This window comes from Streptomyces canus 299MFChir4.1 (genome assembly GCF_000383615.1).
GTDB lineage: Bacteria > Actinomycetota > Actinomycetes > Streptomycetales > Streptomycetaceae > Streptomyces > Streptomyces canus_C.
In genome coordinates, this window is sequence record NZ_KB911594.1 from 1 (window position 1) to 57,671 (window position 57,671).

The window sequence follows — 57,671 nt, forward strand, 5'->3', positions numbered from 1 at the left end:
CGTTCGTCCTGAGCCAGGATCAAACTCTCCGTGAATGTTTACCCGTAATCGGGTGCACACACACGAGAGCGGAACAACCACCGGAATAAGGCGGTCGTTCACAGCGTCCTCGCTGTGTTTATTTCAAAGGAACCTCGTCCCAGCAGATGCTGGAGACGGGGTATCAACATATCTGGCGTTGATTTTTGGCACGCTGTTGAGTTCTCAAGGAACGGACGCTTCCTTTGTACTCACCCTCTCGGGCTTTCCTCCGGGCAGTTTCCCTTCGGTCTTGCGTTTCCGACTCTATCAGACCGTTTCCGGTTCCGATTTCCTCGGTGCTTTCCAGGTTTCCGCTCTCGCGTTTCCCTTTCCGGCGCTCCCAACATTATCAGAACTTTCGGACCGGATTGACCGGCCATCTGTTTCCGATTCATCGGGAAGAGGCTTCTTCGAAATCAAGATTTCCAGAAGCAGACAGACACTCACCGCTACCGAGCGGGCTGAACCCAGCTCCAGGCAACTGTTCGAATCTACCTCCCCGCACGGTCCGTGTCAACGGCTCCTGTGGGGCGAAGGAGACAGTAGCAGCTCAGTACGGTCCGTCGCACATCAGGCAGCGGTCGGGACGGTGGCGCTGCGCTCGGCCGCTTCGACGTCGCCCGTCTCACCCGCCCGCGCCGCTCGTCCGCCCAGGACGAAGACGTAGGCGAGGAAGGCCGACTCGGCGCCGACCCCTATGGCTATACGGGCCCAGGTGGGCAGGCCCGAGGGCGTGACGAAGCCTTCTATGGCGCCGGAGACGAACAGCACCAGGGCGAGACCTATGGCCATGCCTACTGCGGCTCGGCCCTCCTCCGCCAGTGCGGTGCGCCGGGAACGGGGGCCCGGATCGATCAGGGTCCAGCCGAGACGCAGACCTGTGCCGGCGGCGACGAAGACCGCGGTGAGTTCGAGGAGGCCGTGCGGGAGTACGAGGCCGAGAAAGGTGTCGAGGCGGCCGACGGAGGACATCAGGCCGGCGCCGATTCCAAGGTTGAGCATGTTCTGGAAGAGGATCCAGAGGACCGGGAGGCCGAGGAAGATTCCCAGGACCAGGCACATGGCGGCGGCCTGAGCGTTGTTCGTCCAGACCTGGGCGGCGAACGAGGCCGCGGGGTGGCTGGAGTAGTACGTCTCGTACTGGCCGCCGGGGCGGGTGAGCTCGCGCAGTTCGCTGGGGGCCGCGATGGAGGACTGCACCTCGGGGTGGGTGCCGATCCACCAGCCCAGGAGGGCTGCGATGACGGTGGACAGCAGTGCGGTGGGCACCCACCAGCGGCGCGATCGGTAGACGGCGGCGGGAAAGCCGTGTGCCAGGAAGCGCGTGACATCGCGCCAAGAGGCACGGCGGGTTCCTGTGACGGCACTACGCGCGCGTGCCACGAGCTGGCTGAGCCGTCCGGTGAGCTGTGGGTCGGGGGCGCTGGTCTGGATCAGGGAGAGGTGAGTGGCGGTGCGCTGATAGAGGGCGACGAGTTCGTCCGTCTCGGCGCCGTTGAGGCGGCGCTGGCGCCGGAGCAGGGCGTCGAGGCGGTCCCACTCGGCTCGGTGGGCGGTGACGAAGACGTCGAGGTCCATCGGTTTGCCTGCTCCTCGGCTGATCGTCTGCGGTCCGTCGTGGATGTCAGCTTGTTTTACTGCGGCGCGATGCGTCCTCAGCTTGGCAGACTGGCTGTTCACGAGGCAGGTCAGGGGAAGGACGGCGGACGTGAGTGAGCTGGTGACGGGCGAGGCGGTGGCGCTCGAGTTGCGCCCCGCGAGGCTGCCCAGCAGGGCGCTGGCCGTGCTGCTCGACCTGATAGTGGTCATGGTCGTGTACATCGCCGTGACCATCGCGGTGGTGGCCGCTTCCGCGTCGCTCGACGACGCGGCCCAGGTGGCGGTGTCGATCGCCGTGTTCCTGCTCGTTCTGGTGGGCGGACCGATCGCGGTGGAGACGCTCAGCCATGGGCGGTCCCTGGGGAAGCTCGCCGTGGGACTCCGGGTGGTGCGGGACGACGGTGGGCCCATCCGGTTCCGGCATGCGCTGGTGCGGGGTGCGATCGGTGTGGTCGAGATTCTGCTGACGTTCGGGGTCGTGGCTTGTATCGCCTCGCTTGTCTCGGCGCGCGGGCGTCGGCTCGGGGACGTGTTCGCGGGGACGCTGGTGGTGCGGGAGCGGATTCCCGTGGCACCCAGCGGATTCGTGCCGCCGCCTCCGCCATGGTTGGCCGGCCGGTTCGCCGAACTGGACCTGTCGGCGGTTCCCGACGGCCTGTGGCTTGCCATCCGTCAGTACCTGACGCGGATGCACCAACTCGATCCGCAGGTCGGCCAGGCTATGGCGGAGCGGCTGGCGACCGAGCTCGCGACGCGTACGGGCGCTCCGGCGCCACGTGAGGTACCGCCGGGTGCGTATCTGGCGGCCGTGGTGCAGGAGCGGCAGGCCCGCGAGTCCCGGCGGGCCTTCGGCACCGCTGCGGCGGGGGCCGGGTCGTCTCCTGCGGTCGGGGCCGGCCTTCAGGGAGGGACACAGGGTGGTCACGCGTACCCGGTAGCGCGACCCACTGCTCCGTCCTCTCCTCTCCCGCTGTCCGAGGAGTCCTCCGCCGGCCCCCGGCCCACCGTGCCGCCGGAGGGCAGGCCCGCCTCCGGGTTCGTTCCGCCCGCGTGATCCCGCAGGTTCAGTCGAGCGGCTCGGGGAACGTCGACGGCGGTGATTCGAGGTCCTCCAGCTCGATCCCGGGGGCCGCGAGGACCACGTCCCCGGCGATGTGCACGATGTGCTGCTCTCCCGTGTCCAGCGCTGTGACCTGGTATTCCTCCACGGTCAGCGGGCCGTTGTCAGTGGCGTGTGCTTCTCTTTTCAGCAAGGTCCAGGACTGGTCCACGGTGCGCGGGGCGAGGACGGGGTCCGTGAAGGCCACGAGGCGTACGCGAGTTGCTGATGCGGAGGGGGTGAGGCGCAGGAGACGGGTGGTGGCGACGAGGAACGCGGGGGATGTGCCGGTGAAGGCGTGGGCGGGGACGTTGCCTTCCGTGGCGTGGGTCCCGGTGGGGTCCGTGCGGACCCAGGTGACGCCGTCGAGCGCGGCACCTCGTACCTGCCAGCTCCCGGCGTGCAGTTCGAGGCGGATGGGGCGGCCGAGTTCGTCGAGGGTGAGGTCGACCGAACCACTGTGATCGCCCGCGGGGGTGGTCAGTCGAGAGACATAGCGCCAGCCGGACGGGCCGGGGGCGCACTGGAAGTGTTCTTCCGCGAGGGGGGTGTGATCGTGCGGATCGTGGAGCGAATAACGGCCGCGGGGCATGGGAGTCCTGGGTTCTGACGGGCTGTCCGGCCTGACGGTCACACGGCGAGAGAGCTGGACCGAAAGGGGTCACAGGGCCGAAGGGGCAGGCCCCCGACACGGGGGTGCGGGGGCCTGCCTCTGAGGGACTACTGCTGTGCCGTACGGCTCAGTAGCGGTAGTGGTCCGACTTGTACGGGCCGTCGACCTCGACGCCGATGTACGACGCCTGCTCGGGGCGCAGCTGGGTCAGCTTGACGCCCAGCGCGTCCAGGTGGAGGCGGGCGACCTTCTCGTCGAGGTGCTTGGGCAGCACGTAGACGTCGGTCGGGTACTCGTCGGGCTTGGTGAACAGCTCGATCTGGGCCAGGGTCTGGTCCGCGAAGGAGTTGGACATCACGAACGACGGGTGGCCGGTGGCGTTGCCCAGGTTCAGCAGGCGGCCCTCGGACAGGACGATGAGCACCTTGCCGTCGGGGAACGTCCAGGTGTGGACCTGCGGCTTGACCTCGTCCTTGACGATGCCGGGGATCTGGGCGAGACCGGCCATGTCGATCTCGTTGTCGAAGTGACCGATATTGCCGACGATCGCCTGGTGCTTCATCTTGGCCATGTCCGAGGCCATGATGATGTCCTTGTTGCCCGTCGTGGTGACGAAGATGTCGGCCTTGTCGACGACCTCGTCCAGCGTCGTGACCTGGTAGCCGTCCATCGCCGCCTGCAGGGCGCAGATCGGGTCGATCTCGGTGACGATGACACGGGCGCCCTGGCCGCGCAGGGACTCCGCGCAGCCCTTGCCCACGTCGCCGTAGCCGCAGACGACCGCGGTCTTGCCGCCGATGAGGACGTCGGTGGCGCGGTTGATGCCGTCGATCAGGGAGTGGCGGCAGCCGTACTTGTTGTCGAACTTCGACTTGGTGACGGCGTCGTTCACGTTGATCGCCGGGAACAGGAGGGTGCCGTCGCGGTGCATCTCGTACAGCCGGTGGACACCGGTCGTGGTCTCCTCGGTCACGCCGCGGATCTCCGAGGCGAGCTGGGTCCACTTCTGCGAGCCGTCGGTGATGGTGCGGTTGAGGAGTTCGAGAATTACGCGGTGCTCGTCGTTCTCGGCGGTGTCGACCGAGGGGACCTTGCCGGCCTTCTCGTACTCGACGCCCTTGTGGACGAGGAGAGTGGCGTCACCGCCGTCGTCCAGGATCATGTTCGGGCCACCGGTGGGGGTGTTCGGCCAGGTCAGAGCCTGCTCCGTGCACCACCAGTACTCCTCCAGGGTCTCGCCCTTCCAGGCGAAGACCGGGACGCCCTGGGGGTTGTCCACGGTGCCGTTCGGGCCGACGGCGATGGCGGCGGCCGCGTGGTCCTGCGTGGAGAAGATGTTGCAGGACGCCCAGCGGACCTCGGCGCCCAGGGCGACGAGGGTCTCGATGAGGACGGCGGTCTGCACGGTCATGTGCAGGGAGCCGGTGACGCGGGCGCCGGCGAGCGGCTGCGCCTCGGCGTACTCCTTGCGGATCGCCATCAGGCCGGGCATCTCGTGCTCGGCGAGAGTGATCTCCTTGCGGCCGAAGGCGGCCAGGGAGAGGTCGGCGACCTTGAAGTCCTGTCGGTTTTCGACAGTCGTCATTCGAGCTGCTCCTCGGGGTTGGGGCGAGGTGGGTACGGCTGGTCTGCGCGGCGGCGGACACAGGGGTGCCCGAAGAGGACACAGGCATGCCCGGTGCGCGCAGCGCAGTCCGTCGGAGGCCCTCTCTCCCTCGGTCGGTCCGTGGTGGGACCGCCCGACCGCCATCAGCAGCGACGTCTGGCTCCGTCCCAAGCTACACCGGTCGGCGGGGGCACCCCAGTCCGGCTCCGCATACTTCAGGCCGATCAGGGGCGGCCGTCCGGAATGTCGGCAGGTTGCCGTCAACCGTCCTGACAGGGGGCCCCGGCGACGGTGACACCCTGCCTACGAACTGCGGAACAGGCGACAACGGACCAGGTCATCCGGGGACTTTTGCTCCTTGGGCGGCCTGGGCAGGTGAGGGGGATGCAAAGCGATCGGAACATCTGATCGATCTTGCGGGGCGTCCGGGACGGCGTTCCGCGTGACAAAGGCGTTAGGAGATCGACGTGACCAGTCCGGCCGGACCTCCCCCCACGGGCGGCGGCAGCGAGCAGCAGCAGGTGAGGCTGCTGGCGGTGACCGCGTGCCCGACCGGCATCGCGCACACGTACATGGCCGCGGAGAAGCTCGCGCAGGCCGCCGCGAGCCGTGGCATCGACATGAAGGTGGAGACCCAGGGATCGATCGGGGCTGAAAACGTCCTCGATGACAACGATGTCAGCACTGCGGACGGCATCATCGTCGCCGCGGACAAGGACGTGGACCTGAGCCGTTTCGTGGGCAAGCGGGTGCTGACCGTGGGGGTGGCGGAGGCGATCCACCATCCTGAGCGGTTGATCGAACGGGTGCGGTCGGCGCCGGTGCACGCTGCGGGCGCCACCCCAGCCGCATGGCTGTCGGGCGGCGGCAAAGAGCGGAGCGTCGGGTACAAGGCGCTGATGAACGGGGTCAGTTACATGATCCCGTTCGTGGTGGTCGGCGGGCTGTTGATCGCGATCTCCCTCTCGCTCGGCGGGCACACCGATCCGTCCGGTGGCCTGGTCATCCCGAAGGACTCCTTCTGGATGGACATCAACAACATCGGCGTCATCGGCTTCACGCTGATGGTGCCGATCCTGTCCGGCTACATCGCCTACGCCATCGGGGATCGCCCCGCCCTCGTCCCCGGCATGATCGGTGGCTGGATCGCGAACACGGGTTCGCTGTACGACTCGAAGGCGGGCGCCGGCTTCATCGGGGCGATCGTGACTGGGTTCCTCGCCGGGTATCTGGTGCTGTGGATCAAGAAGGTCAAGGTCCCGAAGTTCGTGCAGCCGATCATGCCGATCATCGTGATCCCGATCGTGGCGACCACGGTGCTCGGGCTGTTCTTCATCTACGTCATCGGGAAGCCGATCTCCTGGGTGTTCGAGCACCTGACCGATTGGCTCAGCGGGATGACCGGCACCAGCGCGATCCTGCTGGGCGCGATTCTGGGGCTCATGATCGCGTTCGACATGGGTGGACCGGTCAACAAGACGGCCTTCCTGTTCGGCGCGGGGCTGATCGCGACCGGCAACCAGACGGTCATGGGCATGTGCGCGGCCGCGATCCCGGTCATGCCGTTGGGGCAGGGCCTGGCCACGCTGATCCGGAACCGGCTCTACACCGAGCAGGAGCGCGAGACCGGACTGGCCGCGCTGTTCATGGGCTGTTTCGGCATCTCCGAGGGCGCTATCCCGTTCGCGGCGGCGCGGCCCGCGCAGGTCATCCCGGCCAACATGCTCGGTGGCGCGGTAGCTGGTGCGGTCGCCGGTGTCGCCGGTGTCGAGGACGCCGTGCCGCACGGTGGGCCGATCGTGGCGGTGCTCGGTGCGGTGAGCGGGGTGCCGATGTTCTTCGTGGCCGTGCTGATCGGCACGGCGGTCACCGCGCTGACGACGGTCACGCTGGTCGACATCAGTGAGCGGAGGCGCAAGGGCGCGGCGCCGACGCCTGGACTGGGGGTGATCGAGCCGGGTGCAGCCGGTCCGCTGGAGCCCGCGCTGGTGGGGGTGGGCGCCGGTGCGGCGGCCGGTGGAGCCGCCGGTGCCGTGGTGGCGCAGCGGATCGTCGCCTCGTCGAGCGCGCCCGCCACGGAGGCGACCCCGGCCGGGGCGTCGAAAGCCGCTGACCTCGACGCCGGTGCCGATACCGGTACTGGTACTGGTACTGGTGCGGACGCTGAAGCCGGCACCGAAGCCGATATGGCCGCCGGGGCCAAGACCGGTGCCAGTGCGGAAGCCGAAGGCTTGCCCACGGCCGCGCCCGACCGCGCGGTCCTCTCCGGCTACCTCACCGAACAGACCGTGAAGGTCGCTCTCGACGCTCGGGACAAGGAGGCGGCCGTGCGGGAGATGGCGCAGCTGCTCGCCCGGAGCGGCAAGGTGGCGGACGTGGACGAGCTGGTCGCCACCGCCCTGCGGCGGGAGGCTCAGGGGACCACCGGGCTCGGGGAGGAGATAGCGATCCCGCATGCCAAGACGGATGCCGTGACCGCGCCCGTCGTCGGGTTCGCACGGTCCGCCGAGGGTGTCGAGTGGGGCTCGCTGGACGGTACGAAGGCCCGGCTGGTGTTCATGATCTCCGTACCGGAGGCGGCCGCGGGCGACGAACACCTGCGCATCCTGGCCCTGTTGTCGCGGAATCTGATGGACCCCGGGTTCCGGGAGCGGCTGATCGCGGCACCGGACGAGCGGGCCGTGCTGGACGTGCTGAGCGAGATCAGGTGAGTGAAGGGCCCGCGTCCCGGTATGGGGACGCGGGCCCGTACAGCCGCTGCTGTGGACCGGTGATCAGTGCTCGGCGGGGTGCTGTGCCGGTCCGCCGGGGGTCGCTTCGCGGTCGGGGCCCTTGAGGGCCTCGGCCTCGCTGTAGATGTCCGGTTCGAGGTAGATGACGCGGGCGATGGGGACGGCCTCGCGGATGCGGGACTCGGCGGCGTTGATCGCGGCGGCGACCTCGCCGGCCGTGTCGTCGTGCTGGACGGCGATCTTGGCGGCGACGAGCAGTTCCTCGGGGCCGAGGTGGAGCGTGCGCATGTGGATGATGCCGGTGACGGTGTCGCCGTCGACGATCGCGGCCTCGATCTTCTGGACCGCCTCGATACCGGCGGCCTCGCCGAGCAGCAGGGACTTGGTCTCCACCGCCAGGACGAGGGCGATCAGGATGAGCAGGATGCCGATGCAGAGGGTGCCGATGCCGTCCCAGACGCCGTCACCGGTGAGCAGGGCCAGGCCGACGCCGCCCAGGGCGAGGACCAGGCCGACGAGGGCGCCGAAGTCCTCCAGAAGGACGACCGGGAGTTCGGGTGCCTTGGCCCGGCGCACGAACTCCGTCCAGGAGAGGCTGCCGCGCAGCGGGTTGGACTCCTTGATGGCCGTCCGGAAGGAGAAGCCCTCGGCGATGATGGCGAAGACGAGGACGCCCACCGGCCAGTACCAGTGCTCGATCTCGTGCGGGTGCTTGATCTTCTCGTAGCCCTCGTAGACGGCGAACATGCCGCCGATCGAGAAGAGCACGATGGAGACCAGGAAGGCGTAGATGTAGCGCTCGCGGCCGTAGCCGAAGGGGTGTTGCGGGGTGGCCTCGCGCTGGGACTTCTTGCCGCCGAGCAGCAGCAGGAACTGGTTTCCGGAGTCGGCGAGTGAGTGCACGCCCTCGGCGAGCATCGACGACGAGCCGCTGAACGCGAACGCCACGAACTTGGATGCCGCGATCGCGAGGTTGGCGCCGAGTGCCGCCACGATCGCCCTGGTTCCGCCTGACGCGCTCATCTGGTCGCGTTGTCCCTTCGCCTCAAGTACCTCTACGCCGTCCAGGCCTTTGCCCGTCCTTTGCCGGGGGGCCATTCTTGCAGCCTCACCCGGATCGGACGTCTCAGTCGTCCACAGGACCGGTCATACGATCACACGCCTCGGTCGCACGCCTGAGTCGTCCGCCTCGGTCACACGATCACGGTCGCCCGGAAGACCGTGCCCGCGCCGGACACCTCGGCTTTCTCTCCCGCCGGGACGAACACCGACTGGCCGGGGCTCAGTTCGTGTTCCCCGGCTCGCACGGAACCTGCCGTGCAGAGCAGGATCTGCGGAGTCGGGCGGGTCAGGTCATGGGCGGCGGCACCCTCGGGGAGGACGTACCGGGACAGTCGGAACTCGTCGATGGGGGTCTCGTAGACCTCCTCCCCGTCGGGGGCTGCCTCGGGGCGGAGCACGCCGGGGTCGGCGGCCTCGAAGCGGACGATGCGCAGGAGTTCGGGCACGTCGACGTGCTTGGGGGTCAGGCCGCAGCGCAGGACGTTGTCGGAGTTGGCCATGATCTCGACACCCAGGCCGCTGAGGTACGCGTGCGGGATGCCCGCGCCGAGGAACAGGGCCTCGCCGGGCTGGAGTCGGACGTGGTTGAGGAGCATCGCGGCGATGACGCCCGGGTCGCCCGGGTAGTGGTGGGCGATGTCGGCGTACGGGGCGTGCTCGCCGCCGAGGCGGGCGCAGGCGGCCGCGGCCTCGGTGACCGTGTGGGCCATCTCCGCGCGGTCGGCGGTCAGGACTGCCGTGAGGACCTCTCGCAGGGCCGCCTCCTCGGGGTGGGCGTGCAGGAGGTCGACGTACGGCTTGAGGGAGCCGACGCCGAGCGCGTCGAGCAGCTCGGCCGCGCGCGTGGGTTCGCGGAAGCCGCACAGGCCGTCGAACTCGGTGAGCGCGCAGATCAGTTCGGGCTTGTGGTTGGCGTCCTTGTAGTTGCGGTGGCCCGCGTCCACGGGGATGCCGCGCCGCTCCTCGTCGTCATACCCCTCCTTCGCCTGGGCGAGGTCGGGGTGTACCTGGAGGGAGAGGGGGGCGCCCGCGGCGAGGATCTTGAGCAGGAAGGGCAGGCGGGGGCCGAACTTGGCGACCGCCTCGGCGCCGAGTTCCTTCGCCGGGTCCGCGCCGATGACCTCGACGAGTGTGCCCCGACCGGTGCGGGAGGGGGCTCCCGGGTGGGCGCCCATCCACATCTCCGCCTGCGGTTCACCGGTCGGTTCGACGCCGAGGAGTTCGGGGATGGCGGTGGTGGAACCCCAGGCGTAGGGGCGAACGGTGTTGTCGAGGCGGTCCATCAGGCTCTTTCTGTACGTACGGCGATCAGGGCGTCCTGAGGGATGTCAGGCCCCCGAGGCGAGCGCCAGGTAAACGGCGGCGAAATCCGTGACGGCGATCAGTTCCGCGAGGGTCTCGATCTCACCGCCGGACTCCGGCTCCAGCTCGCTGATCGGCGTGTCATGGCTCAGGGCCAGGTCACGGGCGGCCGGGGCGGCGCTGAGACCGCCGATCGGACGGTCGCGAAGGAGCACCACGCGTGCGTGCAGCGCGGGGGCTTCCTCGACGCGGTCGCGGAAGAAGTCGTCGGGGTCGGCGCTGGCGGCCAGTGGTCCGGCGAGCAGCGTGCTGTGCGCGGCGAGGGCCTCGGGCAGCTCGGAGACCACGGACGGGCGGCCGGAGAGTTCGGCGAGGGCCGCGGCGAAACGGCGGCCTGCGGGCCCCGCGGAGGTGCCCTCGGTCCAGATCACCGGGAGCGCGTCTGCGAGTTCGGCGGCGAGGGTCTTGGCCGGGTTGCTGTAGGTCGCGATGGCGGGGCCGCAGCGTTCGGCGATGTGGTCGAGGCGGGCGGCGATCTTCTCGAGGGTGTCGGGCGGGGCGGTGAGCAGCCCGGCGCGGTCGAGGATCGCCAGGAGCGGGGTGAGCAGGGCCCACAGGACGCCGGGTGCGGACGCGGTGAGGGGCGTGTTCTGCTCGTACGGCGCCGTCGCGAGGGACACGAACAGACCGTGCGCGCCCTCGACCGCCTCGGAGAGCGGGGTGCGGGCGGGGGCCACGGCGACGACCGTGCAGCCGCGGCGGTAGGCCTGGTCGGCGAGCAGGGACAGGCCCGGTTCGGTGCCGTCGGGGGTGGCGATCAGGAGCAGGTCGACCGAGCCGGCCCAGCCGGGGAGTTCCCAGCGCAGGGCGCCCGCGGCGGGGGCGACGCCGGTGGGGGCGAGGCGGGTGACGGGGCTGCCGGCGCCGGCGAGCGTGCCGAGGAGGTCGGCCACGTGGGTGGCGGCGGCGCCGGGGCCCGCGATGAGCACCGCGCGCGGGCGGCCGTCCGGCTTGAGGTCGTTCACCCCGGCCTCGGCGGCGTGCCGGGCTGCTGTGCGGACACGGGCGCCGGCCTCCGCAGCACCGCGGAGCAGGCCTCGGCGGTCGGCGGCCGAGAGGGCCTCAGGGGTGTCTAGCAGCGATTCGTCGAGCATGGGGCGGCAGCCTCCGATCGCCGGGTCTCCGGGACGCCGGATTGTCGCTTCGCCGGGTCGTCGAGAGCCGGATGGTCGCTTCGCCGGGTCGTCGGTCGCGCGGGTCCGGGACACCGGTGGTCGCTGTGGGTCGCTGTGTCGTTGTCGCTTACGGCAACTGGGCGCCGTCTCGCCTGCGGCGGTGCGGGGGCTTACGCGGGGCGGCGGGCCTCGTCGACGAGGAGGACGGGGATGCCGTCGCGGACGGGGTATGCCAGGCCGCAGTCCTGGCCGGTGCAGATCAGCTCGGTGTCCTGCTCCTTGAGGGGGGCGTGGCAGGCCGGGCAGGCGAGGATCTCCAGGAGGCCGGCTTCGAGCGGCATGGGGGTTCCCTTCGGGGCGTACGGCAGCTTGCGCGGATGTGCCTGGTCAGGGTACCGCCGGGAAGAGGGGGGTGTGGGGGTGGACCCCCGCTCCTCAAACACCGACGGGACTGAACTTCACAACTCCCGCTCCCGGGGCACTAAGCGATCTCCCTCAGGCTCTGATGATCGCCAAGACCTCGTCCCGTATCTTCGCCATCGTCGCCTCGTCCCTCGCCTCCGCGTTCAGGCGCAGGAGGGGTTCGGTGTTGGAGGGGCGGACGTTGAACCACCAGTCGGCAGCGGTGATGGTGAGGCCGTCGAGTTCGTCGAGGCGTACGCCCTCCTGAGCCTCGTAGGCCGCCCTGACGGCCGCGAGGCGGTCCGCCTGGTCCGCGACCGTGGAGTTGATCTCGCCGGAGCCGACGTAGCGGTCGTACTGGGCGACCAGGGACGACAGCGGGCCTTCCTGACCGCCCAGCGCGGCCAGGACGTGCAGGGCCGCCAGCATGCCCGTGTCGGCGTTCCAGAAGTCCTTGAAGTAGTAGTGCGCGGAGTGCTCGCCGCCGAAGATGGCGCCGGTCCTTGCCATTTCGGCCTTGATGAAGGAGTGGCCCACGCGGGTGCGTACCGGAGTGCCGCCGTTCTCCTCGACGACCTCCGGGACCGTCCAGGACGTGATCAGGTTGTGGATGACCGTGCCCTTGCCGCCGTGCCTGGCGAGCTCCCGGGCGGCCACGAGGGCGGTCACGGCGGACGGGGAGACCGGGTCGCCGTGCTCGTCGACGACGAAGCAGCGGTCGGCGTCGCCGTCGAAGGCGATGCCGAGGTCGGCCCCCTCCTCGCGGACGCGCTTCTGGAGGTCGACGATGTTGGCCGGGTCGAGCGGGTTGGCCTCGTGGTTCGGGAAGGTGCCGTCCAGCTCGAAGTACATCGGGACGGTGTCCAGGGGCAGTCCGGAGAACACGGTCGGGACGGTGTGGCCGCCCATGCCGTTGCCCGCGTCGACGACGACCTTCAGGGGGCGGATGGAGGTCACGTCGACGAGGGAGAGCAGGTGGGCCGCGTAGTCCTCCAGCGTGTCCCGCCCAGTGATCGTCCCCTTGGGGTCCGCCGGCTCCGGGGCGCCCGTCTCGCTCCACCGCTCGACCAGTGCGCGGATCTCGGCGAGGCCGGTGTCCTGGCCGACGGGGGCCGCGCCCGCGCGGCACATCTTGATGCCGTTGTACTGGGCCGGGTTGTGGCTGGCCGTGAACATCGCGCCCGGCAGGTTCAGCGCGCCGGAGGCGTAGTACAGCTGGTCCGTCGAGCACAAGCCGATCTCGGTGACGTCCACGCCGCGGGCGGCCGCTCCGCGGGCGAAGGCCCGCGACAGGGCGGGGGACGTGGGCCGCATGTCGTGACCCGTCACGATGGCGCTCGCCCCGGTCACCTGGACGAAGGCGGCACCGAAGAGCTCGGCCAGCGTCTCGTCCCACTGGTCGGGAACGACTCCGCGCACGTCGTACGCCTTCACGAGCTGTGACAGATCAGCCACGGCCAACCCTTCTGAAAGTCCGTTCGGTCACCACAAACTACCCGGACGCACTGACAGCGCGTGGTGCGGGAGCGGAGTGGACGCCCACCCGTTATCTGAGGTCAGAGGGCATCGATGGGGGTCAGGGCAGCATCCAGCCCAGCACGGGCGAGCTCTGCCCGACCACGATCAGGCACATCACCAGCAGTAGTCCGAGGCTCCAGGGCAGCACCTTGCGCAGCAGGTCCCCCTCGCGGCCCGCAAGACCGACGGCCGCGCAGGCGATGGTGAGGTTCTGCGGCGAGATCATCTTGCCGAGCACCCCGCCCGAACTGTTCGCGGCGGCCAGGAGTTCGGGCGACAGCCCGGACTCGCGTGCCGCGGTCACCTGCAACGCCCCGAACAGCGCGTTGGCCGAGGTGTCCGAGCCGGAGACGGCCACCCCGAACCAGCCGAGGACCGGCGACAGGAAGGCCAGTCCGGCGCCCGCGGCGGCCACGAAGTGACCGATGGTGGCGGCCTGTCCGGAGAGGTTCATGACGTACGCGAGCGCCAGTACGGAGGTCACGGTCAGGATCGCGAGCCTCAACTCATGGACGGTCGCCGCCCATTCGCGGACCGCCACCCGCGCATGCACGCCGAGCACGAGCGCCGTGAGGATGCCCGCGAACAGCACGAGGGTTCCGCCGGTGGAGACGACCGGCCAGGTGAAGACGTTGCCGCCGACCCGGTCCCCGTCGGGGTTCATGACGTCGAGGAAGGGCCAGTCGTACATCCGGGTCGCCTTCGCGAGCCAGTCCTTGACGGCCGGGATCTGCGCGACGGAGAAGAGCACGACGATCAGCGCGTACGGCGAGTAGGCCCGCAGGACTTCACCGCGCGGGTCGGTCTCGTCGAGGTCCTCGCTGCGCGCGCCGGTCAGCACGGACGCGCGTACGGACTCGTCGGCCGGTACGCGTGCGCGTGGGACGGCGACCAGGGCGCCCGCGCCCGCCAGGGCGGCCCCGATGTCGGCCAGTTGGGCGGAGACGTAGTTGGAGGCCGCGAACTGGGCGACGGCGAAGGCGACTCCGCAGGCCAGGGCGGGCACCCAGGTCTCGCGCAGGCCCCGTGCGCCGTCCACCAGGAAGACCAGCACCAGGGGCACCACCAGGGCCAGCAACGGCGTCTGACGGCCCACCACGGACGCCACGTCGTCCAGCGGCAGCCCGGTGACCTGAGCCAGTGTCACGACCGGTGTGCCCATGGCGCCGAAGGCGACCGGCGCGGTGTTGGCGACCAGCGCGACGACCGCCGCGCGCACCGGGTCGAAGCCGAGGGCGACGAGCATGACCGAGCAGATCGCGACCGGGGCGCCGAACCCGGCGAGGGCCTCCAGGAGCGCGCCGAAGCAGAAGGCGACGACGAGGGCCTGGACGCGCGGGTCGTCGGAGAGCCGCCCGAAGGAGCGGCGCAGGATGTCGAAGTGCCGGGTGCGGACGGTCATCCGGTACACCCACAGGGCGTTGACGACGATCCACAGGATGGGGAAGAGGCCGAAGGCGGCCCCCTGGGCGGCGCTGGAGAGGGTCTGGCCCAGCGGCATGCCGTAGGCGAGCCAGGCGACCAGAGCGGCCGCCAGAAGGCCTGTGAGGCCCGCCAGGTGGGCCTTCACGCGGACGCCGCCGAGCAGGACGAGGACGATCACGAGGGGCAGGGCCGCGACGAGGGCGGACAGCCCGAGCGAGTCGGCGACGGGGTCGAGTTCCTGGACGTACACGGGCGCCTCCCCGATTCCGTCATGCGGAAAGCGATTTCTCACTTCGGCTTACGGAATGGTCGTGTCCGCGCCAAGGGCCCGTCAATGGGCGTGCGTCACTCGGCGGAACATGTACACAAGAGGCAGACGGAGCAGCTCAGTTGTCCGGGGAGCGCAGTACCCGAAGATGACCTCGGCGTGCGACCTCCATCGGGTCGGCCCGCCGGGCTCCGCCGGCCTCGGCGGCGCGCTCCTGCGGACGGGCCGCCTCACGCACGGCGTTGGCAAGCGCTTCAAGATCGTCCCCGCTGGGCCTGGCGGGCGCCGAGCCGTCGAGAAGCCGGACGACCTCCCAGCCGCGCGGGGCGGTGAGGCGCTCGGAGTGCTCGGCGCACAGGTCGTAGCAGTGGGGTTCGGCGTAGGTGGCGAGCGGGCCGAGGACCGCGGTCGAGTCGGCGTAGACGTACGTCAGCGTCGCGACGGCAGGACGGCCGCAAGCGGTGCGCGAACAGCGACGTACAGGGCTCACGACGTTGGACGGTACCGCACTCTTGAGCGGGCCGCGACGACTCTCCCCCAGGTCACTCCACCGTGTCGTGCTGTGAAACGCCCCACACGCCACTCCGATCACACCGTTATGACCTGCACTGACATCCGGTTTCGAGGGGTCGAACAGACCTGAGGCCGATCACCACTCGGGACAAACCATGTCAATCAACTTGGGATCGCCGGTCTCGGAGAGATACGGAATCGAGCCCAACCTTGGCTGGAATGGTCAACGGCCGACATGCCGTACGAGGCGGCCGTACGTCGTTTCGGGCCACGTCCGGGGTACCGCGTGGGGGCCGGGCGCGCGAGTGCGGCGAGGATTACCCTTCACCAGTGATGGACAACCCCGTACCGCCCCGTGCCACCGGCCCCGGGCCCCGCCGCCGTGATCGCCACGGACGAGGCATGCGCGGCCCGATCGCCCCGCCGCAGGTGCCGCTCGCCGCAAGCCGGGCCGAGGCGTTCGCGGACCTGGTGCAGGACTCGGTGGAGCGCCTGGAGCGGCGCTGGCCGCAGCTCGCCGACATCGATTTCCTGGTCCTGGAGGTGCCTCGGCTGGACGGGCAGTCCTGGAACGACGAGGCGGTGCCGCTCGGCGGGACGATTCCCGCGCGTGAGGGGCGCCCCGCGCGCGTGGTCGTCTACCGGCGTCCGGTGGAGATCCGCACCAAGGGGCGCGACGAGCGGGCGGCGCTGGTGCACGAGGTCGTCGTGGAGCAGGTGGCCGAAGTGCTGGGGCTCACTCCCGAGACGGTCGATCCGCGGTACGGCGAGGACTGAGCCGCCCGCGGATCGCCCCGTGCTACTTCTGGAGCACCGACAGGTCCTCGTCCGCGTCCGGCACGGCCACCATGCCCCGGTCGTCCGGGAGGGTCTGGATCGTGAAGCCCGGGACGCCCTCCTCCGTCGCCGCCAGGGTGCGGGCGCCGTAGACCGGACCTCCTGAGACGTGCTCCACCGTGAGGGCGTAGGTGCCCTTGAGGCCGGTCGGGGTCGGGGCCTCCACGTTCTGCGTGGTGCCCGCCTTGAGGGTGAACGTCTTCGAGACGGCCTCGCCGCCCTCGCTGCCCGCCGAGGCCGTGACCTTGACGGTGGCCCCGCGCGTGGCGGTCAGGGAGAGCGTGGTGCCCTTGGCGCTGTTGTCGGCGACCGTCGCGCGCGTGCCGACGGGACGGGTGGCCGGGATGAAGGCCGTCTCCTGGTCGTCGCCCTTGCCGCGGACGACCCGCAGCGCGGCGACCACCGGCACGGACGTGTCGGTGGGGGTCAGGACCAGCGAACCGGCCTCCCCGCGCGTGACGTCGCCGAGGTCGGCGGAGGCCGTCATGCCCGCCTTCACGTGCAGCGTCTCGTTGCCGGCGGGGGTGATCAGACCGGACGGGGACGCGAGCTGCACCTTCAGGTCGGCGTCGGACTCGCCGGGCGCGAAGGCGACCAGGCGGACGGCGGTGGCGTCCTTCGGGATGCCGGGCAGCACCAGGCTGCCGGACGGGTCGGTGGACGCGGCCAGCCAGTCGCCGCCCAGCTTGCCGTCCAGCGCCTGCACGGCCGCGCCCACGCGCCCGCTGCGGACGTTCACATGGACGGTGAGGTTCTCCTGCTTCTCCTCGGTGAGCGTGGACAGGAGGATCGGGTCGCTGGAGTGCGGCGCGACGGTGATGCCCTCCCCCAGCGTGGAGTCCAGGGCGCCGTCCTTGCCGTACAGCTTGATGTCGACGACGGCGGCGGAGTCGTCGGGGTTGGTCAGGTGGACGTAGTCGGTGCGGTCGGCGGCCGTGCTCGCGCCCGGGAACCAGAACTCCGTGTCGGGCGCGGAGCAGTTGACGCCCTGAAGCCCGCGTCCGGAGCCCGCCGCGACCTCGGTGGTCTCCTGGACGGTCCAGCCGGGCGCGAACTTGCCCTCGGCGGTGCCGACGAGGGCCGGCGCGTCACCGCCGGAGGTGTCACCGGTGGCGGGCTTGCCGGGCTCCTGGGGTTCGAGGACCGGCTTGCCGGCCTTCTTGCCCTTGCCCTTGTCCTTGCCCGTGCTCTTGCTCTTGCTCTTGCTCTTGCCGTCCGACTCCGCGACGGCCGCCTGGAGTTCGGCCTTGCCGCCGCCGCCCGCGTCCTTGGTGACGGGCGTGAAGGACGTGTACGAGGTCTCCGCTATGTCGGAGGTGCTCGGCGAGGGGCACAGCAGGCTGGTGCGCTCCACCGGCAGCTCGGCGGCCGTCCTGGCGGTGCCCGCGGGCTCCGGTGAGCTGAGCGTGGCGAACCCGGTGACGGCGGCGAGCGCGGCGGTGCCGGCGATGAGGGACACGGTGGTGCGGTTCACTGCTGACTCCCGTCGGGGCGCTCACTGCCGGTGGGGTCCGGATGCTGCTGCGCCGGGTCGTACGCGGGGTCGTAGCCCTGGTCGTACTGCTGCTCGTACTGGCCGCCGTACGTCTGGTCGTACGACGTCTGCTGGTTCTGCCCGCCGTAGGCGTACGGGTCGTACTGGCCGCCCTGGTACGGGTCCGCCTGGTACGGCTGCTGGTCGTAGCCGCCCGCCGGGTACTGCTGGGCGTTCTGGTACTGGTCACCGCTGTACGTGCCGTACTCGGCGTTCGCGTAGCTCGGGGCGTCCCAGTCGCCGTAGGGCTGCTGCTGCGGGACCGCGGCGGGGGCCTCCTGCGGAGGGGCGGGGAAGTCCTCGGGCGCGGGTGTCTCCTCGGCCTCGGCCTGGGCGCGCAGCCGGCGGGCGCGGCGGCCCTCACCGGCCACGGGCTGGGCGGAGACCGCCGGCTCCTCGGGGAGGTCGTCGTCGACGTCGCGGCGGCGGCCGGGCAGGGCCATCACCACGAGGACGACGGCGAGGAAGCCCTGGATCCACAGCCAGAGGGTGTGGGTGAAGGGATCGTCGAAGGTGACGTCCAGCGTGCCGCCGGAGGCGGGCAGTTCGAAGCCCTGGGCCCAGCCGTCGACCGTGGTGGGAGTCAGCGGCTTGCCGTCCAGGGTGGCCGTCCAGCCCTCGTCGGCGCTGTCGGCGAGGCGCAGGACCCGGCCGTCGGCGCCGGACGGGATCGTGGTGTGGAGGTCGACGGGTCCCGCGGCCACCGGCTGCGCGGGGCCCGAACCGGACTTCGCGACGATCGTCGCGCGCGCGACCTCCTGGTCGACCCGCCACAGTCCGCTGCCGTCCTGCTGGCTGAGCCGGGTCAGGCCGGGGGTGGCGTCCAGCACGCGCGTGACCTCGCGGGGCGCGCCCTTGTGGACGAGAACGTACCGCACGGCGAAACCGCCGAGCTGGTTCGCCTGGTCGGCGCCGGAGCCGGCGACGAGGTTGGCGACGACCTTGTCCAGCTTGGTGTTCTCCCCGTCGGCGGCGGCGAGTTCGGCGTCGCCGAGGCGGGCCCCCGAGCCGCGCACCAGCATGTAGCCGACGTGGGCGGTGGAGTCGCTGTCGAGGACGAGGGTGCGGGCCTGGTCGCGGGTGCCGCTCTCCTCGGCGACGAACGCGGGCACCTGCACGGGGTCGCGGCGCTCCAGCGGGCCGTCGGCGCCGCCGAGCATCCAGCCCGCGGCGACGAGCAGCGGGCCCGCGGCGGAGGCGAAGGCGATCAGCGCGGCGACCGGCTGACGCCAGCCGAAGCTCTGCTCGGCCACGCGCGCGCGTGCCCCGTCGGCGCCGAGCACGGCCGCGGCCAGCAGGGCCAGGCCGTAGACGAGGGTGGCGGGGCCCGCCCAGGTCGAGTCGTTGGACAGGACCGCGAAGACCAGGCCGACCAGGGCCACCGCCCAGGCCGTCCAGATGCCGAACTGCCGCTCGGTGCGCAGCAGGGCGGCCAGCGCGGCGAGCACCACTCCGATGAGCATCAGCCCGTCGACGGTGCCCGGTCCGCCGGGGCTCGCGCCGAGCAGGTCGAGGGCGGAGGCGCTCGACGAGCCGTACTCCAGACCCGCCTGCTCGAAGAAGCCGAACGGGAGCAGCGTCAGCGACCAAGGCGCGAGGACCAGCAGGGGGGTGCCGAACTGGGCCAGGAAACGCAGGCCGTAAGCGGTGATGTCGGTGCGGCGCACGACCAGCAGGGCGATGCCGAGGATCAGCGCGATCGGCCAGATGATCGGCGTGAACGCGGTGGTGATCGTGAGCAGGAGAGCGAACGCCCAGGTGGCGCGCCAACTGCCACGCGCGCCCGTGCTGTTCGTCAGCCCGGCGGCCGCGACGCCCGCGCGCGCGAGGAGCGGCAGCAGGATGGCGAGGACGGCGGTGCCGACCCGGCCGCCTGCGAGGGCGCCGGTGGCGGCGGGCAGGAAGGCGTAGACGACGGCCGCCCACGCGCGCAGGAGGCGGGACTCGACGAGCGGTCGGGAGGCGAAGTAGGCCGTGAAGCCGGCCAGCGGCACCGAGCAGACCAGCAGGACCGTCAGAGCGAGACCGGTCGAGCCGAACAGCACGGAGGACAGCGCGGCGATGATCGCCAGGTAGGGCGGCGCGGACGGGGTGCCGCCGGCGCCGACCGCGTGCCACGCGTCCGCGTAGCGCGCCCACAGCTCGCTCGCGTCGGCCGGGGCGGGCAGGAGGGCGCCGCCCGCGAGCGCGCCGCCGCCCAGCAGGTTGCGGCAGGCGACCAGGGCGACCAGCAGCAGCGCGAGGAAGAGCACCGGCCCCGGCTTGCGGGCGATGCGCTTGAGGCGGGCGAACTGCTCGATCTCCAGGAACTCCGCGTCGTCGCCGCCGGGCCCGGACTCGATGCCGCCGCCATGGCGTCCGGCCGTGGAGGCCTCGGCGTCGGAGCCGCCGAAGAGGTTGCCCGCGACCTGCTCCACGGTGGCCCGCACGGTCGCGCCGGGCGGCGGGAACAGCTGTCGGAGCTCGGCCTTGTCGACGACGGGTGCGCCGCGTCTGCTGCGCCCGGCGATGATCCGCTCGGGCCGCAGCAGGGTGCCGAGGAGACCGCGGATCTCGTCGAGGGCCTGTCCGGGGACCTTGCCGACGAGGTAGGCGACGGTCCTCAGCAGGGTGCCGACGACCAGGCGCACCAGCACCCAGGGCAGCGCGGCCGTCCGCACGTTGACGAGCAGGGTGTAGGCGGCGCCGGCCTTGTCGACCTTGTGCGGGGAGGCGGTGGTGCGGCCCGCGCAGTCGACGGCACGGCGCTCGCGGGAGGCCGCCTCGGCGTGGCGTACGACGGCCTCGGGGGCGATGAGGACGCGGTGGCCGGCGGCCTGGGCGCGCCAGCACAGGTCGACGTCGTCCCGCATGAGGGGCAGGCGCCGGTCGAAGCCGCCGAGCTGCTCGAAGAGGTCGCGGCGGACCAGCATGCCGGCGGTGGACACCGACAGCACGGACCGGACGTGGTCGTGCTGGCCCTGGTCCTGTTCGCGGCGGTCCAGGCCCGTCCAGCGGCGGCCGGAGTTGGCGATGGAGACGCCGACCTCAAGGAGCTGCCGCTTGTCGTACCAGCCGCGGAGCTTGGGGCCCACGACGGCGACGTCGTCGCGGCCGAGCTCCAGTTCGTTCTCCACGACGCGCAGCAGCTGGGCCAGGGCGTCGGGTTCGGGGGCGCAGTCGTCGTGCAGCAGCCACAGCCACTGGACCGGCTCGCCGTGCGGCAGCTCCGGCAGGTCGTAGGCGTCGTCGCGCCAGGTGCGCGTGACCGGGTCCCAGCCGCTCGGCCGCTTCAGGTACGGCAACTCGTCCGGGGTGAGGACCGGGGCGGTGCGGTTCGCCTCCTCGACGGCCTGGCCGAAGCCGGTGCGCCGGGCGAGGTGCAGGACCCGGTCGGCGCCGAGGGCGTCGGTGACCAGCTGGGCGGAGTCGTCCGCGCTGCCGGTGTCGGCGGCCACGGCGAACTGCACGGGGCGCTCCTGGCCGAGCAGCCCGGCCAGCGCGTCGGGCAGCCAGCGGGCGCCGTCGTGGGAGACGAGCACCGCGGTCACCACATGACGCGGGAACTCAGGAGTGGCAGCGTGGTCTTGGGCTGCCGTGTGGCTGTGCACGGACATCGAGGTACGGGCCCCGGTTCGGTGGACTGCGGTGGACGCCTGTGCCCTGAGGGGGCGGCGAGGCGTCTCGGACGAGCGCCCACACTATCGGCTGGACAAGACGGCGGCCCGCCGCCTGTGGATAACCCAGGTGCGACGGGCCGTTCGGTTGCGTACGAGAAGTGCGGTGAGGGTGCCTCGGGTCAGACGGCGGCCTTCTTCAGCCTGCGGCGTTCGCGTTCCGACAGACCACCCCAGATACCGAAGCGCTCGTCGTTGGCGAGGGCGTACTCGAGGCACTCGGAGCGGACCTCGCAGGACAGGCAGACCTTCTTGGCCTCGCGGGTGGAGCCGCCCTTCTCGGGAAAGAAGGACTCGGGGTCGGTCTGGGCGCACAGCGCGCGCTCCTGCCAGCCGAGTTCCTCGTCCGCGTCGTCGACCAGCAGTTGCTGCACCAGCTCGGTCATGTGCGCCCCTCGTCTGTCTTCGCGTCCCCGTGTGACGGCCGTTACCGATTTCGGCTGAACGACACGAGTGAAATTACAAGTGTGCTGCTCCGGGCGAGTCAAGCCGAGATCTGCTATTGGGCCCCTTATTCACTCTGCGGAACCAAGGCCTCGCTGAAAGTGTTCAAATCGGCATAAACCTTGACAAGCAGATGAGACCCGAGAGGGCCGCCGAGCCGCGCCAGACCTTTCGGGCCTGTACGGGGAAGGACGCCCGTCAGTTCGAACTCGTTCCGTACGCATGCGGGGAAGTCGCGGTGAACTCACGGCCCGTGCGCCCGGTTGTGCGCCATGTGTCCCGGTCGGCGCCTGAACAAACCTTTCACCATGGAAATGGACCGGATGAGGTGAAACATGTCCCACTTTCAGGGTGTCGAGTTGACAGTGATGGTGTGAGCCGCTGTCCTTGTGGGCATGCTCGCGAACTTGGCACTCACCTTGACCCGCACGGCGGGGTCCCACGGTGCTGCCCGCGCTCGCTGTAGCTGTTGTTGCTGTTCCAGCTGTTGAGCCCAACGCGCTCCGGCTGCTCCTGAGTCCACCGTGACTCGGCTGCTTGTGCCCCGCCCGCACCCGGGCATTCCTGTCTTCCCGTGATCCGGGCGGACGGTACGCGACACCCAGCCGCCCCCACTCTTCGCCGAGGACCCATCGCACCCCATGAACAGCGACAACGACCTCCAGATCGCCGGCGACCTCCTCGAGGTCCCGCACCTCCTCCAGGCACCCCGCGAGCACCCGGCCACCGTCGCCGAGTTCGTCGGACTGGCCCGCTCCGTCGCCGCCGACCGCTCGCAGTGGGCGCACCTCGTCCAGTACGACGCGACCAGCCGCTGGTACCACCGGCTGCGCACCGGACCCGGCTACGAGGTGTGGCTGCTGTCCTGGGTTCCCGGCCAGGGCAGCGGGCTGCACGACCACGGCCGCTCCTCCGGGGTCCTCACCGTCCTGGAGGGCACGCTGACCGAGCGGACCGAGCGGGGCACGCGCGCGCTGGGCGCGGGGGCGCAGCGGGTGTTCGCGCCGGGGTACGTCCACGAGGTCGTCAACGACGCGCTGGAGCCGGCGGTGAGCCTGCACGTCTACTACCCCGGCCTGACCGAGATGCCGATGCTCCCCCAGTCTCAACTCCGTTCGACCGGGGGGACCCCCCTCGCCTGCACCGCCCGCGAGACCCACGGCGAGGTGGACGTCGTCACCGCGTGACCGGTTGTCGTACCCGCCTGCAAGACTGGCTTCCATGCGAATCGTGGTTCTGGCAGGCGGCATCGGCGGTGCCCGTTTCCTGCGTGGTCTGAAGCAGGCCGCGCCGGACGCGGACGTCACGGTCATCGGCAACACCGGGGACGACATCCACCTCTTCGGGCTGAAGGTCTGTCCGGACCTCGACACGGTGATGTACACGCTCGGCGGTGGCATCAACGAGGAGCAGGGCTGGGGGCGGGCCGACGAGACCTTCCACCTCAAGGAGGAGCTCGCCGCGTACGGCGTCGGGCCGGAGTGGTTCGGGCTCGGGGACCGGGACTTCGCCACGCACATCGTGCGGACGCAGATGATCGGCGCCGGATATCCGCTGAGCGCGGTGACCGAGGCGCTGTGCGACCGGTGGAAGCCCGGGGTGCGGCTGATCCCGATGACCGACGACCGGGTCGAGACGCATGTCGCGGTCGAGATCGACGGTGAGCGCAAGGCCGTCCACTTCCAGGAGTACTGGGTGCGGATGCGGGCGTCCGTGCCGGCCCACGCGGTCGTGCCGGTGGGCGCGGAGCAGGCCAAGCCGGCGCCGGGGGTCCTGGAGGCGATCGCGGAGGCGGACGTGGTGCTGTTCCCGCCGTCCAACCCCGTCGTGTCCGTCGGCACCATCCTCGCCGTGCCCGGCATCCGCGAGGCGATCGCCGACGCCGGGGTGCCGGTCGTGGGCCTGTCCCCCATCGTCGGGGACGCGCCCGTGCGCGGCATGGCCGACAAGGTCCTCGCGGCGGTCGGCGTCGAGTCCACGGCCGCGGCGGTCGCCGAGCACTACGGCTCGGGGCTGCTGGACGGCTGGCTCGTCGACACCGTGGACGCGGGCGCGGTCGAGCGGATCGAGTCGGCCGGCATCCGCTGCCGGGCCGTACCGCTGATGATGACCGACCTCGACGCGACCACGCGGATGGCCGTACAGGCGCTGGAGCTGGCGGAGGAGGTGCGCGGAGCGTGAGCGAGAAGCCTGCCGAAGCCGACGGCTACAGAGTGTGGGCCGTCCCCGGCCTTCCCGAGGTGCAGCGAGGGGACGACCTGGCCAAGCTGATCGCCGCCGCGGAGCCCGGGCTGGTCGACGGGGACGTACTGCTCGTCACCTCGAAGATCGTGTCCAAGGCGGAGGGGCGGGTCGTCGAGGCGGACGACCGGGAGGCCGCGATCGACGCCGAGACCGTCCGGGTCGTGGCGCGGCGCGGGCCGCTCCGGATCGTGGAGAACCGGCAGGGGCTCGTGATGGCCGCCGCCGGGGTCGACGCCTCCAACACCCCTTCGGGGACCGTGCTGTTGCTGCCCGAGGACCCGGACGCGTCCGCGCGGGCGATCCGGGACGGGCTGCGGGACGCCCTCGGGGTCGACATCGGGGTCGTCGTCACCGACACCTTCGGGCGGCCCTGGCGCGCCGGGCTCACCGATGTCGCGATCGGGGCCGCCGGGGTGCGGGTGCTGGACGATCTGCGGGGCGGGACGGACGCGTACGGCAATCCGCTCAGCGCGACCGTCGTGGCGACGGCCGACGAACTGGCCGCCGCCGGCGACCTCGTCAAGGGCAAGGCCGCCGGGCTGCCCGTCGCCGTCGTACGCGGGCTGGCGCATGTCGTGGCCGGGGAGCACGCGGAGGGGGCGCGGGCCATGGTGCGCCACGCGCGCGACGACATGTTCCGGCTGGGGACCTCGGAGGCCGTCCGGGAGGCGGTCACCCAGCGCCGTACCGTACGGGCCTTCACCGACGAGCCCGTCGACCCCGGGGCTGTGCGGCGGGCGGTGGCGCTCGCGGTCACCGCGCCGGCGCCCCACCACACCACGCCGTGGCGGTTCGTGCTGCTGGAGTCCGAGGGTGCGCGGACCGGGCTGCTGGACGCCATGCGGGACGCCTGGATCGCCGATCTGCGGCGGGACGGGAAGTCCGAGGAGTCCATCGCCAAGCGGGTGCGGCGGGGCGACGTCCTGCGCAAGGCGCCGTATCTCGTCGTGCCCTGTCTGGTGATGGACGGGTCGCACACGTACGGCGATGCGCGGCGGGACGCGGCCGAGCGGGAGATGTTCGTCGTCGCCGCGGGGGCCGGGGTGCAGAACTTCCTCGTCGCGCTGGCCGGCGAGCGGCTGGGGTCGGCGTGGGTGTCGTCCACGATGTTCTGCCGCGAGGTGGTGCGGGAGGTGCTGGGGCTGCCGGAGGACTGGGATCCGATGGGGGCCGTGGCGGTGGGGCATCCGGCGGAGGAGCCCCGGCCCCGGCCGGAGCGGGACGCGGGGAGCTTCATCGAGGTGCGGTGACATGCGCCCGATGTGGCGAGGTGCGGTGGCGGGCCTCGGCTTGCGCCTACTCTCGTAGGGCTTCCTCCGGTTCCCCTCGTATCCCAGGACTTCCTTCGTGGCAGGACGTTTCACTCCCCGACCCACCCGTATCACTCCCCGACCCACCCGTACGACTGTGCGCGGCGGGGAGGTCGTCGTGCCCGCCGCGCGGCGGGAAACGGTGCCGGTGGAGGCCCCGCGGGTGCGGAGGTGGACCCCGGGGTGGCCCGTCGATCTCGGGCTGGTGCTCGGGGCGCTTCGACGGGGGCCGGGGGATCCCACCTTCCGGGCCCTTCCGGACGGGTCCGTGTGGCGGGCCTGTCTCACACCGACCGGGCCGGGGACGCTGCGGGTGTGCGTGTACGGCGGTGAGGTGCGCGGCGAGGCGTGGGGGCCGGGGGGTGAGTGGCTGCTCTCTCAGTTGCCGCAGCTGCTCGGGGCCGCGGACGATCCCTCTGCCTTCGTGCCCCGGCACCGGATCGTGGCGCATTCCTGGCATCGGCGGCCGGGGTTGCGGCTGACGCGGACCGGGCTGGTGCTGGAGTCGTTGATTCCTTCCGTGCTGGAGCAGAAGGTCACGACCGATGAGGCGTATCGGGCGTGGCGGTTGCTGGTGCGGAAGTTCGGGGAGCCGGCGCCCGGGCCCGCGGCGGGTGGGCGGCTGTGGGTGATGCCGTCGCCGCGGACGTGGGCGTTGATTCCGTCGTGGGAGTGGCACCGGGCCGGGGTGGACAACAAGCGGGCCTCGACGATTCTGCGCTGTGTGCGGGTGGCCGCGCGGCTGGAGGAGGCGGTGGGGATGTCTCCTGCTGCGGCGCAGGCGCGGTTGGAGGTGGTGCCGGGGGTGGGGCCGTGGACCTCCGCGGAGGTGGTGCAGCGCAGTCATGGGGCGGCGGACGCGGTGACCGTGGGGGATCTGCATCTGCCCGGGATCGTGGGGTTCGCGCTCGCGGGGGACCGGGACGCGGATGACGCGATGATGTTGTCGTTGCTGGAGCCGTATGCGGGGCAGCGGCACCGGGCGGCTCGGTTGATCTTGTTGAGTGGGCGTACGCCTCCCCGGCGGGCGCCGAAGATGACCCGGGGGGACATCGGGCGGTTGTGACCGGTGGTGGGGCGCCGTGGGGATTTCTTCGCCCCCGCCGCCCCTACCCGTCCCGTCCTCCAGGGGCTGCCGCCCCTTCGACCCCGCTCCCAGGGGCTCCGCCCCCGGACCCCCGGTCCTCAAACGCCGGAGGGGCTGGATTCACCGGCTGAATCGCAGCTACTGGTCCGACGAGAAGCGGACCGCTCCCGCCGGGATCCTCGCGTCGCACCAGATCCTCATGCCGTCCCTCAGTTCGTTGTCGGCGCCGACGATCGCGCCGTCGCCTATGACCGTGCCGGTGAGGACCGAGCGTTCGCCCACGCGGGCCCTGGTGCCGATCAGGGAGTCGGTGATGACGGCGCCCGGTTCGATCACCGCGCCCGGGAGGATCGTCGAGCCGGAGACTCGGGCGCCCCCCGCGACGTACGCGCCCTCGCCGACCACCGTGCCGTCCGTCAGCTTGGCGTCGGGGGCGACCCTTGCCGTGGGAAGGATCAGGCGGTCGCCGCAGCGACCGGGGACCGCCGGGGAGGGGGCCCGGCCGAGGACCAGGTCCGCCGAGCCGCGGACGAAGGCGGCGGGGGTGCCGAGGTCCAGCCAGTACGTGGAGTCCACCATGCCCTGGAGGTGGGCCCCGGCCGACAGGAGTTCGGGGAAGGTCTCGCGTTCGACCGAGACCGGGCGGCCCTGCGGGATCGTGTCGATGACCGAGCGGCGGAAGACGTACGCCCCCGCGTTGATCTGGTCGGTGACGATCTCCTCGGGGGTCTGGGGTTTCTCCAGGAAGGCGAGGACCCTGCCCGTCTCGTCGGTGGGGACCAGACCGTAGGCCCGGGGGTCCGTCACCTTCGTGAGGTGGAGGGAGACGTCGGCGCCCGTGGTCTCGTGGGTGCGCACCAGCGCCCTGATGTCCAGGCCGGTCAGGATGTCCCCGTTGAAGATCAGCACCGGGTCGTCGGGGGCGGAGTGCAGACGGGCGGCCACGTTGCGGATCGCGCCGCCCGTGCCGAGGGGCTCCTCCTCGGTGACGTACTCGATGTGGAGGCCGAGGGACGAGCCGTCGCCGAAGTACGGCTCGAAGACGTCCGCGAGGTAGCTCGTCGCGAGGACGATGTGGTCGACGCCCGCCGCTCTGGCTCGGGCCAGCTGATGGGTGAGGAAGGGGACGCCGGCCGCGCGGACCATGGGCTTGGGGGTGTGGACCGTGAGGGGTCGCAGCCTCGTGCCCTTGCCGCCGACCAGGAGGATCGCTTCTGTCACCTGTCGTCTCCGCTTCCTGCCGGGACCGGCCCGAACTGTCTTTCGACCGGCCAGTGTATGCAGACCGTTGTGCGGCACCTTCGGGCGGCCGTGCGGCATTCGCGCCTGCCCCCCGACGGCGGTGAAACGGGTGGTACGAACTCCTCTGCGAACTCCCCCGCGAACTCTCCTCGGTCCCCAGCGACCGTCAACGACCTTGGAGACGGGCGGCTGTCGTGCGGGTGGATCCGAGTTTGCGGTAGAGCTGCCATCCGGGGCACTCCGTGGCGAAGCCGTCCCGGTGACCGGAGATCACGTTCAGTCGTACCTTCTTACCCTTCGGATAGCGGTTGCCACCGCCCGACTTCAGATACGTCTTGCCCTTGGGGTTGGCGCCGTGGAGACCGAGCTTCCACGCGGCGAGCCGTGCGATGGCCGTCGTCACGGCGGCGGGCGGCTTCTTGGAGCCGTAGCTGCCGAGGACGGCGATCCCCATGCTGTTGGAGTTGAACCCGAGGGTGTGGGCGCCGAGGACCGGCTTCGCCACCCCGCCCGCCCGGCCCTCGTAGATGTTTCCGCACTTGTCGACGAGGAAGTTGTAGCCGATGTCCCGCCAGCCCATGCTCTTGACGTGGTAGCGGTAGATACCGCGAATGAGCGAGGCCGCTTGCGTACAGCTGTATCCGTTGCCGGACGCCGTGTGGTGGACGAAGGCCGCCTTGACCTTCTTCGTGTAGACGAACTTCCGCTCGCGCAGTCCCTCGTCGGCGCCCCAGCCGCGCCGGGTGACGATGCGCGGGCGCGGCCCGATGTACGGCTTCACCCGCTGCTGCCCCGTCAACTCCCCGGCACGCAGGGCGAAGAGCTCCTGTTCGGTCTGCTGCCGGTCCAGCGTCGGGATCTCGGTGGCGTCCGGGCCGTCGAGACCGGCGAGCTCGGCGTTGGCGGCGGAGGCGTCCAGCGCGGCGCGGGCCTCGGCGGGTTCTGCGGTGGGCGCCGGACGGGGGGCGGAGTGCGGGGCGGAGTAGGGCGCTGAACGGGGTGCGACGGCGCGCTGGGGTGCGCCCGCCGCGCTCTCCTGCCGGGCGGGCTCCGGCGCACTCTCCCCCGGGTCCACGAGTTCCAGACGCAGCCCCGTCGGAAGCGGGCCGGTCGTGGTCGCCGTACGGGAGCCGCGGGCCGTGTCCTCGGTCCTGCGGTCGGCCTCGGCGCGGACCCGTACCTCCACTCCGTCGGAGTCGCCCACCCACAGCGGTGCCGTGGCGCCGTGGACGCGGCCGGAGGTGCGCTCGGCCGTGCCGGGGTCGGCGGCGTCGTCGTTGTGGGTCTCCAGGTCCTGCCAGAGCGACCAGGTGTCGGTGCCGGCCGCTCGGGTGCGGACCTGGACACTGCCGTGCAGCACGGCGTCCGGGTCGTCCCAGATCACGCCCACGAGGGAGAAGTGCCGTACGTCCCGGCGGGGCAGGCCCTGTTCGGCGGCCGGGGCGAGGGTGCGGTCGCGGGCGGCGAGGGGCGCGAGGGGCAGCGACTGGGTGCCGCCGAGGGCTTCCGCGCCCGTGGCCGGTCTCACGGCTGCCGGGGACACCGGTCTCGCCGCGACGGCGGGCGAGGTGAGGGGCAGGGCGAGGGCGGCCGCGCAGGTGACGCCGATCGAGGAAGCAAGAAGTCCACGCATGTTCCCGATCCTGGACATAGTCATATAAATCTGTCCATCGGGGAACTGACGGACCGTCGGGTGCCGTTGCGCCGAACCGGTGGCCCCGCGCAGCGGTGTCCGACCGCGTGCCCGCGTACGCTTTCGCGGATGAACGCCACCGATCGCACCCCTGCCGACCTGCTGCGTTCCGCGCTCGCCGCGGATCCCGGCCGCCCCCTGGTGACCTTCTACGACGACGCCACGGGCGAACGTGTCGAATTGTCCGTGGCCACCTTCGCCAATTGGGTGGCCAAGACCTCGAACCTGCTCCAGGGCGACCTCGCCGTGGCGCCCGGCGACCGGGTGGCGCTGCTGCTGCCCGCGCACTGGCAGACGGCCGTGTGGTTGCTGGCCTGTGCGTCGGTGGGGGTGGTCGCGGACGTCGGCGGGGATCCGGCCGCGGCCGATGTGGTGGTGAGCGGGCCGGACACGCTGGAGGCGGCTCGGGCGTGTTCCGGGGAGCGCGTCGCGCTGGCGCTGCGGCCGCTGGGCGGGCGGTTCCCGCAGACGCCGGAGGGGTTCGTCGACTACGCCGTGGAGGTGCCGGGGCAGGGGGACCGGTTCGCGCCCTTCGCTCCGGTGGATCCGGACGAGCCCGCGTTGGTCGTCGCCGGGCGGGAGTTCAGCGGGGCGGAGGTCGTCGAGCGGGCCCGGGCGGAGGGGACCGGGGACCGGGTGCTGTCCGCTCTGCCGTACGACACGTGGGACGGGGTGTGCGCCGGGCTGTACGGGCCGCTCGCCACGGGAGGGTCCGTGGTGCTGTGCCGTCATCCGGAGCGGCTGAGCGAGGAGGCGCTCGCCCAGCGGATCGAGAGCGAGCGGGTCACGGCCACCCGTCGATGACCGGACGACCCCGTGCCGGGCGCGGGTCCGCCGCGGCTTGTCGCGTCCCGCGGCGGAGCCGCAGGTCGGCACAGCCCCGCGCCCGCCAGGCGGCGACGCTCACCCGCACGGACACGGACCAGTAACGGGCCACCCTCGCGCCTCCGATGACCGGACGACCCCATGCCGAGCGCGGGTCCGCCGCGGCTTGTCGCGTCCCGCGGCGGAGCCGCATTTAGGCACAGCCCCGCACCCGCCAGGCGGCGACGCTCACCCGCACGGACCAGTAACGGGCCACCCTCGCGTCCGGTTCACGCCATGGTCGTAGGTACAGATGCGTACGCCATGAGGGGTGGGCCGACTCGTGACCGACAGTGCTCGCCCCCTCGGGCCCGGCCTCGGGGCATCGGCCCACGGCGAAGGGCTCATACGGCGGCGCCGGCGGCGCCGGCTGGGCGGTGTCGGGCTCGGTGTCGGCGTGCTCGTCCTCGTCGCCGTCGGCACCGGGTGGGCCGTCTACGCCAAGCTCGACGGGAACATCACCGCGGACGACGCCGCCGCCGCGGAGCTCGCCCGGTACGAGAAGGACCGCCCGACCTCGCTGGTCAAGGGCGCGCAGAACATCCTGCTGATCGGGTCCGACTCGCGGTCGGGCGACGGCAACGGACAGTACGGGCGGGACTCGGGAACCGAGCGGTCGGACACCACGATCCTGTTGCATCTGGCCGCCGGGCGGCGCGCCGCGACGGCCGTGTCGCTGCCCCGGGACCTGATGGTGGACGTGCCGGCCTGCCTCGGGCGGGACGGGACCCGGAGCGAGCCCATGTTCGCGATGTTCAACTACGCCTTCCAGAAGGGCGGTTCGGCCTGCACGATCCGGACCGTCGAGAAACTCACGAACATTCGCGTGGACCACCACATGGTCGTCGACTTCCATGGGTTCAAGGACATGGTGGACGCCGTCGACGGGGTGGCGGTCTGCCTCGCCGAACCGATCGACGACAAGGCCGCCGAGCTGCGGCTTCCCGCGGGGCGGGTGACGCTGAACGGCGAGGAGGCGCTCGGCTATGTGCGCGCCCGCAAGTCCCTCGGCAACGGCAGCGACACCGACCGGATGGACCGCCAGCAGCGCTTTCTCGGGGCACTGGTCCACAAGGTGCAGAGCAATGACGTTCTGCTGAATCCGGTGAAGCTCTATCCCGTGCTGGACGCGGCGACTTCCTCGCTCACCACCGATCCCGGTCTGGCGAGCCTGCGCGGGCTGTACGAACTCGTGCGCGGCCTGCGGCACATCCCCACGGAGCGTGTTCAATTCCTTACCGTGCCGCGGGAGTCGTACGTCTACGACGCCAATCGTGATCAACTCGTGGAACCCGAGGCCCGGCGGCTTTTCGAACGGTTGCGCAAGGACGCGCCGGTGAAGGTGACGAAGAAAGCCCCAAAGGTTTCAGAACATTCTCACGACGAAGAACCCTATGGAGAAACTGAGAACGGCGGCGGGGTCCCCGCCTTCCGCGGTAACACGGCCGCCGAGGACACCTGCGGGTAAAGCATTCCCCAAGGTGTAACCGGTGTCCGAGCAAATGGGCGGATTGCCCGGTTGTAGGGGCGTGGAATTCGTCACCGCCGTAACCTGTCGGCGAATCGGACGGCTAGTGTGAGCGATCCGGTGCATCCGGCCGACGGAGGATTCAGCAACCGTGGACGCACAAGGCCGTGGGCGGGCGGGCGACATCGACCCCGCAGACCAGTGGGTACTCAACCCGCACACCGGTGAATACGAACTGCGACTGACCCCTTCCGCACCGCAGTCGGGTGTTCCCGGTCCCCGTAGATCCACACCCTCCCCGAGCAGGTCGGGCGTGCCCTCCGGTCGTACGGCCGCTCCCGTGGCCCCGGGCCGCGGCGTCCCGCCGCCGCGCAGGCGCCGGGGCGCTCCGCCCGAGGAGCCGCTGCCGGGGCGGCGCGGACGCCGGCCCGTCAAAAAGAAGTCCTCGGCGAAGAAGGCCCTGCTGTGGACCGGCGGCACGATGGCCTTCGTGCTGGTCGCGGCCGCGGGCGGCGGGTACCTCTACATCCGCCACCTCAACAGCAACATCGCCTCCGTCTCCGACGACGGCGCCAGCACCGGTGGCTTCCAGTCCGACAAAGCGATCAACATCCTGCTGATCGGCACGGACAAGCGCACCGGCAAGGGCAACGACAAATACGGCGACAAGGACAGCGTCGGGCACGCGGACACCACGATCCTGCTGCATGTCTCCAAGGACCGTACGAACGCGACCGCGCTCAGCATCCCGCGCGACCTGATCGTGGATGTGCCGGACTGCCCGACCACGCAGGAGGACGGCACCACCAAGGTCATCGCGGGCACGGACAACGTCCGCTTCAACACCAGCCTGGGCCAGGACGAACGCACCCCCAGCTGCACGGTGCGGACCGTGACCGAGCTCACCGGCATCCAGGCCGACAACTTCATGGTGGCCGACTTCAACGCGGTCAAGACGCTGACCACGGCGGTCGGCGGGGTCGAGGTCTGTCTCGGCAAGGACATCGACGACGAGGACTCCAAGCTCAAGCTGTCCAAGGGCAAGCACACCATCTCGGGTGAGGACGCCCTGGCGTTCGTGCGCACCCGGCACTCGGTCGGCTTCGGCGGTGACCTGAGCCGGATCGGGCTCCAGCAGCAGTTCCTGAGCGCGCTGGTGCGCAAGCTGAAGTCGAACGACACGCTCACCAACCCGGCGAAGATGCTGAAGCTGGCCGAGGCGGGCACCAAGGCGCTGACCGTCGACTCGCAGCTCGACAGCATCGGCAAGCTGAAGGACCTCGGCCTGGAGCTGGGCAAGCTGAACGTGAAGAACCTGACGTTCACCACCGTGCCGGTCGTCGACAACCCGGCGGAGAAGGTCAAGGCGACGGTCGTCCTCAACGACGCGACGGCCCCCACGGTCTTCGACATGATCAAGAACGACGTGTCGTTCACGGAGGTCAAGAAGAAGGCCGGCGCGTCCAAGAACGCCGCGGCTGCGGAGGCCGCGGCCCGGCTCAAGGGCACCAAGTCGGCCGCGTCCGAGGTACGGGTACGCATCCTCAACGGCGGTGCGGCGGCGGGCAGCGCGCAGGCCGAGCTGGTGTACCTCCAGAACGAGGAGGGCGTACTGAAGTCGGAGAACGCGGGCAACGCGGACGCGTCGCTGGCGAAGACGACCCTGGAGTACGCCCCCGACCAGGCCGACCAGGCACGCAGGCTGGCGGCCATCATGGGGCTGTCGGGTTCCGCGCTGAAGCCCGGCAAGAGCGTCACCAACTCCCAGGGCCTGCCCACCATGACCCTGACCCTGGGCAAGGACTTCAAGGGCGCCGGGGTGTCCTTCACCACGGCGACGAAGGCCCCGGAAGGGGTGCAGCAGTCCACGGCCGACAAGGTCGAGTGCGCCAAGTGAGAGCCCGCTCTGCGGTGACCTGAGGGGCCTGTCGTGCGTCTAACCAGTCGTACGGCAGGTCTTTCGTTCGTTCGGCGTGAGGGTGGGGAGACAGGGGATGGCGCACAGCGGTGTGCACGAGGAGGGGGCGCGGCCGGTTTCCCGGCCCGCTCCAGGTCCGCGGGAAACCGGCGGGGGCGGGGCCGGGAGCGGGGGCAGAAGGGACGGCGGCGGGCGGCACGGGCAGCGACGCGGCACGCGCAAGCACCGGGTGCTGCGATGGTCGGCGACCACGCTCGCGGTGCTGATACTCGGCACGGCCGGCGCCGGATACCTCTACTACCAGCATCTCAACGGCAACATCCGCAAGGGCGAGCGCAGCAGCGGTGACTCCAAGGCGCACAAGTCCGAGGCCAACGCGGCCGGGCAGACGCCGTTGAACATCCTGCTGATCGGCTCGGACAGCCGTAACTCCGACGAGAACGTGAAGCTCGGCGGCAGCCGGGACAACCGCGGCAACCCGCCGCTGGGCGACGTGCAGATGCTCATCCACCTCTCCGCGGACCGCAAGAGCGCGGCGATGGTGAGCATTCCGCGCGACACCCGGGTCGACATCCCCAAGTGCACGGACCCGGACACAGGGAAGACCTACCCGGCGACCACCGACATCATCAACACCTCCCTGGCCCGCGGTGGCGCCGGCTGCACCCTCGCCACCTGGCAGAACCTCACCGGTGTCTACATCGACCACTGGATGACGATCGACTTCTCGGGCGTGGTGCGGATGGCGGACGCCATCGGCGGTGTCTCCGTGTGCGTCAAGCAGAACGTGTGGGACCGGCCGACGGCCGCGGTGCCCGGCGGTTCCGGGCTGAAGCTGACGGCGGGCACGCACAAGGTCAAGGGCAAGCAGGCCCTTCAGTGGCTGCGCACCCGGCACGCCTGGGGCAGTGACCTGATGCGGGCCAGGGCCCAGCACATGTACCTGAACTCGATGATCCGCACGCTGAAGGGGCAGAACGTCTTCACCGACACCCCGCGGCTGATGGGCCTCGCGGAGGCGGCCACGAAGTCCCTCCAGGTGTCGGAGGAGATCGGCTCGGTCAAGGACCTGTACGACCTGGGCACGCAGCTCAAGTCGGTGCCGACGGACCGCATCACGTCGGTCACGATGCCCAACGTCCAGGACCCGGGGAACAAGGAGCACGTGATACCCGACGGCGCGAACGCGGACAAGCTGTGGGAGATGCTCCGCGACGACGTGGCCCTCGACAAGAACGGCAAGGCGTCCGCGGCCGGGAAGAAGACCGCCCGGCCCACGAAAGCCCCCTCCGCGCCGGACGACGAGATCGGGGTCCTCGTGCGGAACGCGACGGCGACCTCGACGCTGGGCCCGGTGGGCGGACGCGCCGGCACGATCGCCGAGGAGCTCGTGCGGAAAGGTTTCTCTCGGGCGTCCAAGGACGCGACGGCGGGGCTCTCCGAGGACCGGACCGTCGTGCGCTACCCGAGCGCCGATCTGGAGGGCGACGCCCAGCGCATCGCCAAGTCCCTCGGAATCCCCATGAGTTCGGTGAAGAAGTCGACCGACGTCTCCGGGGTGACCGTGGTCGTGGGCGCCGACTGGCGTACCGGGACCGCGTATCCGAAGCAGTCCGAGGCCAAGGCCGGCGATGTGCCCGGCAACGCGGACGCCATCAACGGCTCGGACACCGGGCAGTGCATGGAGGTGTACTCGGTCTACCGCTGGTAGCCGAACGGAACGTGCCCGGCGCCGAACGGAGGGGGCCGGGCGTACGTACCTGCTTACAGAATCGGCACGGGAACAACTCACGTCGCTCAAGGCCCGACCGGGCGGATAGTGTGAGCGATCCAGCGATCGCCGCGTGGCCCTGACGGAGGATTCGGACAACCGTGGACGCACAAGGCCGTGGGCGGGCGGACGACGTCGACCCCGCAGACCAGTGGGTGCTCAATCCGAACACCGGTGAGTACGAACTGCGACTGCCCCCTTCCGCACCGCAGTCGGCCGTCCCCGGCCCGCGTGGCTCCGCGCCCGCGCCGAGCCGGCCGGCAGCACCGCGGGGCCGTACGACCACCCCCGTGGCCCCCGGCCGGGGCGTCCCGCCGCCGCGGCGCCGGGGCGCGCCGCCCGAGGAGCCGCTGCCGGGGCGGCGCGGACGCCGGCCCGTCAAGAAGAAGTCCTCGGCGAAGAGGGCCCTCCTGTGGACCGGCGGCACGATGGCGTTCGTCCTGGTCGCCGGTGCCACGACGGGCTACTTCTACCTCAAGCACCTGGAAGGCAACGTCGGCACGACCGACGTCGGCGACGTGGCCGCGAGCAACTTCAGCAAGGACGAGGCCTTCGACATCCTCATCATCGGCACCGACAAGCGCACCGGTGAGGGCAACGAGGGCTACGGCGACGCGGGCAGCGTGGGCCACGCCGACACCAACATCCTGCTGCACGTCTCCAAGGACCGTACGAACGCGACCGCGCTGAGCATCCCGCGCGACCTGATCGTCGACATCCCGGACTGCCGGACCAAGCAGGAGGACGGCAGCGACACGGTCGTCCCAGGGCAGGAGGACGTCCGCTTCAACCGGAGCCTCGGCGAGCGCGGCCGGGACGCGGGCTGCACGATGCGCACGGTCGAGGCGGCCACCGGCATCAAGCCCGACCACTTCGTGATGGCCGACTTCAACGCGGTGAAGACCCTGACGACGGCGGTGGACGGAGTCGAGGTCTGTGTGGAGAAGGCCGTCGACGACAAGAAGTCGAAGCTCGTCCTGCCCGCGGGCACGTCGAAGGTGGAGGGCGAGCAGGCCCTCGCCTTCGTGCGCACCCGGCACGCCTTCGGCAACGAGGGCGACCTCGACCGGATCAAGGTGCAGCAGCAGTTCCTGGGCTCGCTGATGCGCAAGATGACCTCGGGCGACACCCTCACCAGCCCCACCAAGCTGCTGAAACTGGCGGAGGCCGCGACCAACGCGCTGACCGTCGACAAGGCGATCGGCAAGGTCGGCACGCTCAAGGACATCGCCCTGGAGCTGAAGAAGGTCCCGGCGAAGAACATCAGCTTCCTGACGATCCCGGTGGTCGACAACCCCGCCGAGCCGACCCCGGTGACGGTGATCATCGACGATTCGAGGGCTCCGCAGGTCTTCGAAGCGATCAACAACGACGTCTCGTTCACCGAGGTCAAGGCGCAGCAGAAGAAGGAGAAGGCGGAGGTCGCCGCCCGGCTCAAGGGCACCAAGTCCGCCGCCTCCGACGTACGGGTGCGCATCCTCAACGGCGGTGCGGCGGGCGGCAGCGCCCAGCGGCAGCTCTCCTACCTCCAGACCGAGGCGGGCGTGACCAAGTCCGAGAACGCGGGCAACGCCGACGCGGCGCTCGCGAAGACCACCCTGGAGTACGCCCCCGACCAGGCCGACCAGGCGCGTCGGCTGGCGGACATCATGGGGCTGTCCGGCGCGGCGCTGAAGCCCGGCAAGAGCGTCACCAACTCCCAGGGCCTGCCCACCATGACCCTCACCCTGGGCAAGGACTTCAAGGGCGCGGGTGTGAAGCTCAACTCGGCCACGGCGGCCGCACCGAACGTGGACAAGTCCACGGCGGACAAGGTGCAGTGCGCGAGCTGAGGCCCGCGGGAGACCACGCGGCGGCCCCCAGGTCCCGCACAGGTTCGTAGGGCAACCTCACGGGCCCGTCGTATGTCTAAGACGTGCGGCGGGTCCGTGGCATGGCCAGGGGTCCGGTGGGGTGGGTGGGAGGACGGGAACGTTGACAACGCAATACAGCGTGCAGGAAGCCGAGCCGGCGACGGAGGGGGACAGCGGGCACGGCAGCCGCAGGGCGCCGCGCAAGCACCGCTTGCTCAGATGGTCCTCGGCGACGCTCGCGGTGCTGATACTCGCGGTGGCCGGGACCGGCTACCTCTACTACCGGCACCTGAACGCCAACATCGAGCAGGACGACCTGAACCTGGGCGACAACAAGGTCGCCGAGCCGACGCCGAACGCCGCGGGCCAGACCCCGCTGAACATCCTGCTGATCGGCTCCGACGCCCGGGACAGCAAGGAGAACCAGGAACTCGGCGGCGCCAAGGAGACCTTCGGCTCCACTCCGCTCGCCGACGTGCAGATGCTGCTGCACCTGTCCGCCGACCGCAGCAACCTCTCGGTCGTCAGCATGCCGCGCGACACCCTCGTGAAGATCCCCAAGTGCACCGACCCGGACGACGGCAAGGTGTACGCGGCGAGCAACGGGCGGGTGATGACCAACCAGAGCCTCGGCCACGGCGGCCCGGGCTGCACGGTGGCCACCTGGCAGGAGCTCACCGGCATCCACATCGACCACTTCATGATGGTCGACTTCTCCGGCGTGGTGTCCATGGCAGACGCCATCGGCGGAGTGCCGGTCTGCGTGGACGCCAACATCCACTCGCGGGACAGCCAGGGGCACGGCTCCGGCCTGAAGCTGGAGAAGGGCACCACGTCCGTCAAGGGCGAGCAGGCCCTGCAGTGGCTACGCACCCGCTACGGCTTCGAGGACGGCAGCGACCTCGCCCGCGCCAAGGCCCAGCACATGTACCTCAACTCGATGGTCCGAGAGCTGCGCGCCAACGCCACCCTCAGCAGCCCGAACAAGCTGCGCAAACTCGCCGAGCAGGCCACGCGGGCCGTCACCGTCGACACCGGGCTCGGCACCGTGAAGAAGCTCTACGACCTCAGCAACGAACTGCGCAGGGTCGAGCCGGAGCGCATCACCATGACGACCATGCCGAACCGCTACGTCGGCGCCCGGGTGGAGCCCACCGAGGACGCCGAGCAGCTCTTCCGGCTGGTGCGCGAGGACATCGCGCTGGACGGCAAGGACGCGAAGAAGGCGACCGTGGAAAAGGCGGACGACACCTCCGCCGACCCGGCCGCCGCCAAGGACGAGATCGGGGTCCTGGTCCAGAACGGCACCCGCACCGACACCCTCGCCCCGGCCCGCGGACGCGCGAGCACGTTGGCCGGGCTGCTGGTGGAGAAGGGCTTCGCCCAGGCGGTCTCCGACCGTTCCGCGTCGCTGAGCGAGGCGACGACACTCGTGCGCTACCCGAGCGCGGAACTGGAGGGCGACGCCCGGGCGGTCGCCAAGTCCCTGGGCATCCCGACGAGTTCGGTGAAGAAGTCGACCGACGTCTCCGGGGTCACGCTCGTCGTGGGCGCCGACTGGCGCGAGGGTACGACGTACAAGGCGCCCAAGGAGGACGACACGACCCCGAAGACCGCGGAGGCCCTCAACGGCGCCGACGACACGGCCTGCATGCACGTCAACCCGGGCTTTACCTGGTGACGGGGGGGCGCCTCGGGGGCGCCCCCTTTCACGCCTCGGTCAGAACCGCGGGCCGCCGCGAGGCGATGACCCGCCTGGCGAGCGAGCGCGGGCTGGTCAGAAAGCCGTAGCCCCAGGACATGTGCATGGTGGCGAGGGCGACGGGGATCTGGAGCCGTGCCTTCAGCGGCAGCCCCTTGCCCGCGGGCAGCGAGCCGAGGACGATCGCCGCGAGGTAGCCGCCGGGGATCAGGAAGCCGAGCGGGGTCAGCGCGGCGCCGACCACGATCCCGGCCGCGATCGCGCAGACCGCGGCCGGCGGGGCGAGGTAGCGCAGGTTGATGGAGCCCTCGTGGTAGCGGGCGACGACGTGCCGCCAGCGGCCGTAGTCCTTGTACTGCTTGGCGAGGGCCTTCACGCTCGGCCTCGGGCGGTACGACACCCTCAGCTCGGGCGAGAACCAGATGAGCCCGCCCGCCTCACGGATCCGGAAGTTGAGCTCCCAGTCCTGGGCGCGGATGAACTCCTCGTTGTAGCCGCCCTGTTGCTCCAGGGCCTCGCGCCGGAACACCCCGAGGTACACGGTCTCGGCGGCCTGCGCCTGGCCGCCCGTGTGGAAGGCCGCGTTGCCGACACCGATCTTCGAGGTCATCGCGGCGGCGACCGCGTGCTCCCAGTCGTTCTCGCCCTCGGCGTGCATGATGCCGCCGACGTTCTGCGCGCCGGTCTCCTCCAGGAGCCGTACGGCGGTCGCGATGTAGTTCGGCGAGAGCATGCCGTGGCCGTCGACGCGGACGACGATCGGGTGCCGGGAGGCCTTGATCGCGGCGTTGAGGGCGGCGGGGGTGCGGCCGACGGGATTGGGGACGGTGTGCACGCGCGCGTCTTCGGCGACGAGCTCGGCGGCGATCTCGTCCGTGCGGTCCGTGGAGGGACCGAGGGCGAGCACGACCTCCATCTCGCCGGCGTACTCCTGCGCGAGGATCGCTTGGACGGCTCCGCGCAGATGCCGTTCCTCGTTCAGGACGGGCATGATCACAGACACAGCGGGGGGCCGCACGTCGGGCTTGGCGTTCATAGGGGGCTCACGTTACCGCGAACGGGGGACACCATCGCGCCCCGCCCGGGGCGGTGCCGGTCGTCGCAGATCGTATGGGCCTACGGTGCTCAAGATCCCTCGTTCGGCTGTTCCTCGCGGAGGTGTCCCCCCATGCCCGCCACGTCTCCCCGGCCCTCCGCCGCCCGGCCCCGCCCCCCGCAGCGCCGGCCGGCCCGGCCCCCCGTGCGGCGCAAGCGGCCCCGCTGGGCCATGCGGGCGGCGACCACGCTGTCCGTCGTCGTGCTCGCCTCCGCCGGGATCGGGCACGCGGTGATGACCAGCCTCGACGCGGACATCACGCGCGTGGACCCCTTCAAGGACATGAAGAACCGGCCGCGCGCCGGACACGGCATGAACGTGCTGCTGGTCGGCACCGACGGCCGCGACAAGATCACCGAGGCGGAGCGGCGGAAGTACCGGCTGGGCGGGGCGCCCTGCCACTGCACCGACACGATCATGATCGTGCACATCTCGGAGGACCGGGAGCGGGCGAGCGTGGTGAGCCTGCCGCGTGACTCGTACGCGATGACTCCGGAGCACGTCGACGGGACCACCGGGGAGCGGCACCACGGACACCCCATCAAGATCAACGCGGCGTACGCGGAGGGCGGGCCCCCGCTGACCGTACGGACCGTCGAAGGCATGACCCACGTGAAGATCGACCACTATCTGGAGGTCGACTTCACCAGCTTCATGAGGACCGTGGACGTCCTCGGCGGGGTCGAGATCTGCAACGCCGAACCGCTGAAGGACACGTACACCGGCCTCGACCTGGCGGCCGGCCGGCACCGGCTGCTGGGCGGACAGGCACTGCAGTACGTCCGCTCCCGGCACGCCGACGGCTCCTCCGACCTCGGCCGGATGAAGCGGCAGCAGCGCTTCCTCGCGGCGCTGATCGAGCGGGCCACCTCCTCCGGCGTGCTGTTGAACCCGATGAAGTTCCGCGATGTGGCCCGGGCCGTCCTCGGCTCCGTACGCGCCGACAAGGGCTTCGGCACGGACGAACTGCTCGACCTGGGCCGGGCGATGCGCAACTTCTCCCCCTCCTCGTCGGAGTTCACGACCGTGCCGATCGGGCAGATGGGATACGCCGTCAAGGGCGTGGGCTCGACCCTGAAATGGGACCCGGTGAAGTCGGCGCGGCTCTTCCAGTCCCTGCGCGAGGACCAGCCGCTGGCCGCGCACAAGCCGAAGGACAAGGCGCTGCTGGTCCCAGTGTCCCCGCAGCAGATCCGCGTCCAGGTGGAGAACGGCACGGCGACCGGCGGACTCGGCAAGCGGGTGGACGCGGCGCTGGCGTCGACGGGCTTCCGTACGACGGGGATCCCGGCGAACTCGGCCGACCGCACCCTGAAGCGCACGGTCATCACCTACGACCCCCGCTGGGACCGCTCGGCCCGCTCCCTGGCCGCGGCCCTGCCCGGGAGCGAGCTGCGGGCGGTGAACGGGCAGGGCGCCGTGCTGAAGGTGCTGGCGGGCGCGGACTTCGAGCGGGTACGGAAGGTACGCGCCGAGGACGAGCTCCAGGGGGAGTTCGGAGTGGTGACGGGGGACGAGGTGGGGTGCGTGTAGGAGAAAGCCGGGCCGGACAGGGCCAGGTGCACGCAGGGGAAACAGGGTGACGCCGGTCACCCGGCCGGCACAGGATGGCGGCCGTGACCGCCGCCCTCCGCATCGCCGACTACGACCCCGACTGGCCCCGGCAGGCCGCCGCCGCGATCGACGCCCTCCGCTCGGGGGCGCCCGGACTGTTCCCGGAGATCGAGCACATCGGGTCCACCTCCGTGCCGGGACTCGCGGCGAAGCCCGTCATCGACCTGATGGCCGCCGTCCGTGACCGCTCTCACACACCGGCCCACGACGCCCCGCTGGCCGGTCTCGGCTTCCGCCCGCACGTCAACGGGATGACCGACCGGCTGCTGTACGTCCGCGCCCCCGACGGTGTCCGCACCCACATCCTGCACGTCGTGACACGGGACAGTCGGCCAGGCCGGAATCAGCGGCTCCTGCGGGACCACCTGCGCACCCACCCGCAGGACGCGGCGCGGTACGGCGAGCTCAAGCGGGCGATCGTGGCCTCCGGTACGGCACCGGGGGCGTACGCACGGGCGAAGACGGCCCTCGTGCAGGAGCTCACCGACCGGGCCCGCGCGGAGCGGGGGCTGCCGCCGGAGCCGGTGTGGGAGAAGGAGTGAGTGGGTGCAGGAGGAGGAGTGAGCGGGCTCAGTCCTCGAAGCCCTCGGCGGCCCGCTTCTCGCGCAGCTCCATGATCGCCCGGCGCCGCGCGAGGCGGTGCGTGCGGCGGATCTGGGCCTCCTGGTAGCGGCGCTCGTCCCGTTCCGTCTCCGGGTGCACCGGAGGGACCCGGCGGGGCTTGCCGTCGGCGTCGACCGCGGCGAAGACGAGGTAGGCGGAACCGACCTGGGTGGCGGGCGTGGACTCGTTCCAGCGCTCGGCGAGGACCCGCACACCGACCTCCATCGAGGTCCGGCCGGTCCAGTTGACCTGCGCCTTCACATGGACGAGGTCACCCACCCGGACCGGCTCCAGGAACGCCATCTCGTCCATGGAGGCGGTCACCGCGGGCCCGCCGCTGTGCCGTCCGGCCACCGCGCCCGCCGCGTCGTCGACCAGCTTCATGATCACGCCACCGTGCACCGTCCCGAGAAGGTTGGTGTCGGCCTGGGTCATGATGTGGCTCAGCGTGGTGCGGGACGCCGAGGTGGGCTTGCCCGGGATCTCCGCGGTCCCCGGATCGGCGGCGGTGGTGGCCTGGTCTGTCATGGCCCCCACCCTATGCCGATGACAATCCGGGAATTTGTGTCAGCTTCGCAACAGCGCTGCCCTGATTTTCCGACGACCCTTGTAAAGGGCACAGCCGGTACCTGCACACTGGGCCCCATGAACGATTGGCCCGAGGGATGGTCCGGCGACGACCGCGACCGGTACGGACGCGGCAGCGCGAGCGCACGACCCGAGAGCGCCCGCGTCATGCGGCAGGTCCGCCGTGGACAGGGGGCGCCCGGGCAGGGGGCCTACGGCCGCCAGGGTCCGTCCGCGCCGCCGTACGGCAACGGTGTGCCGCAGCAGCCGTCGTACGTGGACGGCCAGGGCTACGGCGGTGACTACGACAGCGGCTACAACACCGGCCAGGTCTACGGCAGCCCCGGCGGCGGTGGCTACGACGGCCCCGGCGACCCGGGCGGCGGCCGCGGTCCGCGCCCCGCGCCGAACTGGCGCAAGCGGATCAAGTGGACCGCGATCGTCGTGATCACCGGGCTGGTCGTGACGACCGTCTCCACCTACTTCTGGGCCGACTCCAAGCTCAACCGCGAGGTCGACCTGTCCAAGGTCATCGACCGGCCGGACCAGGGCGACGGCACCAACTACCTGATCGTCGGCTCCGACAGCCGCGCCGGCCTCTCCTCGGAGCAGAAGAAGCAGCTGCACACCGGCTCCGCCGAGGGCAAGCGCACCGACTCGATGATGATCCTGCACACCGGCGGCAACGGCGACACGCTGATCTCGCTGCCGCGCGACTCGGACGTGGAGATCCCGACCTTCGTGGGCTCCGAGTCCGGCAAGACCTACAAGGGCACGGGCCGGCACGTGAAGCTGAACGCCGCGTACGCCGAGGACGGGCCCGAGCTGCTGGTCCGGACCGTCGAGTTCAACACCGGGCTGCGCATCGACCACTACGTCGAGATCGGCTTCGCCGGCTTCGCGAGCATCGTGGACGCGGTCGGCGGGGTCGAGATCGACATCGACAAGGGGTTCAAGGACAAGTACTCCGGCGCCGACTTCGCCGCGGGCAAGCAGAAGCTGAACGGCGACCAGGCGCTCGCCTTCGTCCGCACCCGGCACGCGTTCGCCGCGTCCGACCTGCAGCGCACCAAGAACCAGCAGAAGTTCCTCGCGGCGCTCGCCCATCAGGTGGCCACCCCGGGCACGGTCCTGAACCCCTTCAAGCTCTACCCGACGCTCGGCGCGGGCCTGGACTCGCTCATCGTCGACAAGGACATGGGCCTGTACGACCTGGGGTCCATGTTCTTCGCGATGAAGGGCGTCAACGGCGGCGACGGCACCTCCCTGAACATGCCGATCTCCGGGTCCACCGGAGGCAACCTCGTCTGGGACAAGACGAAGGTGAAGCAACTGGTGCAGGAGCTGAACAACGACGAGAAGGTCACCGTCTCGGGCAACTGAGCACGGCGGAGGCCGGTTCGGCACCGCGGAGGACGACAGGAAGGGCCGGTCCGGCGGGACCGGCCCTTCGTCGTGCCCGGCCGGCCTACGGCCGCCGCCCCGAGCCGAGCAGCGCGAGGTGCGGCAGCGCCAACCGGCCGTCCCCCGCGACGAATTCGGCGCTCAGCCGCTCGTACTCCCGCCGGATCCGTACGACGGTCTCCGGGTCCTGCGAGGTGACGACCAGCCCGACGGTGGCGACACCGCCCGCGGCACCGCTCCACCACTCCTCGACACCGGCCCGGTGGTCCCAGGCGAGTTCGGACGCCTCCGCCGCGATGAACCAGGCCCCGCCGAGCAGTTCGGCGAGACCGTCCGCCGTACGCGCCCAGTCCACGTCGTGAGGGCGATCCGGCCGCCGGGACGCAGCAGGCGGTGGAGTTCGGCGAGGGCAGATCGGGGCCGGCCGAACTGGTTCAGGACGAAGTTGCCGAGTACGGCGTCGAACTCGACGTCAGAGTAAGGGAGTTCGGGAAGCACACCGGTGCGCGCGTCGAGCCCGCGGGCCCGGCCGCCGCGGCCGCCGTACCGGTGCCGGTTCCGACATCGAGGACGCGCGTCCCCGCCCCGACTCCGGCCGCGTCCAGCAGGGCCTCCACGGGGTGGGCACAACCGCGCGAAACTGCCGGCGTGGGCCTCGGTGCGGCCCTTCCACATCGCGCGCTCGGCGGCGTCGAAGGCCTCCGTCCCGTTCGCGCGTGTCATGGGCCCCAGCCTGCCCCACCCGTGGCCGAAGGCGCCTCGGCGGGTGCCTCCGGCCACGCTCGGGCGGGGAGCGTCACATCGCCATGCCCGCCATCGCCCGGCAGGTCTCCGCACAGCGGCGACACGCCTGCGCGCAGCGCATCATCTGGGGATCGTCCGGCATGGACATACACGCCTCGGCGCACATCTCGCACGCCCTGGCACACATCGCGCACATCTCCGCCGACAGCGGCGAGCGGCGCATCATCATGTCCGCGCACATGCGGGTCATGTCGGCGCAGTCGATGAGCGCACGCATGATCTGCATCTGGGCCTGGCCGCCCATCTGCATACAGGAGCTCATGGTCTCCTCGCACACGCTGTGGCACTCCATGCACGCCGCCACGCAGTCCTGCATCTCCTTGCTCATCGCGGACATGCTCTCGGCCTGGGTCATTGCTCCTCCTGGGGACTGCGGGAGCCCGGGGCGGGCCCCGTGCCCTTCCGTCCTACGCCCCTCCCCCGCTGGGCGCCATCGGGCGGACGCGAACAATCCGCCCCGAAACACCCCACCCGCGATACGACAAAAGCCCCCGGAACACTCCGGGGGCTCGGTCGGGCCGGTCGGGCCGACTACGGCAGGTTGCGCGCCATGACGATCCGCTGGACCTGGTTCGTACCCTCGTAGATCTGCGTGATCTTCGCGTCGCGCATCATCCGCTCGACCGGGTAGTCACGGGTGTAGCCGTACCCGCCCAGCAGCTGGACCGCGTCCGTGGTGACCTCCATGGCCACGTCCGAGGCGAAGCACTTGGCCGCGGCGCCCTGGAAGGTGAGGTCCTTGTCGAGGCGCTCCGAGGCGGCCGCGGCCTGGTAGGTCAGGGCGCGGGCGGCGGAGATCTTCATGGCCATGTCGGCGAGCATGAACTGGATGCCCTGGAAGTCGGCGATGGCCTTGCCGAACTGCTTGCGCTCCTGGACGTAGCCCTTGGCGTAGTCGAGGGCGCCCTGGGCGACACCGAGGGCCTGGGCGGCGATGGTGATGCGGGTGTGGTCCAGGGTCTTCATCGCCGTGGCGAAGCCGGTGCCCTCGTCGCCGATCATGCGGTCGGCCGGGATGCGGACGTTGTCCAGGTAGACCTCGCGTGTGGGCGAGCCCTTGATGCCGAGCTTCTTCTCGGGGGCGCCGAAGGAGACGCCCTCGTCGGACTTCTCGACGACGAAGGCGGAGATGCCCTTCGAGCGCTTCGAGGGGTCCGTCACGGCCATCACCGTGTAGTACTCGGACTCGCCGGCGTTGGTGATCCAGCGCTTCACGCCGTTGAGGACCCAGTAATCGCCGTCGCGGACCGCCTTGGTCTTCATGCCGGCCGCGTCGGAACCGGCGTCCGGCTCGGAGAGGGCGTACGAGAACATCACGTCGCCCTTGGCGAGCGGGGTCATGTACTTCTTCTTCAGCTCGTCCGAGCCGGAGAGGATCACCGGGAGCGAGCCCAGCTTGTTCACCGCGGGGATCAGGGAGGAGGACACGCAGACGCGTGCGACCTCCTCGATGACGATCACCGTGGCCAGCGCGTCGGCGCCCGCGCCGCCGTACTCCTCGGAGACGTGCACGGCATGCAGGTCGTTGGCCACCAGCGCGTCCAGCGCCTCGCGCGGGAAGCGGGCCTCCTCGTCGACCGCGGCGGCGTACGGCGCGATCTTCGCCTCCGCCAGCGAGCGGATGGCGTCCCGGAGCATGTCGTGCTCCTCGGACGGGCGGTACAGGTCGAAGTCAGCCGTTCCGGCCAAGGTCTCTCACGCTCCAAGGACGCTGTGATGCCTGTGCTAATTACCGTTAAGTAACTCAAATTTTAGGGCCCGGCCCACGGGACGGATACGTGAGCTTGGCGACAGCGGGAAAACTGCCCGTCACACCCTCCGACTATGCTCGGGCGCGCACTGGCCCGTCCCTCTTTCTGGAGTCTCCATGGCCCTCAAGATCACCGTGATCGGCACCGGCTACCTCGGCGCCACCCACGCCGCGGCCATGGCCGAGCTCGGTTTCGAGGTGCTGGGGCTCGACGTGGTGCCCGAGAAGATCGAGATGCTCCAGCGGGGCCAGGTCCCGATGTACGAGCCAGGCCTGGAGGAGCTGCTGCGCAAGCATGTCGCCGGGATCGAGGGCTCCACGGGCCGGCTGCGCTTCACCATGGACTGGGAAGAGGCCGGCGCCTTCGGTGACGTGCACTTCGTCTGCGTGAACACTCCGCAGCGGCACGGCGAGTACGCCTGCGACATGTCGTACGTCGACTCGGCGTTCGCCTCCCTCGCCCCGCACCTGACCCGTCCGGCGCTCGTCGTCGGCAAGTCGACGGTGCCCGTGGGCTCCGCCGACCGGCTGGCCCGCTATCTGGCCGACCACTCCCCCGCGGGCGCCGACGCCGAGCTGGCCTGGAACCCGGAGTTCCTGCGCGAGGGCTTCGCCGTGGACGACACGCTGCACCCGGACCGGATCGTCGTCGGCGTGCGCAGCGAGCGCACGGAGAAGCTGCTGCGCGAGGTGTACGCGACACCGCTCGGCGAGGGCACGCCGTTCGTGGTGACCGACTTCCCGACCGCGGAGCTGGTGAAGACCTCCGCGAACTCCTTCCTGGCCACGAAGATCTCCTTCATCAACGCGATGGCGGAGATGTGCGAGGCCTCCGGCGGCGATGTCGCCAAGCTCGCCGAGGCCATCGGGTACGACGACCGGATCGGGAAGAAGTTCCTGCGGGCCGGGATCGGCTTCGGCGGCGGCTGTCTGCCCAAGGACATCCGTGCCTTCATGGCCCGTGCGGGTGAGCTCGGCGCGGACCAGGCGCTGACCTTCCTGCGCGAGATCGACTCGATCAACATGCGCCAGCGCGGGCAGATGGTGGAGCTGGCCCGGCAGATACTGGGCGGCGGGCCGTTCCTCGGCAAGCGGGTCGCGGTGCTCGGCGCCACCTTCAAGCCCGACTCGGACGACGTCCGGGACTCGCCCGCGCTGAACGTCGCCGGGCAGATACACCTCCAGGGCGGCCAGGTCACGGTCTACGACCCGAAGGGCATGGACAACGCCCGCCGCCTGTTCCCCACCCTCGGCTACGCCGACACCGCCGTGGACGCGGTCCGGAGCGCCGACGTCGTACTCCACCTCACGGAGTGGCGGGAGTTCCGCGAACTGGACCCGGCCGCCCTCGGCGAGGTCGCGGCGGCGAAGGTCGTCCTCGACGGCCGCAACGCCCTGGACCCGGAGCTGTGGCGGAAGGCGGGCTGGACGTACCGGGCGATGGGGCGGCCGACGGCCTGAGCGGAGGCCGTGGCGGTGGCGGCAGGGGCGGGGCCTCACCGGGCCCCGGCGGCCGCATGACGGAGGCTCAGGACAGCCGTTCGGCTGCCGTGCCCTGGGCGACCGTGCTGTCGTCCTCGCCGTCCAGGCCCGGAGTCGTAGCGGTGGGCGCGCACCCCGTCCCGCCAGAGCTCCAACTCCGGCCGGTCATCGTCGTACAGCCTGGCATATGCCGCCTCCCCGGAATCACCAACACGAGTTCGATTTGCATTCGAGCACGGCGGTGAATTGACCGTTCTCACAGACCACACCCCCATAAAGGAGAGGTAGGCAACGATCGGTTAACCGGTGCGTAGTCAAGCGGAATCCGCCCTCCACTCCACTGTTCGTCATCGCCGGACTCTTCGACCGGGTTGATGCGAGCATGTCAGGAGTGAATCATGCCCCTGTTTCGCGGGGTGGAGTGGCCGCGTGATCATCGCGACGAGCTGGTCGCCGGGGCGCTCGTCGCCGCGGTGGTGATCGTGCTGGGGTACGCCTCGGGCATCGGTGCCCCCGCCGCTTCCGGGGCGGCCGAGGCCGCACTTTCCCCGGCCTCGCCGCCCGCGGCCACGGCACCGGAGGCGACCGCGCCGGGTGCCGGTCAAGTCCCCGCCGACTCCGGCGAGTTGCCGGCCTACGGCGGGGCCGGCTCCGACCTGGGATACGGCGGGACCGGGTCGGACATCGGATACGGCGATGCCGGGGGCGTCGTGACCGGTACCGGCCCCGTCGACGGGAGCGGCGGGCAAGGCGGCGGCAGTCACACCGGGCACGCGAGCTCGCCCCCCGCGGGCACGCCCACCCCCGCTCCCACTCCCACCCCGTCCCCCTCGGCCACTTGCCGGGACGGCGAGGTCACCCTTGTGCAACCGCTGCTCGTCGGCCTCACCGAGCCCGCCCTCGGTCTCCTGGGCGGTGCGACCGCGTCCCCCTCGCCGACGCCCTCTCCCTCGCCCTGCGTCGGCCTCGCCCCCGTCTCCGGCCTGCTCGGCGGGGTCCTCGCCGGCTCCCCCTCCGCCTCCCCGCGGCCGGGGGCGACGCCATGAGGCCACTGCTCGTCCTCGCCGCTTTCCTCTGCGCCCTCCTCGGCGCCGCCCAACCCGCTTCCGCGCACACCGAGTTGGTGAGCTCCTCCCCCAAGGACGGGGCCACGCCCGCGAAGGCTCCCGACCACCTCACCCTCACCTTCGACGAGGCCGTCGACCTGGCCGACGTACGGGTGCTGACGGTGGACGGGGACCGGCTGCCGGTGGCCCGTCCGCCGAGGGGAACGGCGAAGGGAACGGCGGAGAGCAACGTCGTGCGGGTCGCGCTCGGCAGCCCTGCGGACGGGAGGTTCGCGGTGGTGTGGTCCGTCGTGGACGAGGAGGACGGACACGCCTCCTCCGGGCGGATCGCCTTCGCCGTCGGGGCGGCCCCCGCCAGGACCGGCGGCGACGAGGCCCGGGCCGCCGCTCCCGCACCGTCCCCCTCGGTGCGCAAGGGCCTCGTCGCCGTCCGCTGGGCCGGATACCTCGCGCTGGCCCTGTTCGTCGGCGGGCTCGCGTTCGTCGCGCTGCTGTGGCCGGGCGGGGCCTACGAGCCGCGGGCCCGGGCGCTGCTCGGGCTGGCCTGGACGGGCGGACTGCTGGCGACCGTGGCGGCCGTGGGACTGCAGGGCGCGTACGCCTCGCTCGGCGGCCTGCGGGACGCCCTGCGCCCGGCGACCTACGCGGACGTCCTGGCCACCGAACCCGGCGTCGTGCTCGCCGCACGCGGCCTGATGTGGGTGCTCGCGGCCGTGGTGCTCGCCGCGCTACTCCAGGGCGCCGCGCGCTCGCCGGGCTGGCGGGTGGGCGCGCTCGCGGTGGCCTTCGGGCTGCTGCGCACGACCGGCATGACGGGCCACAACTCCGAGGGCGGTGAGCCCACTTGGGGCGCGGTCGCCGACTTCGTGCACCTTCTCGGGGCCGCGCTGTGGATCGGCGGGCTCGCCATGCTCGCGCTGGCGGTGCTGCCGCGTCGGCGGCCCGCGGAGCTGGCCGAGGTGGTGCCGGGCTACGCGCGGCTCGCGGCGCTGAGCGTCACGGGCATCGTCGGCGCCGGGCTGGTGCTCGCGTGGCAGGTGGTGGGGTCGTTCGACGGCCTTCTGCACACCTCCTACGGGCATCTGCTGCTCGTCAAGACAGCCGTCCTCGGGTGCGTCCTGCTCGCCGCGTACGCGAGCCGCCAGTGGGTGCGCACCCGTCTCGATCTCGCCGTGCTGCTGCGCGGCGACGCCGCCACCGTGCGGCCCTTCGGTTACTCGGTCGCGGCCGAGACGGGGCTGGTCCTCGTCGTGCTCGCCGTGACGAGTCTGCTGGTCACGGCCGATCCCGGCCGCTGAACACCCGCAAAAGCAAAAGGAGTTGCAGTGAGAAGCAAAGACGAGACCGGTGGCCGGCGAAGCAAGTCGCCGACCGGGAACCGGTCCCTGCTGTTCGCCGGCCTCGGCGCGGCCCTCGCCGCCGTGCTCAGTCTCGGGCTGCTGAGCGCGGCCACGGGTTCCACGGCGGCCTCGCAGCAGGCCGCGGGCGCGGCTCAGGCGCCCGCTGCCGCCGCTGCCGCCGCTGCCGCCATGAAGGCCGCCGCCGCCCCCGACTACCAAGTCGACATCACGGGTTACAAGTTCGGCGACGGCAAGCAGCTCGTGGTCGAGGTGGGCCAGACGGTCCGGTGGACCAACCACGACAGCGCGCCGCACACGGTGACCACGACCAAGGCCCCGGTGGCCTTCGACTCGGGGACGCTGAAGAAGGGCGACTCGTGGTCGTACACCTTCAGCAAGGTCGGCACCTACGAGTACTACTGCGCGGTGCACCCGGACATGGTGTCGTCCGTGAAGGTGGTGGCGGCCTCCGGCGGCGGCACCACCCCCATGCCGACCCCGACGGCGACCCCGACGACGGGTCCCACGGCCACGCCGACGGCGACCCCCACGCCGACCGGCATGCCGATGCCGACCTCAACGCCGACGGCCACGCCCACCAGCGGCGGTGGCGGCGAGCAGTGCACGAGCATCCGCAATGAGCTCCTGCCGATCCTCCAGCACCTCTACGCGGCCCACCTGGAGGAGTCGCCCGGCCGGCAGGTGCAGGACGCGCTGTCGCTGGACTCGTACATCAAGATGCACACGGTGTGGATCGCGAGCATCCTCAAGCCGGCCGTCAACGACGGCGGGACGGTGCTCGACAGCACGCTGAGCGTGCTGCTGGCCCACATCAACTCCGCGCACCTGGAGGAGTCGCTCGGACAGCAGGTCACCGATCTGCTGAACCCCGACGCCTACGTGAAGATGCACACCGTCTGGGCCGAGCACCTGCTCGCTCCCACCACGGACTTCCTCACCACCAGCTGCTGACACATGGGTGGACGCCGTTCCGGCCGGGGCTCAGCCGGCCGGAACGGCGTCCACGGTCATTCTCCACACCCCCACCACATTTCGGGAACCGCTTTCCAAGGAGTTCGGGATGACAACCGTCACCCTGCCCACCGTTCCTCCGCCCCGCCGGCTCACCGTGGCCCCCGGCCGCTCGCTCGCCGAACTCACCGCCTGGTACGGGCCTTTGCCGGTACGGCGGCGGCGGATACCCCTCGCCGGAGCGTCGCTGGAGACGTCCCCGGACGCCCCTCACCCCGCGTTCCGTTTCGAGTTCGACCACGGCGAGCTGCGGGCCCAGCTCACCTCCGAGCGGGTCGAGGACCTGCCCGGCGACCGCCTCCAGCTCACCGCCGACCTCGTCCTCGACGACGTCGCCTTCCCTGTCCTCCTGCGGATGCGTGTGCTCGACCGCGCCGAGGACCGGATGCTCGTCGTGGGCACGGCCCGGCTGTCCTACCGGCTGCTGCGCCGGGCCACCGGATTCCGGCTGCCGTGGCGGCTGCCGGCCACGTGTCTTCGGCTGCTCGTCGCGGCGGAGTTCGCATGAGGGGGCTGCTGCGGGCCGCGGCGGCGCTCGCCCTCCTCGCCATGTGGCTGCTGCCGTCGGGACAGGCGTCCGCGGCGGGCTACTCGGTGGCCATGAAGGGGTACGCCTTCTCGCCGGCGTCCTTGAGCGTGCCCGCCGGTTCCACGGTGACGTGGACCAACTACGACACGGCCCCGCACGACGTGAAGACCACCTCCGGCCCGCTCTCGATCCACTCCCCCATGCTGAACAAGGGCCAGAGCTGGAGCTTCACCTTCGCCACGGCCGGTTCCTACGGCTACGTCTGCACGGTCCACCCGGACATGACGGCGGGGATCACGGTCCGGGCGGCACCGGCACCGGCTCCTGCCAGGACCTCGGCGGCACCGAGAGAGCACACGCACACGACACCGGCCCGGACCCCGTCCCGTACCGCGCACTCGGCACCGGCGATGACGATGCCGTCCGCGTCGCCATCGCCCACGGCATCCGAGGCGGCCGTACCGCAGACGGCACCGCAGGCGGCACCCCAGGCGACACAGCAGCCCGTGACCCAGACGGCAGCCTCGACGGGCCGCCCCCTGGACCCCCTGCTGCTCCTGGCCGGCCTGGTGGCCGGGGTGGCGGTCCTGTGCCTCCTGCTGGTCGGCTCAAGGACGTCCCAGGCGCAGAGGGAGGAATCCTGACGACACCGCTCACCCCTTGGCCCGGTAGCGCCGCATCTTCGCCCGCGCCCCGCACACCTGCATAGAGCACCACCGCCCCCGCCCCGCCGGACTCCGGTCGTAGTACGCCCAGTGGCAGTCCACGGCCTCACAGGCCTTCAGGCGGATCCACGTCCCCGCGACCAGCGACTCGGCGACGGCGGCGGCGACGCGGGAGAGCAGGGTCCGGGCGTCGGCGGGGGCGAGGGCGGCAGAGCCGTCCACCGCGGCCACGGTCAGCACCAGGGGCGCCGCCGCCAGCAACTCCCCCAGCGGTGTCACCGCCCGGTGCGGCGGATGCCCGGCGTGCGCCAGCAGAGCGACCCGCAGCGACTCCCTCAGCTCACGCGCCTGCGCCAGCTCCCCCTCGGTGATCCCGAACCGCGCCCGGCCCTCCGCCGTGCCCAGCGAATCGGCGCCCGACTCCAGGTCCACCGTGTTGACCAGGGACTCGACCAGGGCCAGCCCCCCGGGCGCGGGCGATCGCTCACTCATGGCTGCACGCTACCTAGCTAGGGAATTCCCTTGCGACGTTACCTCCGATGCGGGAGCATGCGGTAACCGTTACTGGTTACCCGCCTCTACAGGTAACCCCGCTTCAAGGAGGAAGCATGGCCGTCGCCGCACTCGGAGCCGTCGTACTGGACTGTCCGGACCCCGCCGCGCTCGCCGGTTTCTACGCCGGTGTCCTCGGCGGCACCGTCGAGGGTGAGGGGGACTGGGTCGACCTGAAGACCCCTGACGGACCGGCGCTGGCCTTCCAGGCCGCCCCCGGTTTCGTACCGCCGAAGTGGCCCGCCCCCGACGCCTCGCAGCAGTTCCACCTGGACCTGAGCGTCCCGGACCTGGACGCGGCCGAGAAGGAGGTGCTGGCGCTCGGGGCGAAGCCGCTGGACGCCGAGGACCGCTCCCGCACCTTCCGTGTGTACGCGGACCCTGCGGGGCACCCGTTCTGCCTCTGCGCCTGCTGACCCGCCGGTCGAACCAGGAGGACCTCTCGTGACCGTCGCACGTTTCCGTTCCGTCGTGATCGACTGCCCCGACCCCCGTACGCTCGCCCGTTTCTACGCCGGGATCGTGGGCGGCACCCCGGAGGACGACGATCCGGACTGGGTGGTCCTGCGCGTCCCCGCCGGTCCCCGGCTGGCCTTCCAGAGCGCCCCGGGGCTCACTCCGCCCGAGTGGCCGCGGGCGGACCGCAACTCCCAGCAGTTCCACCTCGACTTCGACGGCGGGACCACGTGGGAGGAGATCGACGCGGCCGAGGCCAAGGTGCTGGAGCTGGGCGCGCGGCTGCTGCACGCCGAGGACAAGGAGGACTTCCGGGTCTACGCGGACCCGGCGGGCCACCCCTTCTGCCTGTGCCGGATCGACCCGCTGTAGCGCCGACCGGCGGCCGGCCACCGACTCCGACGTGACGCCCGTGCCGGGGTGTCTCGTACGGCGACGCGGGCCATCCGCCCGGCCGTCACACATCGCCGCCGGACCGGTCCGCACCGCGCCGCCGGTCGGTGGTGGGGCCCGGCTATCCGTCGAGGTCGGCGATCTTCGCCGTGGACGGCTCGCGCCGCTGCTGCGCCGCCCGTGCGGTGAAGTCGGACTCGCGCAGCATCCGCTGGACATTGCCCCAGGTCAGCAGCGCGAGGTCGGCCTCGTCCCAGCCCCGGCGCAGCAGCTCGGCGACGAGGTGCGGGTAGCAGGAGGCGTCGCCCAGCTCCTGCGGGTGCGCGGTGCCGGCGTCGTAGGTGCCGGACAGGCCCACGCACTCGGCGCCCGCGACCGCGCGCACATGGTCGAGGTGGTCGGCGACGTCCCGGACCGTCGGGCCGGTCTGCTCGGCGGTCAGCGGCACCATGCACAGGCCGCCCGCGGCACCCAGCTCGGCGAGCAGGTCGTCGGGCAGGTTGGCCGGGTGGGGCCGCAGGGCGCGGGCGGCGGAGCGGCTGAAGAGCACCGGCGCCTTGGAGACGGCCAGGGCGCGCCGGACGGTGGCGTCGGAGGCGCCGGAGAGGTCGGCGAGGACTCCGAGCCGGTTCATCTCGCGCAGCACCTCCTCGCCGAACCGGGTGAGCCCCGCCGCGCTCGCCCAGGACACCCCGGTCAGGGTGAGGGCGCGCAGTCCGAGGGCGTGCAGGGAGCGCAGGATGCCGAGCGAGTCGCCGAGGGCGGCCGCGCCCGCGGGGCCGAGCAGGACGGCGGCACGGCCGCAGTTGCGGGCGTCGGTGGCCTGTCCGGCGGTGCGGGCCAGGCGCAGGCCCTCGGGGTGGTTGCGTACGACGGTCTTCACCAGGTCGAGCTGTTCCAGGGTGGCGCCGACGGCACGGTCCCCGTCGAGCCCCTCGGGCAGGTGCAGCGACCACATCAGAGCGCCCACGTGCCCCTCCCTGAGCCTCGGCACATCCGTGTCCACCGCGCTCTCACCGACCTCCAGGTCGAACCAGGGCAGGTGCCGCAGGGCCCACGGCAGCCCGCTGTAACCGTCGGCGACCGGGTGCTCGGCGAGGATGGCACGCGCGCGCTCCAGCCGCTCGGCGCCCGGGTCGGAGCCCGGCCCGCACAGCTCCGGCACGGCCCCGAAGAGCCGGGGCAGCTCTTCCACCTCGGCCGGGGGATGCAGTTCGTCCTGGAGGTCTGCCATGACGGGCTCCGTACGTCGTGATCTTCCTGATCGCCGTACGGTCACCGTCCCACGGAGCGCGGGGGGCTTCCTGGTGGGCGGGGCGTTCGGGGGTACGGCGGTCCGGGTGCCGTGCGCCGCCCGGCCACCAGGTCGAAGACGCCCCGGGCGGTCAGCCGTCGAGCTCGGAGAGGGTCGCGTTGGACGGCCCCCGCGTCGACTGGAGCTCCCGGGCCACGTCCTCCGCCGCGCCCAGTACGCGTACCGCGTTCTGCCAGGTCAGCTTGGCGAGGTCGGGGCGGGACCAGCCGCGGTCCAGGAGTTCGGCGATGAGGTTCGGGTAGCCGGAGACGTCGCTGAGGCCGTCCGGGGTGAAGGCCGTGCCGTCGTAGTCGCCGCCGATGCCGATGTGGTCCACGCCGGCCACCTCGCGCATGTGGTCCAGATGGTCCGCGACCGTCGAGACCGTGGCGACCGGGCGCGGAGTGCGCTCCTCGAAGGCGCGGTGCACCTTCATCGCCTCGGGGGTGGTCGCGAGGTGGTGGAAGCCGTGCTCGCGCATGTTCTCGTCGGCGGCGGCCGTCCAGTCGACGGCTGCCTGGAGGACGAACTTCGGCACGAAGGTCACCATCGCCATGCCCCCGTTGGACGGCAGGCGCTCCAGGACGTCGTCCGGGACGTTGCGCGGGTGGTCGCACACCGCCCGCGCGGAGGAGTGCGAGAAGATCACCGGCGCCTCGCTCGCGTCCAGCGCGTCCCGCATGGTCGTCGCCGCCACGTGCGAGAGGTCCACGAGCATGCCCTCGCGATTCATCTCCCGGACCACCGCGCGGCCGAAGGCCGACAGGCCCCCCACGCCCGGTTCGTCGGTCGCCGAGTCCGCCCAGTCCACGTTGTCGTTGTGGGTGAGGGTCATGTAGCGCACGCCGAGCGCGTACAACGCGCGGAGCGTGGCGAGGGAGTTGGCGATGGAGTGGCCGCCCTCGGCACCCATGAGCGAGGCGATACGGCCTTCCGCGCGCGCCGCCTCCATGTCCGCGGCGGTGAGCGCGGCCCGCAGCTGTGCCGGGTACCGCGCGATCAACTGCCGTACGCAGTCGATCTGTTCCAGCGTCGCCGGCACCGCGTCGGGCAGGTCCGAGCGGACGTACACCGACCAGTACTGCGCGCCGACGCCGCCGGCCCGCAGCCGGGCGAGGTCGGTGTGCAGGTGGGCCGACTGGTCCGTGGCGATGTCCCGGGCGTCGAGGTCGTAGCGGACCTGTTCGCGCAGTGCCCAGGGCAGGTCGTTGTGGCCGTCGACGACCGGGAACTCGCGCAGCAGTTCCCGGGCCGTCTCCAGCGGGTGCACGGCGGTCACTTGCCGAAGCCGAAGCCGTTGGAGCCCTCGACCTTGGACCGCAGGCGCTTGCCCTTCTCGGTGGCCTGGTCGTTGAGTTCCTGCTGGAACTCCCGCATCCGGCCGAGGAGTTCCTCGTCGTGCACGGCGAGGATGCGGGCCGCGAGCAGACCGGCGTTGCGGGCGCCGCCGACGGAGACGGTCGCGACGGGGACACCGGCCGGCATCTGCACGATCGACAGCAGCGAGTCCATGCCGTCGAGGTACTTCAGCGGGACCGGGACCCCGATCACCGGGAGGGGGGTGACGGAGGCGAGCATGCCCGGGAGGTGGGCGGCTCCGCCAGCCCCCGCGATGATCGCCTTCAGGCCCCGCTCGGCCGCCTGCTCGCCGTACGCGATCATCTCGCGCGGCATGCGGTGCGCGGAGACGACGTCGACCTCGTACTCGATCTCGAACTCGTCGAGGGCCTGGGCGGCGGCCTCCATGACGGGCCAGTCGCTGTCGGACCCCATGACGATGCCTACAACGGGGCTCATTCGGTGATCGTGCCTCTCAGGTAGCCGGCAGCGTGACGTGCGCGTTCGAGAACGTCGTCCAGGTCGTCGCCGTAGGTGTTGACGTGGCCCACCTTGCGGCCGGGCTTCACGTCCTTGCCGTACATGTGGATCTTCAGCTTGGGGTCGCGGGCCATGCAGTGCAGGTACGCGGAGTACATGTCGGGGAAGTCGCCGCCGAGGACGTTGACCATGACGGTCCACTTCGCGCGGGGGCGCGGGTCGCCGAGCGGGAGGTCGAGGACGGCCC

The 57,671-nt window shown here is 71.2% G+C and carries 50 protein-coding genes and 1 pseudogene (1 of these 51 running past the window's edge); 24 read left to right on the forward strand and 27 right to left on the reverse strand.

Annotated features, from left to right (window positions below; genetic code table 11):
* Positions 1-591: 591 nt before the first annotated feature.
* Positions 592-1,599, reverse strand: coding sequence for a stage II sporulation protein M (locus tag H293_RS0125830; protein ID WP_020120738.1), 1,008 nt, complete (start codon positions 1,597-1,599; stop codon positions 592-594).
* Positions 1,600-1,729: 130 nt separating this feature from the next.
* On the opposite strand from H293_RS0125830, the gene H293_RS0125835 reads away from it, so the two are divergent.
* Complete coding sequence (locus H293_RS0125835) at positions 1,730-2,674, forward strand: RDD family protein (RefSeq protein ID WP_020120739.1); 945 nt, start codon at positions 1,730-1,732, stop codon at positions 2,672-2,674.
* A gap of 10 nt (positions 2,675-2,684) precedes the next feature.
* Here the strand turns inward: H293_RS0125835 and H293_RS0125840 are convergent, their stop codons facing one another.
* Together H293_RS0125840 and ahcY are read right to left on the reverse strand one after the other, a co-directional pair.
* Complete coding sequence (locus tag H293_RS0125840; RefSeq protein WP_020120740.1) at positions 2,685-3,311, reverse strand: hypothetical protein; 627 nt, start codon at positions 3,309-3,311, stop codon at positions 2,685-2,687.
* A gap of 148 nt (positions 3,312-3,459) precedes the next feature.
* Positions 3,460-4,917 (reverse strand): adenosylhomocysteinase, encoded by a 1,458-nt coding sequence (gene ahcY / locus H293_RS0125845; protein ID WP_020120741.1) that lies wholly within the window; start codon positions 4,915-4,917, stop codon positions 3,460-3,462.
* Between the two features lie 488 nt (positions 4,918-5,405).
* Between ahcY and H293_RS0125850 the strand changes: the two genes are divergently transcribed.
* A complete protein-coding gene (locus H293_RS0125850; protein ID WP_020120742.1) occupies positions 5,406-7,649 on the forward strand; it encodes a fructose-specific PTS transporter subunit EIIC in 2,244 nt (747 codons plus the stop codon).
* A gap of 63 nt (positions 7,650-7,712) precedes the next feature.
* Here the strand turns inward: H293_RS0125850 and H293_RS0125855 are convergent, their stop codons facing one another.
* From H293_RS0125855 to H293_RS0125885, 7 genes are all read right to left on the reverse strand, one after another.
* The gene (locus tag H293_RS0125855; RefSeq protein WP_028808201.1) at positions 7,713-8,693 is read right to left on the reverse strand and encodes a cation diffusion facilitator family transporter; all 981 of its coding nucleotides are present in this window, start codon (positions 8,691-8,693) and stop codon (positions 7,713-7,715) included.
* Between the two features lie 170 nt (positions 8,694-8,863).
* Positions 8,864-10,015: a mannose-6-phosphate isomerase, class I gene (gene manA, locus H293_RS0125860; protein WP_020120744.1), complete on the reverse strand. Its 1,152-nt coding sequence runs from the start codon at positions 10,013-10,015 to the stop codon at positions 8,864-8,866.
* A gap of 45 nt (positions 10,016-10,060) precedes the next feature.
* The gene (locus H293_RS0125865) at positions 10,061-11,188 is read right to left on the reverse strand and encodes an SIS domain-containing protein (protein ID WP_020120745.1); all 1,128 of its coding nucleotides are present in this window, start codon (positions 11,186-11,188) and stop codon (positions 10,061-10,063) included.
* Between the two features lie 191 nt (positions 11,189-11,379).
* Positions 11,380-11,550 (reverse strand): Trm112 family protein, encoded by a 171-nt coding sequence (locus H293_RS55180; protein WP_007382472.1) that lies wholly within the window; start codon positions 11,548-11,550, stop codon positions 11,380-11,382.
* A gap of 154 nt (positions 11,551-11,704) precedes the next feature.
* Complete coding sequence (locus H293_RS0125875; protein ID WP_020120746.1) at positions 11,705-13,072, reverse strand: phosphomannomutase/phosphoglucomutase; 1,368 nt, start codon at positions 13,070-13,072, stop codon at positions 11,705-11,707.
* A 115-nt stretch (positions 13,073-13,187) separates the two neighbouring features.
* Entirely contained in the window at positions 13,188-14,804 is a 1,617-nt protein-coding gene (locus H293_RS0125880; protein WP_020120747.1) for an L-lactate permease, read from the reverse strand.
* A 136-nt stretch (positions 14,805-14,940) separates the two neighbouring features.
* Positions 14,941-15,312, reverse strand: a complete 372-nt coding sequence (locus tag H293_RS0125885) for a DUF3499 domain-containing protein (protein ID WP_020120748.1) — start codon at positions 15,310-15,312, stop codon at positions 14,941-14,943.
* Between the two features lie 356 nt (positions 15,313-15,668).
* Between H293_RS0125885 and H293_RS0125890 the strand changes: the two genes are divergently transcribed.
* Positions 15,669-16,112, forward strand: a complete 444-nt coding sequence (locus tag H293_RS0125890; RefSeq protein WP_086023204.1) for a metallopeptidase family protein — start codon at positions 15,669-15,671, stop codon at positions 16,110-16,112.
* Between the two features lie 22 nt (positions 16,113-16,134).
* Here the strand turns inward: H293_RS0125890 and H293_RS0125895 are convergent, their stop codons facing one another.
* The 3 genes from H293_RS0125895 to H293_RS0125905 all read right to left on the reverse strand — a co-directional run bounded on the left by H293_RS0125895 (position 16,135) and on the right by H293_RS0125905 (position 21,748).
* The gene (locus tag H293_RS0125895; protein ID WP_020120750.1) at positions 16,135-17,646 is read right to left on the reverse strand and encodes a DUF5719 family protein; all 1,512 of its coding nucleotides are present in this window, start codon (positions 17,644-17,646) and stop codon (positions 16,135-16,137) included.
* Positions 17,643-21,302, reverse strand: coding sequence for a glycosyltransferase family 2 protein (locus H293_RS0125900; RefSeq protein ID WP_106968403.1), 3,660 nt, complete (start codon positions 21,300-21,302; stop codon positions 17,643-17,645). Before H293_RS0125900 ends, H293_RS0125895 begins: the two co-directional genes overlap by 4 nt.
* A 182-nt stretch (positions 21,303-21,484) precedes the next feature.
* Positions 21,485-21,748 carry a WhiB family transcriptional regulator gene (locus tag H293_RS0125905; protein WP_003990679.1) on the reverse strand — a complete coding sequence of 88 codons (264 nt, stop codon included), beginning with the start codon at positions 21,746-21,748 and terminating at the stop codon, positions 21,485-21,487.
* A 699-nt stretch (positions 21,749-22,447) separates the two neighbouring features.
* Here H293_RS0125905 and H293_RS0125910 point away from each other — a divergent pair.
* The 4 genes from H293_RS0125910 to H293_RS0125925 all read left to right on the forward strand — a co-directional run bounded on the left by H293_RS0125910 (position 22,448) and on the right by H293_RS0125925 (position 26,426).
* Positions 22,448-22,993: a cysteine dioxygenase gene (locus H293_RS0125910; protein WP_020120752.1), complete on the forward strand. Its 546-nt coding sequence runs from the start codon at positions 22,448-22,450 to the stop codon at positions 22,991-22,993.
* A 34-nt stretch (positions 22,994-23,027) separates the two neighbouring features.
* Complete coding sequence (gene cofD / locus H293_RS0125915; RefSeq protein WP_020120753.1) at positions 23,028-23,987, forward strand: 2-phospho-L-lactate transferase; 960 nt, start codon at positions 23,028-23,030, stop codon at positions 23,985-23,987.
* Entirely contained in the window at positions 23,984-25,300 is a 1,317-nt protein-coding gene (locus H293_RS0125920; protein WP_020120754.1) for a coenzyme F420-0:L-glutamate ligase, read from the forward strand. Before cofD ends, H293_RS0125920 begins: the two co-directional genes overlap by 4 nt.
* Before the next feature lie 97 nt (positions 25,301-25,397).
* The gene (locus tag H293_RS0125925; protein ID WP_397895352.1) at positions 25,398-26,426 is read left to right on the forward strand and encodes a DNA-3-methyladenine glycosylase family protein; all 1,029 of its coding nucleotides are present in this window, start codon (positions 25,398-25,400) and stop codon (positions 26,424-26,426) included.
* A gap of 159 nt (positions 26,427-26,585) precedes the next feature.
* On the opposite strand, the gene manB is transcribed toward H293_RS0125925, so the two are convergent.
* Together manB and H293_RS0125935 are read right to left on the reverse strand one after the other, a co-directional pair.
* Complete coding sequence (manB, locus tag H293_RS0125930) at positions 26,586-27,668, reverse strand: mannose-1-phosphate guanylyltransferase (protein ID WP_020120756.1); 1,083 nt, start codon at positions 27,666-27,668, stop codon at positions 26,586-26,588.
* A gap of 187 nt (positions 27,669-27,855) precedes the next feature.
* Positions 27,856-29,322: an N-acetylmuramoyl-L-alanine amidase gene (locus H293_RS0125935; RefSeq protein ID WP_020120757.1), complete on the reverse strand. Its 1,467-nt coding sequence runs from the start codon at positions 29,320-29,322 to the stop codon at positions 27,856-27,858.
* Between the two features lie 129 nt (positions 29,323-29,451).
* Here H293_RS0125935 and H293_RS0125940 point away from each other — a divergent pair, with 129 nt between their 5' ends.
* The 6 genes from H293_RS0125940 to H293_RS0125965 all read left to right on the forward strand — a co-directional run bounded on the left by H293_RS0125940 (position 29,452) and on the right by H293_RS0125965 (position 38,937).
* A complete protein-coding gene (locus tag H293_RS0125940; RefSeq protein ID WP_020120758.1) occupies positions 29,452-30,186 on the forward strand; it encodes a TIGR03089 family protein in 735 nt (244 codons plus the stop codon).
* 343 nt (positions 30,187-30,529) lie between these two features.
* Positions 30,530-31,714, forward strand: a complete 1,185-nt coding sequence (locus H293_RS0125945; protein WP_028808203.1) for an LCP family protein — start codon at positions 30,530-30,532, stop codon at positions 31,712-31,714.
* Positions 31,715-31,865: 151 nt separating this feature from the next.
* Entirely contained in the window at positions 31,866-33,611 is a 1,746-nt protein-coding gene (locus H293_RS0125950; protein ID WP_078612666.1) for an LCP family protein, read from the forward strand.
* A 97-nt stretch (positions 33,612-33,708) separates the two neighbouring features.
* A complete protein-coding gene (locus H293_RS0125955; RefSeq protein WP_028808204.1) occupies positions 33,709-35,343 on the forward strand; it encodes an LCP family protein in 1,635 nt (544 codons plus the stop codon).
* Positions 35,344-35,504: 161 nt separating this feature from the next.
* Entirely contained in the window at positions 35,505-37,235 is a 1,731-nt protein-coding gene (locus H293_RS0125960; RefSeq protein ID WP_020120762.1) for an LCP family protein, read from the forward strand.
* A gap of 160 nt (positions 37,236-37,395) precedes the next feature.
* The gene (locus H293_RS0125965) at positions 37,396-38,937 is read left to right on the forward strand and encodes an LCP family protein (protein WP_020120763.1); all 1,542 of its coding nucleotides are present in this window, start codon (positions 37,396-37,398) and stop codon (positions 38,935-38,937) included.
* 28 nt (positions 38,938-38,965) lie between these two features.
* Here H293_RS0125965 and H293_RS0125970 read toward each other — a convergent pair whose 3' ends face one another.
* Positions 38,966-39,994, reverse strand: a complete 1,029-nt coding sequence (locus H293_RS0125970) for a glycosyltransferase family 2 protein (RefSeq protein WP_020120764.1) — start codon at positions 39,992-39,994, stop codon at positions 38,966-38,968.
* Positions 39,995-40,126: 132 nt separating this feature from the next.
* Between H293_RS0125970 and H293_RS0125975 the strand changes: the two genes are divergently transcribed.
* On the forward strand, positions 40,127-41,587 hold the full coding sequence (locus tag H293_RS0125975) for an LCP family protein (protein ID WP_020120765.1): 1,461 nt from the start codon (positions 40,127-40,129) through the stop codon (positions 41,585-41,587).
* Between the two features lie 74 nt (positions 41,588-41,661).
* Entirely contained in the window at positions 41,662-42,210 is a 549-nt protein-coding gene (locus H293_RS0125980) for a GrpB family protein (protein ID WP_020120766.1), read from the forward strand.
* 28 nt (positions 42,211-42,238) lie between these two features.
* On the opposite strand, the gene H293_RS0125985 is transcribed toward H293_RS0125980, so the two are convergent.
* Positions 42,239-42,799 carry an acyl-CoA thioesterase gene (locus H293_RS0125985; protein ID WP_020120767.1) on the reverse strand — a complete coding sequence of 187 codons (561 nt, stop codon included), beginning with the start codon at positions 42,797-42,799 and terminating at the stop codon, positions 42,239-42,241.
* Between the two features lie 117 nt (positions 42,800-42,916).
* On the opposite strand from H293_RS0125985, the gene H293_RS0125990 reads away from it, so the two are divergent.
* Positions 42,917-44,221 (forward strand): LCP family protein, encoded by a 1,305-nt coding sequence (locus tag H293_RS0125990; RefSeq protein ID WP_020120768.1) that lies wholly within the window; start codon positions 42,917-42,919, stop codon positions 44,219-44,221.
* Positions 44,222-44,306: 85 nt separating this feature from the next.
* Here H293_RS0125990 and H293_RS61440 read toward each other — a convergent pair whose 3' ends face one another.
* The 4 genes and pseudogenes from H293_RS61440 to H293_RS0126005 all read right to left on the reverse strand — a co-directional run bounded on the left by H293_RS61440 (position 44,307) and on the right by H293_RS0126005 (position 46,735).
* Positions 44,307-44,597, reverse strand: coding sequence for a hypothetical protein (locus H293_RS61440; protein WP_020120769.1), 291 nt, complete (start codon positions 44,595-44,597; stop codon positions 44,307-44,309).
* Positions 44,598-44,665: 68 nt separating this feature from the next.
* A pseudogene (locus H293_RS61445) lies at positions 44,666-44,965 on the reverse strand (SAM-dependent methyltransferase); the annotation flags it as partial.
* A 73-nt stretch (positions 44,966-45,038) separates the two neighbouring features.
* Complete coding sequence (locus H293_RS0126000; protein WP_007382496.1) at positions 45,039-45,401, reverse strand: four-helix bundle copper-binding protein; 363 nt, start codon at positions 45,399-45,401, stop codon at positions 45,039-45,041.
* Between the two features lie 176 nt (positions 45,402-45,577).
* Positions 45,578-46,735 carry an acyl-CoA dehydrogenase family protein gene (locus H293_RS0126005; protein ID WP_020120770.1) on the reverse strand — a complete coding sequence of 386 codons (1,158 nt, stop codon included), beginning with the start codon at positions 46,733-46,735 and terminating at the stop codon, positions 45,578-45,580.
* Positions 46,736-46,913: 178 nt separating this feature from the next.
* Between H293_RS0126005 and H293_RS0126010 the strand changes: the two genes are divergently transcribed.
* The gene (locus H293_RS0126010) at positions 46,914-48,257 is read left to right on the forward strand and encodes a UDP-glucose dehydrogenase family protein (protein WP_020120771.1); all 1,344 of its coding nucleotides are present in this window, start codon (positions 46,914-46,916) and stop codon (positions 48,255-48,257) included.
* Between the two features lie 67 nt (positions 48,258-48,324).
* On the opposite strand, the gene H293_RS58500 is transcribed toward H293_RS0126010, so the two are convergent.
* A complete protein-coding gene (locus H293_RS58500; protein WP_158694441.1) occupies positions 48,325-48,465 on the reverse strand; it encodes a hypothetical protein in 141 nt (46 codons plus the stop codon).
* A 211-nt stretch (positions 48,466-48,676) separates the two neighbouring features.
* Between H293_RS58500 and H293_RS0126015 the strand changes: the two genes are divergently transcribed.
* The 5 genes from H293_RS0126015 (at position 48,677) to H293_RS0126035 (ending at position 52,890) form a co-directional block, all read left to right on the forward strand.
* Positions 48,677-49,324 carry a hypothetical protein gene (locus H293_RS0126015; RefSeq protein ID WP_020120772.1) on the forward strand — a complete coding sequence of 216 codons (648 nt, stop codon included), beginning with the start codon at positions 48,677-48,679 and terminating at the stop codon, positions 49,322-49,324.
* A complete protein-coding gene (locus H293_RS0126020; RefSeq protein ID WP_020120773.1) occupies positions 49,321-50,643 on the forward strand; it encodes a copper resistance CopC/CopD family protein in 1,323 nt (440 codons plus the stop codon). The genes H293_RS0126015 and H293_RS0126020 overlap by 4 nt, the downstream gene beginning before the upstream one ends.
* A 27-nt stretch (positions 50,644-50,670) precedes the next feature.
* Complete coding sequence (locus H293_RS0126025) at positions 50,671-51,657, forward strand: cupredoxin domain-containing protein (RefSeq protein WP_020120774.1); 987 nt, start codon at positions 50,671-50,673, stop codon at positions 51,655-51,657.
* Positions 51,658-51,766: 109 nt separating this feature from the next.
* Positions 51,767-52,225 carry a hypothetical protein gene (locus H293_RS0126030; protein ID WP_020120775.1) on the forward strand — a complete coding sequence of 153 codons (459 nt, stop codon included), beginning with the start codon at positions 51,767-51,769 and terminating at the stop codon, positions 52,223-52,225.
* Positions 52,222-52,890, forward strand: a complete 669-nt coding sequence (locus H293_RS0126035) for a cupredoxin domain-containing protein (RefSeq protein ID WP_020120776.1) — start codon at positions 52,222-52,224, stop codon at positions 52,888-52,890. Before H293_RS0126030 ends, H293_RS0126035 begins: the two co-directional genes overlap by 4 nt.
* 9 nt (positions 52,891-52,899) lie before the next feature.
* On the opposite strand, the gene H293_RS0126040 is transcribed toward H293_RS0126035, so the two are convergent.
* Entirely contained in the window at positions 52,900-53,403 is a 504-nt protein-coding gene (locus H293_RS0126040) for a CGNR zinc finger domain-containing protein (RefSeq protein WP_020120777.1), read from the reverse strand.
* Between the two features lie 116 nt (positions 53,404-53,519).
* Between H293_RS0126040 and H293_RS0126045 the strand changes: the two genes are divergently transcribed.
* Positions 53,520-53,879: a VOC family protein gene (locus H293_RS0126045; protein ID WP_020120778.1), complete on the forward strand. Its 360-nt coding sequence runs from the start codon at positions 53,520-53,522 to the stop codon at positions 53,877-53,879.
* A gap of 28 nt (positions 53,880-53,907) precedes the next feature.
* Positions 53,908-54,291: a VOC family protein gene (locus H293_RS0126050; protein ID WP_020120779.1), complete on the forward strand. Its 384-nt coding sequence runs from the start codon at positions 53,908-53,910 to the stop codon at positions 54,289-54,291.
* 142 nt (positions 54,292-54,433) lie between these two features.
* Here H293_RS0126050 and H293_RS0126055 read toward each other — a convergent pair whose 3' ends face one another.
* The 4 genes from H293_RS0126055 to H293_RS0126070 form a co-directional block, all read right to left on the reverse strand.
* Complete coding sequence (locus H293_RS0126055; RefSeq protein WP_020120780.1) at positions 54,434-55,546, reverse strand: dipeptidase; 1,113 nt, start codon at positions 55,544-55,546, stop codon at positions 54,434-54,436.
* Between the two features lie 151 nt (positions 55,547-55,697).
* Entirely contained in the window at positions 55,698-56,885 is a 1,188-nt protein-coding gene (locus H293_RS0126060) for a dipeptidase (RefSeq protein WP_020120781.1), read from the reverse strand.
* Positions 56,882-57,379, reverse strand: coding sequence for a 5-(carboxyamino)imidazole ribonucleotide mutase (purE, locus tag H293_RS0126065; protein WP_020120782.1), 498 nt, complete (start codon positions 57,377-57,379; stop codon positions 56,882-56,884). The genes H293_RS0126060 and purE overlap by 4 nt, the downstream gene beginning before the upstream one ends.
* 20 nt (positions 57,380-57,399) lie before the next feature.
* Positions 57,400-57,671: the 3' end of a 5-(carboxyamino)imidazole ribonucleotide synthase gene (locus H293_RS0126070; RefSeq protein WP_028808205.1), read on the reverse strand. The gene runs 868 nt beyond the window's last position; only the last 272 of its 1,140 coding nucleotides appear in the window; its start codon lies off the right edge, out of view; it ends in the stop codon at positions 57,400-57,402.

Coding starts and splice junctions, on each gene's coding strand:
- H293_RS0125830 (WP_020120738.1), bottom strand. CDS start 1,599: ATGGACCTCGACGTCTTCGTCACCGCCCACCGAGCCGAGTGGGACCGC.
- H293_RS0125840 (WP_020120740.1), bottom strand. CDS start 3,311: ATGCCCCGCGGCCGTTATTCGCTCCACGATCCGCACGATCACACCCCC.
- ahcY (WP_020120741.1), bottom strand. CDS start 4,917: ATGACGACTGTCGAAAACCGACAGGACTTCAAGGTCGCCGACCTCTCC.
- H293_RS0125855 (WP_028808201.1), bottom strand. CDS start 8,693: ATGAGCGCGTCAGGCGGAACCAGGGCGATCGTGGCGGCACTCGGCGCC.
- manA (WP_020120744.1), bottom strand. CDS start 10,015: ATGGACCGCCTCGACAACACCGTTCGCCCCTACGCCTGGGGTTCCACC.
- H293_RS0125865 (WP_020120745.1), bottom strand. CDS start 11,188: ATGCTCGACGAATCGCTGCTAGACACCCCTGAGGCCCTCTCGGCCGCC.
- H293_RS55180 (WP_007382472.1), bottom strand. CDS start 11,550: ATGCCGCTCGAAGCCGGCCTCCTGGAGATCCTCGCCTGCCCGGCCTGC.
- H293_RS0125890 (WP_086023204.1), top strand. CDS start 15,669: ATGGACAACCCCGTACCGCCCCGTGCCACCGGCCCCGGGCCCCGCCGC.
- H293_RS0125900 (WP_106968403.1), bottom strand. CDS start 21,302: ATGTCCGTGCACAGCCACACGGCAGCCCAAGACCACGCTGCCACTCCT.
- H293_RS0125905 (WP_003990679.1), bottom strand. CDS start 21,748: ATGACCGAGCTGGTGCAGCAACTGCTGGTCGACGACGCGGACGAGGAA.
- H293_RS0125910 (WP_020120752.1), top strand. CDS start 22,448: ATGAACAGCGACAACGACCTCCAGATCGCCGGCGACCTCCTCGAGGTC.
- cofD (WP_020120753.1), top strand. CDS start 23,028: ATGCGAATCGTGGTTCTGGCAGGCGGCATCGGCGGTGCCCGTTTCCTG.
- H293_RS0125935 (WP_020120757.1), bottom strand. CDS start 29,322: ATGCGTGGACTTCTTGCTTCCTCGATCGGCGTCACCTGCGCGGCCGCC.
- H293_RS0125940 (WP_020120758.1), top strand. CDS start 29,452: ATGAACGCCACCGATCGCACCCCTGCCGACCTGCTGCGTTCCGCGCTC.
- H293_RS0125955 (WP_028808204.1), top strand. CDS start 33,709: ATGGCGCACAGCGGTGTGCACGAGGAGGGGGCGCGGCCGGTTTCCCGG.
- H293_RS0125970 (WP_020120764.1), bottom strand. CDS start 39,994: ATGAACGCCAAGCCCGACGTGCGGCCCCCCGCTGTGTCTGTGATCATG.
- H293_RS0125975 (WP_020120765.1), top strand. CDS start 40,127: ATGCCCGCCACGTCTCCCCGGCCCTCCGCCGCCCGGCCCCGCCCCCCG.
- H293_RS0125980 (WP_020120766.1), top strand. CDS start 41,662: ATGGCGGCCGTGACCGCCGCCCTCCGCATCGCCGACTACGACCCCGAC.
- H293_RS0125985 (WP_020120767.1), bottom strand. CDS start 42,799: ATGACAGACCAGGCCACCACCGCCGCCGATCCGGGGACCGCGGAGATC.
- H293_RS0125990 (WP_020120768.1), top strand. CDS start 42,917: ATGAACGATTGGCCCGAGGGATGGTCCGGCGACGACCGCGACCGGTAC.
- H293_RS0126000 (WP_007382496.1), bottom strand. CDS start 45,401: ATGACCCAGGCCGAGAGCATGTCCGCGATGAGCAAGGAGATGCAGGAC.
- H293_RS0126010 (WP_020120771.1), top strand. CDS start 46,914: ATGGCCCTCAAGATCACCGTGATCGGCACCGGCTACCTCGGCGCCACC.
- H293_RS58500 (WP_158694441.1), bottom strand. CDS start 48,465: ATGCCAGGCTGTACGACGATGACCGGCCGGAGTTGGAGCTCTGGCGGG.
- H293_RS0126015 (WP_020120772.1), top strand. CDS start 48,677: ATGCCCCTGTTTCGCGGGGTGGAGTGGCCGCGTGATCATCGCGACGAG.
- H293_RS0126020 (WP_020120773.1), top strand. CDS start 49,321: ATGAGGCCACTGCTCGTCCTCGCCGCTTTCCTCTGCGCCCTCCTCGGC.
- H293_RS0126030 (WP_020120775.1), top strand. CDS start 51,767: ATGACAACCGTCACCCTGCCCACCGTTCCTCCGCCCCGCCGGCTCACC.
- H293_RS0126035 (WP_020120776.1), top strand. CDS start 52,222: ATGAGGGGGCTGCTGCGGGCCGCGGCGGCGCTCGCCCTCCTCGCCATG.
- H293_RS0126040 (WP_020120777.1), bottom strand. CDS start 53,403: ATGAGTGAGCGATCGCCCGCGCCCGGGGGGCTGGCCCTGGTCGAGTCC.
- H293_RS0126045 (WP_020120778.1), top strand. CDS start 53,520: ATGGCCGTCGCCGCACTCGGAGCCGTCGTACTGGACTGTCCGGACCCC.
- H293_RS0126055 (WP_020120780.1), bottom strand. CDS start 55,546: ATGGCAGACCTCCAGGACGAACTGCATCCCCCGGCCGAGGTGGAAGAG.
- purE (WP_020120782.1), bottom strand. CDS start 57,379: ATGGGGTCCGACAGCGACTGGCCCGTCATGGAGGCCGCCGCCCAGGCC.